The following is a 57,671-nucleotide window of genomic DNA, read 5'->3' as shown; positions in this document are numbered from 1 at the left end:
CGTCGATTTCGCCCACTGGGCTGTCGACCAGCACATCGCCCAACCAGGCAAAGTCGGCATCTGGGGTTGGTCCTTTGGCGGGTTCTCCACGTTCGCCACAGCGGCCTTCTATCCGGACGAATTCGCCTGTGGGATGGCGCTCTATGGGCTGTCGGACCTGGAACTGTTCGCACGCCGCACGAGCTTGTTGTGGCGCGATACTGCGCTGCGCGTGGGCGATCCTCGGACTCCCGACGGGCTCGAGTTGTTGCGCCGCCAGTCGCCGTTGCATTTCGCCGAACGTGTGACGAGCCCGCTGCTGGTCACACACGGTGGTAAAGATGTCGTGGTTCCCAAGCAACAATCCGATCTCTTTGTTTCGGCACTCGAGCAACATGGCAAGGACGTGACTTATCTCGTTTATCCCGACGAGGGACATGACTATTTTCAGGCGGAAAGCTGGATCTCCTTTTGGGCCGTCGCCGAGCGATTCCTGCACAAGCACTTGGGAGGCAGCTTCGAGCCAACCGCAGACGCCTTTGAAGGGGCGAACCTGCAGGTCCCTGCCGGATGGGAACTCCTCCCCGAGCTGGCGCCCTTTGCAAAGCCGAAGCCGCGCGACTCTTGAGCGAGAAGCTCCACCTGCGGAGCACGGAAGGGCCGTCGAGCAACGCGACGAAGAACTGCGCCAACAACTTTCGTCGGCGCCGTTGTTGACGGACGTCAGCAGGGTCCTTCCGTGACCTCGTGGCTCGGCTCGTTCTGGCGGTTGTGGATGCCCGCCGACCAAGACCGGGTGCCGGCTGGAGGGCTACCCCTTGTTCGATCTCGCGGAACCGTGCCGGCCGCGGCATATTGTTCCCATGGAATTGACTTCTGCCAGTTTGCTCCATCGACTCCAGGGCTCGCCGGCGCATCACGACTGGCAGCGGTTCGTGGAATTGTACGAACCATTTATTCGACGGTTTATCCGGCTCGAACCGCGGCTGGCCGCCGACGCCGACGATCTTTGCCAAGAGGTGATGAAGAAGATTGTCGAGCATCTGCCCGAGTTTCGCCGCCAGCGCGACGGCTCGTTTCGCGCCTGGCTGCGGACCGTGACGGTGCGCGAGGTCAATCTCTACTGGCGGCAGCGCCTGGGCCGCCCGCAGATGCAGGCGCCGGCCGACGATGCGGTGCTAGACGGGCTGCGCGAAGCGAGCCATCCGCTGAGCCAGATGTGGGACCGCGAGCACGCCGATCACGTCGTGCGGCGATTGCAGGAGCTGATCGAGCCGGAATTCACACCAACGAGCTGGCAAGCATTCCGCATGCGGGTGCTCGAGCAGCGTTCGACGGCCGAAGTGGCCCAGGCCCTGGGAATTTCTGCAAACGCCGTCGATATCGCCAAGTCCAGGGTTCTAAGCAGGTTGCGCCTCGAAGCGGCCGGCATGCTGGACGAAATTCTCTGAGCATCGTGAAAGGTTTCGCGCTGGGGCGCATTCTTCTCTTTCGGAAGCCCGATCCCGGCGGCGCGCGGGTTACGCGCACCTGGAGACGAGGGCCGTTTGCTTTGACTGCCCGGCGAGCCCTACGATGATCGCTCTTTTCCGCGCGCGTGCAGGTCGGCGACCGCCCGAGACACACGCGCCGCTGCTGGCATCCTGCGCCGCCGACTCAACGAGGGCAGTCGTGCAGCCAACGCAAAACGGGCACCCCCCGGACGTCGACTTGACCGACTATGCCGTCGGCAAGCTCGACCCATTGCGCGCCGCGTTCGTCGAGCGCCACGTCGAAACCTGTGAACAGTGCCAGGCGGTGATCGCGGCGGCGCCGGTCGACGCGTTCGTCGAGCAGTTGCGCCGCGCCGGGCCGGCCCTGCTGCCGGCCGAGCCGAATCGCGGCGACGGGATTCCCGCCGGTCTCGTCGGCCACGCCAGGTTTCGCGTGCAGAGAAGGCTGGCGCTGGGCGGGATGGGTACGGTTTATCTGGCCGAACACAAGATTCTGGGGGTGCCCGTGGCGCTCAAGGTGGCGCGATTCGATCGGGGCGATCCGCGCGAGGCCCAGGCCCGGCTGATTCAGGAGGCCCGCACCGCCGCCCAATTGGTCCACCCGGCAATTGCTCGGGTGCTCGACGCCGAACAGTTGGACGATATGGCCATGCTGGCGATGGAATATGTCGAGGGAGAGACCTTGGCCGCGCTGGTCACGCGGAAGGGGCCGCTCGGTGTCGAAGAGGCCTGTCGGTGTGTGCGCCAGATCGCCGGCGGGCTCGACCATGCTCACCGCCGCGGCGTCATCCATCGCGACCTCAAGCCGCAGAATCTGATGGTCACGCCCCAGGGCCGCGTGAAGATCCTCGACTTTGGGTTGGGGCGCTACATGCGCGAGCGGAACCAGACGCCGCGGCTGACGCGCGACCGCCAAATGCTCGGCACACCCAACTACGTGGCACCGGAACAGGCGCGCAACGCGCGCAGCGCCGACATTCGCAGTGATCTCTATAGCCTCGGCTGCGTGTTTTATTACCTGTTGGCCGGTGTTCCGCCGTTTTCAGGTCAGCATCCGCTGGAGATCGTGACCAAGCACCAGGAAGCGCCGCCGCCCGACATCAGGGCGCTGCGCCACGACGCGCCGGCGGTCATTGCCGAACTAATCGGTCGGCTGCTGGCCAAGGATCCGGCCGCCCGGCTGCAGTCGCCGCGCGAGCTAGCCGACGCGCTCGATCGGTACTTGGGCGCAAATCCACGATCGCGCAAACAAGATGCCTGCCCGGAGCCGCCGCGGCGCGTGACGAGTAGGACGGCGAGCGCCTTGCGCGCGACGGCCGCCGCGTTCACGCGCGTCGGGTGGCGACGCCTCTGGACGCCGGCCGTCGTACTTCCGCTGTTGACGTCGTTAATTTGTTTGTTAGTGGTGTTGTTGTCGTAAGGCCGCACTCGACGCCGAGAGCAGGGAACCGCGCGCGATGCAGACGGACAAGCAGGCCCATCCTTCGGCATTACGATTGGCGGCCTACGCGTTCAAGCGGCTGGCGGCCGACGAACAGGCCCAGGTCGCCCAGCATCTGACGGCATGTGAGGCGTGCCGCAAGTATCTGGCCGACACCCCGCGCGACGCCCTGGCCGCCGCACTCAAGAATCGCGCGGCGGCGAGCTTTGATCAACAATCGACGCCGGCCTTGTCGCGGAGCTCGACCGTGTTGCCCGAGCCGGCCCAGCCCGCGCAACCCGTTGCCCAACCACAGCGGCCCAAACAGCCCGTGGCCCGGCCGCTCGCCGCGGCGGCATCTGCGGGGCCGTCGCCGGCCTCGGCAGCTCCGTCTGTGGCCCCCTCGCCGGATTCTTCTTCCGCAGCCGTGCCGCGCGAGCTGCTCGAGCAGTCGAAATATCGCGTCGTGCGGCTGCTGGGCCGTGGCGGAATGGGTGCGGTGTACGAGGCCGATCACGAACTGATGCAGCGCAAGGTGGCGATCAAAATCATCAGCCCCAGCCTGATCGAGCATCCGCAGGCTCTCGACCGCTTCAAGCGCGAGGTCATCGCGGCTGCGAAGCTCGACCACCCCAACGTGGCCCGCGCCTACGACGCCGACCAGTTCGGCAAGTTGTGGGCGCTGATCATGGAGTACGTGCCGGGCCGCAGCCTCGACAAATTACTGTCCCAGGTGGGAAGGCTGCCGGTCGACACCGCCTGTCGCTGCATCCGCCAGGCTGCCATCGGCCTGCAGCACGCCCACGATCGAGGCATGGTCCACCGCGATCTGAAGCCACACAACTTGATGCTCACGCCCGACGGCAAGCTCAAGATTCTCGACTTCGGCCTGGCCAAGCTGGTCGAGTCGCGCAAGGCCGGCGATGGTCTGACCGGCGAGCGCGCGACGATGGGCAGTTGTCATTACATGGCTCCGGAACAGGCCCGTGACGCGGCCAAGGCCGATATTCGGGCCGACATCTACAGCCTGGGCTGCACGCTGTACTACCTGATCGCCGGCTGTCCGCCGTTCGACCTGGACACGGAATTCAACGTGCTCTTGGCGCACCAGCAGGAACGGGCGCGTCCGCTCGCCGAGCTGCGCGACGACGTGCCGGCCGAGCTGTCGGCGCTGGTCGACCGGATGTTGTCCAAGGACCCGGCCGAGCGGCCGCAGACGCCGCGCGAAGTAGCCGAGGGCCTGGCCCCGTTCGGCCGCGGCGAGATCGTCGCCGGCCCCAAGACACCCGCCGCGTCGCCCGCCAGTCCCGGCGAGACGCCCGACATGCTGGCGGAGCTGGCCCAGATGGCCCTGGCCCCGCAGCCCGCGAAACAACCGGCGCCGTCGCCCCGCGTGCGCGGCGCACGGCGCTCGCCGCCGCGGTGGCTCTGGCCGGCCTTGGCGGTCGCCGGCTTGTTTGCCGCGATCTCGATCGGCGCCGTGGTGATCAAGCTGCGCACGGCGGACGGGACGATTGTGATCGAAAACCTGCCGGTCGATGTCGAAGTGCAGGTCGACGACCAAAAGGTCAGGCTGACGCGAGAGCAGGAGCAGATCGAGATCGAGGCCGTGACCCAGGGTGAACATCGCATGAAGTTTGTCCGCAACGGCGTGGTTATCTTGACGTCGAGCGCGACGATCGAACTAAGTGGACAACAAGTGCGGATCAAGTTCGACGAGCTGGCCAATGCGGCGACAGCCGAACCGAGTGCGGCCGGCCAGCGCGTAGTCAATCTGCTCGAGAGGGTCGATCTTGAACGTGACGTCGTGGATGGCGAATGGAAACGCAAGGGCAGCGAGATTGTCAGCGAGCCCGGCGGACCTTCGCTGCGTTTGCCCTACCGCCCGCCCTCGGAATACGATTACACGGTCGACTTCACTGTCCATGCCAACGCGAAGGGTAGTGTCGAAGGTGTCGGCCTGGTGCAGCGTTTCGTGTTCGGCGATCGCACATTTGACTGGAATCTTGGCGACGAGAACAACACCCTTTGCAAGTTCTGGTTCCTTGACTGGCGGCGCAATCCTCCCTCGCGCAAGCAGCAACAGACATTGGTTCCGGAAAAGCGGCATACTTCCGTGGTGTCGGTGCGCGAGGGAGTCGTCTACGCCTCACTCGATGGCGAGGAAATCTGCCGCTTCGCGGGAAAGCCCGAGGACGTGACTTTCGATTCCTGGGCGCATTGCGGGCCCGATCGCCTGGGGTTGGCGTCAAGATGTGCGGTGACGGTCCACCGCATCGAAGTGAAGGAGATCAGCGGCAACGGACGAATGATCGAACGGTTGGACATGGCAGCCCAGGCGGGGAAGCTGCAAGAGGCGGTCAAGAAGCTTGGTAAGGGCGCAAGCCGGGGCGTTACGCAGTACAAGCCCGTTTTGTGGAGCGTCGCCTGGTCTCACGTGGCGCAGAATTGCAACCCTGATCATTGGCCTGTGTTGCTCGGCGGCAGGCCCTGCAAGAACTACCTCTTCGCACATGCCCCGAGCATGATCCAATACGACATTCCGCGGGGCGCCATCGGTTTTCGGGCCTTTGGAACCGGGACTCAGACGGGCGATGCACAATGTAAGTGGAGGTTCGTCGCACACGTCGACGACCGCGAGGCGTTCTTCTCGGACCCCGCAGACAATGTCAGTGAGCCGAAGCGAATCGCAATCGAGTTTCCGACAGGTGCCAAGCGCCTCGAACTAGCGGTCGACAGTTTGGGCAATGCTTTTCGCGATCACGCGGTTTGGGCCGAGCCTGAATTCATTTTCCCTGATGAAACGACTGCCGTAACGGCCACACCTCGAATACCCGAAATTCAGATTCCGCGCGACGCGAGACGGATCGATTTGCTCGACCAAGTTCGCGCCGAGCGGGACCGGATATCGGGCGATTGGAGCCAATTGGACGGCGTCTTGCGAGCGGCCGGCGGGATCGGCGACATTCGCGTGATCGAGTGTCCTTACAGGCCTTCGCGCGAATTCGATGTTCGGATGGTTTTCGTACCGACGCAGGACATCGAAATCGCCGGATTCATCGACTTTGAGCCCGAACGCGGGTTCGCTGCCACTGTCGGCGGTTATGGCAACACGGTGGGTGGCTTTGACCTCGTCGACAATCGGGAAACCATCAACAATCCGTCGACAGCACGGTGCTCACATCGCTGGCTCGTGATTGGCAGGCCCTACGAATTACTCCTGCGGGTACGCGACCAGGAATTTGCGCTATTTCTCGACGGAGTTGCGATCTCGACGGTCGACCCCAAGCGACTCTCGCAGCATGAAGCGTTTAAGCGACTGCAGCGCAGCCCATCGCTGGCCGTCGTGAGCAAGATGCCGATCGACGTCCACTCCCTCGAAGTCTTCGAGGTCACCGGCCAGGGCACGATCTTGCATCAGGACGAGCCGGCCGCCGCCACGACGGCGCCCGCGCCGGTGGCCCCGATACCCAACGATGGCTCGCGCGATGCCCACGTGTTCAACGGGCAGTGGACCGTGGACGGTGCGGATCTCGTCCAGGCGGAAACGTCACGCCAAGTCGCCTCGCTCTATTTTGGCGAACCCGATTGGGAGAACTACGACTTCGAGTTCGACGTCCAGGTCACGGAGGGCGATCGCGGCTTCATCTACGCCAGCTTCAACGGCCAGTCGGCCGAACAGCACCGCGTGCTGCGTCTGGGCACATGCGGCTACGACTATCAGGACGTCGACCTGCGTATGCCAGCCAGGGACGAGGAGCGCGTTCCCGGCGCAAGCATGGGTGCCATCGCGCCCGGCGATTGGCACGCCGTCCGCATCGAGGTCCGCGGCGCCAGTTGCAAGTGCTTCCGCGACAGCAAACTTGTCGTCGAGAACACCGACGCGCGCTACGGGCGCGGACGGGTGGCACTGGGCACCTGGGCGACGGCGGCCCGATTTCGCAACGTGCGCGTCAAGGCGCCCGGCGGCACACCGCAATGGGAGGGACCGCCCGCGCTGCCGTCGGGCGCCTCGCCGGTCGACGGCGAGACCTGGACCATCGCCCAGCCCCTGGCAACCGCGCAAGGTCCCCGTGACCTGGCTGTCCTGGCTGGCAGCACCGGCAACCAGGTGCTCTCGAAGCGGACGGACTACAAGGATTTCTTGTTCGACTTCGAAGCGGTGGCCGAGCCGGACACGGAAGCCTGGCTCGTGCTTCGCGCCACCCAGCGCGACGACACCTGGACCGGGCCCACGGCCGTCATGGGCACCGACGTCAACTCGACCGAAGCCGCTGGCATCGCTCTGCACCGTGTGCCACTCGTGGCGGGAAAACCGACCGCACTGCGCGTCGAGATGTCCGGGCAACGGATTCGCATCACGGTCGACGACAACGAGGCGGGCAGCACGACCTACGACCGGCAGAACCTGCCCGAGCAGGGGGCGATCGCCCTGCTCGTCAAACGCGGCGGGCTGGCGGTGCGAAAGCTGATCGCGACCGAGACGAAGACCGAGAACAAGACGGCCACGGCCAGCTCGCCCGAGCCTGCGACTCAAGAGAAGAAGCAGTCCGGATCGGAGCCCAAATTCACGCCGCTGTTCAATGAGCAGGACCTTGCCGGCTGGCAAGTGGTCGACGGGGCGGCGACGGCCTGGCGCGTCGCAGATGGCAAACTCGTCTGCACCGGTGAAGGGGGCGGCTGGTTATCGACTACGACCGAGTATTCCGACTTCGAACTGCAACTCAGTTTTCGCCTGACTGCGGCCGGCAATAGCGGCATTTTCCTGCGTGCACCGCGTCAAGGCAGGCCGGCGATCGACTACCTGGAAGTTCAACTGCTCGACGATGCTGCCCCGCGGTACGCCAATCTCCGTCCGGAGCAATACTGCGGGAGCATCTACGGCCTGGTCGCGGCTGCGCCTCGCGTTTCGCTGCCGGCCGGCAACTGGCAATCGCTGCGCGTGCGCAGCCAGGGTAGCCAGTTGGACGTGTTCCTCAACAGCTCGCAGGTCGTCTCCACGCAGCTCGATGCGTCCAGCCAGCAAGCCCAACAATTCCCGGGCATCGTGCGCGACCGCGGTTTCATCGGACTGCAGAATCACGGGTCGCGCGTCGAGTTCGCCGATATCCAGATTCGCGAACTGCCTAAGCAGCAAGCCGCCACGCGAGCACGGCCCGACAGCGCCGAGCAAAAACTCCGTCAAGAACTGGACGAGTCCAAGCGGGACTATGAGTCGACCACGGCCACGCAGCGTACGAAGCTGGTTGCGCTGTTGACCGAGCGCCAGGCCGCAGCCGTCAAGGCGGGAAAGAGCGATGACGCCGCGAAGATCGCCGCCGAACTGGCGGTTTTCGAACAGTCCGGTACCCTGCCGACGATCGTCAAAGCCACGGAGTACAGGCGCGAAACGGGCCAGGCGCGCAATCGGCTGCTCGCCACATACGACAAATTGATCAAACGCCTGGAGAAGAAGCTCGATCAAGCCAGCGAGGTCTCAGCGCTGCGTGCCGAGCGATTGCAACTGGTTGCGCCCAAGGACGCCAAGCAATCTCGCGGACACTACTATCAGTTCTTTGCCGAAGAGCTGACCTGGCATGAAGCACGCGATCGGTGCGCAGAGTTGGGCGGGCATCTATGGACGATCGCCGATCAGCAAGAGCAGGACTTCGTCGAGCCACTGATTCGTGCATCCGGCAAGACCTGGACCTGGATCGGTGCCTCTGACGAGCAGGCACCAGGTCAATGGATGTGGATCGACGGCCGCCCTCTGGAGTTTGCCAATTGGGGGCGCGACGAGCCGAACTCTGGCAAGGGGCAAGATTTCGGCGCCTTGTCGATCGAATGGAGAAAGAAATGGCACTCCCTACCGTCGTCCGATCCGGCCAAGCCTGGATTCGTCTGCGAGTGGGAATAGAGCGTCCCGTTTCCGCCTGGAACTGTCGTCATTCGCAACCCAAGTCCTCTCAGACCCATCGAATTGCATCCATGGCGCAACAAGGTACCCGGCTCGAAACCGACGAAGATGTGCAGCGGGCACTGCTGAAATACCGAGCCCAGGAGAGTCCCCAGGCGCTTGTTTCGCCGTCGCCCGATTTGGCACCGGCGCGGGCCGCCGCCAAGGCCCCCGCGCCGGCCGACGATGCGCCGCCGTTGTTCCATCCGACCGAGCGGCCCAGCATGGCGGTGCTGACGGTGTTCGACGACGGCAGCGCGGACGGCCAGCAGGTGCGGATTCGGCAGGAAGAATTCGTGATCGGCCGCGCGACGGGCGATCTACTGGTGCCGCACGATTCCCAAATTTCCGGCCGGCACGCCGCTCTGCGACGCGAATTGCACGCTGGCAAATCGCGCTGGTACCTGGTGGACCTCGGCAGCACCAACGGCACCTATGTCCGCGTCGGACATTCCCTGCTGCAGCACGGCCAGCAATTCCTGATCGGCCGCACGCGGCTGCGGTTCGACAATCCGCCGCCGGACGAACCGGGCAAACCGGCTCGCGTCGACCAGACGACGCGCCCCTGGTCCAGCGGCGCGAGCCTGCATCTGGCGCCGACCTTGGTCGAACTCGACCACGAGGGCCAAGGCCCGCGCCACGTGATCACCGCCGACGAGATCTGGATCGGCAAGGACGCGCAGCACTGCCAGCTCACGCTGCCCGACGATCCGTTCGCCAGCGCGCGCCACGCGCGGATCGCGCGCGACGACACGGGCCGGTGGTTCATCGAGAACAACCGCTCACCGAATGGCGTCTGGCTGCGCGTCGAGCGAATTCGCGTCGAGCGCTCGTGCCATTTTCTGCTCGGCGAACAACGGTTCCTCGTGCGTGTACTGGGCAATTGAGAGGACGCAATGAGCGAGCGGAGTTGGATCATCGGCAGCCTCCCCGACTGCGACCTGCAGGTCGATCTGCCGATCGTCTCGGGCCGGCACTGCCGCCTGACCGAGCGCGGCCAGGCGTTCCTGCTCGAGGATCTCGACTCGCGCAATGGGACCTTCGTAGCGGGGCAGCGCATAACGGGCCCATGCCTCGTGCGCCGGGGCGACGCCGTGACGCTCGGGCAGAATGTGCCTCTGCCCTGGCCCGTGGCGAGCCAGTCGATCACCGTCGGGCGCGACGCCTCGAACGACGTGGTCATTGCCTTGGAAATGGTTTCTGCGCGCCATGCTCGCGTGGAGCGCATCGGCGGGCGCGTCTTTCTGGTCGATCTGGGCTCGACCAATGGGACCGCGATCAACGATCTGGCGAACAAGATTGCCCGCGCCCCCTTGGCAGCCACTGACCAGGTCTTTCTAGGGACGCATCGGCTCAGCGCCGCACAGTTGTTGGCTGCCTTGCCGCCCGAGCCGGTGCGCGCGGCGACGATGCTCGAGGCCTCGCCGCCGGCTGCCCTTTCGGCAGCACTCGATGCGGCCGCGCGCGACGCAGCCGTTCCCCGGGCACCCACGATCCAGGTACCCGCGCCCCCGAACCACGACGATGTCCACAGCCGCTTTCGCTCGCCGATCTCTTGGTTGACTGGCATTGCCGGCAGCGTGGTTTGCACCCTGCTGATCTTGGGAATGGCCGCGATGTCGCGGTCGAGCACCGACGGCGTGCCACCTGCATCGCCGGGGCCTGGCGGCACAGCGGCGCCGAAGGTGAGTCCGGCACCCGCGAGTCCTTCATCCGCGGCGTCTTTGCCGCCGCCGGTCGTACTGTCGCAATGGCCCGACGATGCGGCCGTGCTCAAGCATGCCCCGGCCGTCGTGCTGTTGGGCGCCCAGGTTGGTGGCGTCTCGCCGTTACTCTCCGAGGTGAAGATCCAAGGTTGGGCGTGCGCGTCCCGAGAAGTGATCTGTCCCGCGGAGAGGCTGCAGGAGCTCGACGCCGCTGCTAAAGAGGATGGGAAGGTTGAAGCGACACTTGCGTTCTTCGGTCCTCACTCGCACTGGGCCGTACTTGGCTACCGAACGATGTCCGATGCCAAGGATGGCTTTGCGCGCGTCACGCTCGAATCCGAGCTGGAGGGTGCATGCGAAGTCGCGACGGACATCTCGGGCCTGACGCGCGGCACGAAGCTTTCGCTGCTGGCCGGTCAGCCGTCGCGGAAGGACGATCCGGCTTCGATCGAGTACGTAGTGATTCGCCAGACCGTCGAACGGGTGGATCGCGATTCGTCTGATGCCCCGCGCCGCCTGCATTGCCGGGCGACTGCGCCGATCGCCGAAGGGCCCGTCGCTAACGTCGTGGGGGCCCCCGTTTTCGACGCCTCCTGCCGCGTGGTGGGCTGCGTTCAGTCCGCCGGAGAGACGGTGATCGTGGTCCCGGTGAATTGTCTGCAGGAACTGCTGGCGTCGCCAAACGAATCGCATTGATCTCCGAAATAGGAGTCACAAACTTGAAGTTGCGTGTCTTGCTCTGGGCTGGACTGTTGCTGGGCACCTGGCAATCTCTACCGGTGGCGGCCGATGACCTCGAGGCCGCGCTGAATGCCAAGCGGATCGAGGCCGCAGAGAGGCTGCGCCAGGACAACGAAGCGAAGATGGCCGCGATCCGCGCACGCCTGGACGAGGTGCGCCAGTGGACCCAGGTGCAGTTCCAACTGGCCGAACGCGACGAGATCGACAAGCCACGGGCCGTGGCCCGCATCGTCGAGCAATGGCAAAAGCACCGCGAAAACGAGATTTTTCAGCTCTTGCAGTTTCCGGAAAAGAACCGCGGGGCAATCGAATCGGGCCGGGCGCTGAACGCCTTGCTCGCCCAGATCGGACCGGCGGCTTATCAGAACGAGCTCAATCGCCGGGCCAATCCCGACTATGCCGTGCCGCTTTCCGCGCACACGCAGACGGAAATCCCTGAGGACGTGGTGGCCAAGCTGTCGCACCAGACGAAGACGCTCGGTCCGAAGGCGGTAGGACGATTCAACGAGCCGCCGATCGACGTTGATTGGCCCGTGGAATTGCGCGACGAGCCGTGGCAGGAACACCGCGCGGCGATCGAGGCAGCGCGCGCCAAGTTGCTCGTCGAACTCGGCTCCGGCCGCGGCGTCTCGCCCGAGCTCGATGCCGAGCTGCGCCGATCAGTGGCAGCGCTGAATGCCGCGTTCAGCGAATACCGCCGCGCCTGGGCCAAGGCTCCGCGCGAGCCAGGCATCGATCAGGGCCTGAAATATCGCCAGATTTGCGACGGCCAACGGCACATTGAAAAGCTGATCTGCACCGTCTACCAGCTCATCTCGGCGGGCGGATCGACCGAGGTCTTGCCGGCGGAGACGTTCAAGTCGGGCAACGTCGAGGCGCTGCTGGCCTATCTGCAGCGCAACAACCTGGAATTGGCCACGCCAGCCAAGGCCACCGATCGCGACGCCTATTACAAGGTCTTCAACCTGATGGTCTGGTACTACCTCGACCAGTCCGCGGCGACCAGGGCCGAGCAGGCGCTCGAAACGCAGCTCGCCGCGCTCGAAGGCAGCAATCAGGAAGCAACCAACTTGATCTTGGGCAAGACACTCACGGCGAGCGAACAGACAGCGCTCATGATCGAAGAGCTGAAATTCGTTCGGGCCCTGATCGACGACGAATAAACCGGATGTCGCCCGGGGCACCGGTGGCCGCGGCACCTCGTGGCAGACCACCGGAATCTTGCCGGCGACCGGTCCGTGGTTTGCGCCGTTCCTGCAATCGCGTCGGGGCACCGAGTCCTTGCTAGCAAGTACGACCTGCCCGCCGAGAATCGGTCCGAATCGAAAGTGACAGACTTGCGATTTTGGACCACGGCCGACAGCTTCTCCGCCGGGTGCCCCGGACGCGTTCTGCAGCGGTAAATCAACTCGCAGTAATTGCGTGCGAGTTGTACGTGGGCCGATGAGGGCGGTCCGTCGCGATGTCGCCTCCCCACTGGTGGGCTATGCTCTAGATGGCAAGCAAGAGGAGTCGGCCATGTTGCGGACAACAAGACTGTCAAGAAGCGCCGCGCTGTGTTGCGCGATTCTGTCGGTAATGGGAGTTGCGCAGGCCGACGAGCTTGATATTCCCGACGTGCTCCAGCCCTGGCAGGCGTGGGTCACCTGGCCCAACAAGGACCTCGCTTGTCCAACCCTGTTCAATAGCGCCGAGCAACGGATCTGCAATTGGCCGTCGCGATTGTCGCTGACCGTCGAGCCCAACAAGGCCACGTGGTCCATCGCGGTCAACGTCTTCGCAGAGAGTTGGGTGCCGTTGCCGGGAAGCCCCGAGACGTGGCCCTTGAACGTCCTCGCAGATGGCAAGCCGGTCGCCGTCTTAGAGCGCGAGGGAAAACCCTTTGTGCGTCTCGCCGCCGGTCAAACACAGCTTTCCGGTGAGTTCCAGTGGCAGGAAATGCCGCAACGCATCGCGCTGCCGCCGGAAGTGGGCATCTTGTCGCTGGTCGTCGAGGGCCAGGCCATCGAGCTTCCCAACTGGGATGCCAACGGCGACGTCTGGCTGAAGCGCCAGCGCGCCGAAGCCGAGGAGAAGGACTTCCTCGCGCCACGCGTCTATCGCGTCATCGAGGATGGAGTACCGATCTGGCTGCGGACTCGGATCGAGCTGGCGGTCTCCGGCAAGAGCCGTGAAGAAACGCTCGGTTGGATCCTGCCCGAGGGTTGGCAGCTTTCGTTCGTCGAAAGTCCGCTCCCGGTGGCGATCGACCAGGAAGGGCGCGTCAAGGCCCAGGTGCGCGCGGGCAACTGGACGATTGCCATCGACGCCTTTCGCACGACCGATCTGGCGGAATTCCGCTTTCCCCCCGGGGCCGAACCCATTACCGAGATGGAATTGATCGGCTGGAAGGCCCAGTCTTCGATCCGTTCGGCCGAAATTGCCGGCATTCAGGCCGTCGACGTGATGCAAACCACGTTTCCTGAGGAATGGCGCGCGTTGCCCGTGTACGAGTGGCAAACGAACACGCCATTCCAGTTGGTCGAAAAAATGCGCGGCATGGGCTCGTTGCATCCCCCGGGGCTAAGCATCGAGCGTCGCTTCTGGCTCGACGACGACGGGCGCGGATTCACCTATCGCGACACGATCAGTGGGCAGCTGCAACAGATCTGGCGACTGGACGTCGCCCCGGGAGTTGAATTGGGCGCCGTACGCATCGATGGCGAAGGGCAACTCGTCACGGCGAATCCGCAGACGGGCACCCATGGCGTCGAAATCCGCAACCGCAACCTGCAGATGGAAGCGATTGGCCGCACTCCGCAAGCGCGCGAACTGTCGGCAACCGGCTGGAATACGGCGGCCGATTCGCTGCAACTCACGTTGGCCCTGCCGCCCGGATGGCGGGCGCTGGCCGTCTTGGGAGCCGACCACGTCGAGGGAGACTGGCTGAACGCTTGGACTTTGCTCGACTTGTTCGTGCTCTTGATCTTTGCGATGGCGCTGCTGCGGCTCTGGGGCGTTCGAGCAGGACTCGTGGCATTGCTGGCGCTGGGGTTGGCCTATCACGAGCCGGGAGCCCCGCGCTACACCTGGCTGTTCTTGTTGCTGCCGCTGGCACTCCTACGGGTTATCCCCGCGGGCTTCGCGCTACGGTTCGTCACGGCCTGGAAGTACGCCGCGCTGCTACTCTTGGCGGTGTGCCTGGTTCCGTTTCTTGCGCAGCAAGTGCAGACGGCGATTTACCCCCAACTGGAACGTCCCGGTACGCCCTATAGCCAGCGCATGTTCTTCCCGTCGTTCCAGACCGACTTTCAAGCGGCGGTCAACGAAATCGGCAGCGCGACACAGGAAGCTGGTCAGGAAGCGTACGCTTCGCGCATGCAGAACGACGCCATCAAAGAGAATTTGAAATACGTGTCGACGTCGAAGATCCAAACGGGACCCGCGGAACCCGGTTGGACATGGAACCAGGTCTACTGCCAATGGAATGGCCCCGTGACGGCGGATCAGCGCATCCAGCCCATCCTGATCTCGCTGTTCTGGCGTCGAGTGCTCACCGCCGTGAGAATCGCGCTCTTGTTGGCGCTGGTGGCGATCTTGTTGAGCGTACCTGGGAGCCGGACCTTCCGGCTCGGCGGCATCTTCGGTTGGTTCTCGAAGCGCGCCGCTGCCGCCGCCATGCTGCTGGCGATTGGCTTATCGCCTGGCCTGTGCCAGGCCCAAGAACCGAACAAGCCGCTGGGCCCGATCCCCGATGCGCAACTGCTCAATGCGCTGCGTGAACGATTGCTGGCAACGTCCGACGCTTATCCTCACGCCGCCGAGATTGCCGCGGCGACGCTGCAAGTTCGCGACGGACGGCTCAAGCTCGACGCGGAAATCCACACGGCGTTCGACGTCGCGGTCCCACTCCCTGGCGGGCTGCCCACGTGGTCGCCGCTGTCCGTGAAGATCGACGGCGAACCGCGCGAAGTGGCCGTTTCGCGCCGCGAGGGATACCTGTGGGCGATCGTGCCCCAGGGAGTGCACAAGGTCGTGGTCGAGGGGCTGCTGGCCGAAAGCAGCGAATGGGAATGGACGTTCCTGCTCACGCCTCGCCAGGTGACCGTCGACGCACCCGATTGGAATGTGACGGGCGTGGGTGCCAATGGCGTTCCGGAGAAGCAGGTGTTCTTCGCGAAGAAGCAGCAGGCCGCCGCGAGCCAGGCGGCCTACGACCGGAAAGACTTTCACCCGATCGTTGCCGTGCAGCGGCAGCTCGAGATCGGCCTCGTCTGGCGAGTCCACAATACGGTGACGCGGCTTTCGTCGCCGGCCAAGGCGATCTCGTTGAAGTTGCCCCTGCTGCCTGGCGAAAGTGTGCTCACGTCGAACCTGGTCGAGCAGAGCGGGCAGATCGAAGTAAGACTCGCGGCCGGGGAGACGAGTTTTGCCTGGGACAGCGAGCTCGCGAACGCGCCGAGCATCCGGCTCAGCGCGCAGAACAACGAGCAATGGGTGGAGCAATGGCAACTGGTCGCCTCGCCGGTTTGGGACGTCTCGCTGGCGGGTTTGGTCCCCGTATTCGATTCGAATCAGCAGCAACTAATTCCAACCTGGCAGCCTTGGCCGGGCGAAGAAGTGACTTTGTCGTTCAAGCAGCCGCAAGCGGTCAGCGGCGCCACGGTCACCGTGCAGAGTGTTCAGCACGAGATCTCGCTGGGGGACCGACAACGCAACAACAACCTGCGACTCGAGCTGGAATGCAGCCTGGGGAGCGAATTCGCGATCGTGCTCTCACCGCAGGCCGAGATCACGTCGCTCACGCTCGACGACCGCGAATTACCGGTGCGGCGCGAAGGCGAGAAGCTGCTGGTGCCGGCGCACTTTGGCAAGCAAGTGGTCGCCCTCGCCTGGCGGACGGCCACGCCGTTGGACACCGTTGCCCAGGCCGACAAGGTTGCCCTACCGGTCGAGGGGGCCAACATCACCACCGTGATGAACGTGCCGGATAGCCGGTGGGTGCTCTGGGCTCAAGGGCCGCAGCGCGGACCGGCCGTACGCTTTTGGGTCGTGCTGGCCGTGGCCATCCTGGCCGCGCTGGCCTTGGGAAGCGCCGCCCTGACGCCGCTGCGTCGCATCGAGTGGGTGCTGTTGGCGATCGGCTTGACTCAAGTCAATATCGTGGCGGCGATGATCGTCGTCGGTTGGCTGTTCCTGTTGGCATGGCGCGGCAAACAAGCCCCGGAACAGATACCGAAGGTCAGGTTCAACCTGCTGCAAACAGGGCTGGTGTTGTTGACCTTTGTCGCGTTGGGCGTCCTTGTCGTGGTGGCGAGCAAAGGACTGCTCGGCCAGCCGGAAATGTTCATCGTGGGCAACGATTCCTTGCGCTCGCGGTTGCAGTGGTTCGAGCCGCGCAGCGGACTGAACTTGCCCGAACCTTACGTGGTCTCAATCTCCGTGTGGTTCTATCGATATGCGATGCTGGCGTGGGCTCTCTGGCTGACGGCGGCCTTGCTGCGCTGGCTGAAATGGGGCTGGCAGCAGTTCGTGCACGGCGGAGGGTGGAAGCACGCGCATTCCGAGTCGCCGACGCCCGTCGAGCTGGTAGAGTAGCAAAGCGCCGCGGGCAGATTGCATGGCAGCCCTTGAAACGCAAGCCGCCGGCCGGCGGAGAGGTTGCACCGTGTTGCCGTCCCTGCGCCAAGGCTTGAAGAGGCGCGGCTTGGGGACGGCGATCGCCTGCCGACCCTAGCGGTGGCGCGACTGTTTCTGGCTCCGAAACGCCCAGATCAGCAACGGCACGCTCAGTCCGAGGAGCATGGCCGTCGAGGGTTCGGGCACCACGGTGATTGTGGCCGTGAGGCGGGTCGAATCGAAGTTGTGATCGTCGCCCGGATCGACGATGAAATTGATCCGGTCCCCGGCATTCACCGCGGTGAGCGGCAGGCTGAGCGGTCCGGTCGACTCGCCCACGTCGATGCTCCCGGCGCTCAAGGTATCGGCGCCGCTATTGCGCTCGACGAACCAATTGACGCCCCCGGCATTCGGGTCGAGATCGCTGAAGCTGAAATCGATCAACAGATGCGCGTTCACCGGGCTGAGCCAACTCACGACGACGAGCCCCGGGTCGAAGGGACCCGGATGGACCAGCATGGCGCCTTGGGGCCAGGTAAATGGGTAGGGAAAACCCGGGTCTCCGGCGAGGTAGGTCAGGTCGCCCCCGGTTTGGTTCACACCGACCACAGGGATCGGCGATTCGGCGGCGACCAACCAGGCGTCAGGATTCGTCGGGCTGAAGCCAAACGTGGGCGCAAACGCGGTCAGGAGCGGGTAAACCCCGTTGCGATCGAGGCCGGTTTGGTACCGGTAGGACCACCGGCTGGTGTCCGTGTTCTCGGTGGTCGAGAAATCGGCGACCGCATCATAGACGTCGGCAGCGCGCGCTTGCGCCACCGTACAGCAGGCGATCAGAATCCAAGGGCACACTCTACGACGGGTGAGATTCATGAGCGCAGCTCCCCGATGGCGTTCAACCGACTGCGGGTAGACGTAGCGCATCGTAACCATGCCTTGGCCCCCGATCGAGCAAATAACATCGCCGTTTTCAGCGGCGGAATACATCGTTCGGCACTTTGAATTCTTCGCCCTAACGTGACTTGGCCCGCGCCGTACGCTGGCCTGCTGCCCGCGTGGACAAGGCCGTTGCGGTCTGTCGCAGGCACCGACGGAGACGACGATCTGCCGGCGCACCCACTCGATGCCTGGTTCGCTGAACGCCAGTCGCGGGGAGAGCGGACGGCCCACTCAACAGTGCGAAGGGCTTGCGGACATGTTCGATCAACGAGCTGCTCGATCGATCCCCGCGGTCCCCTTTGCCGACGATGGCGGTAGCGATTCGGCGGCGAGACCAGCGTGGCGGGCACCCCGTGCGCGGGTCGATCAGGGGGCCGTAGCGGCGGCCGGCGCTGCGGCCTGGTGCTTGGCGTGCAGTTTCAGCCAGCGGGCGCGGCGGACCCAATAGAAACGAACCGGGAGGAACAAGTCGACCACTTCGTCGGAGATCAACAGACCGCCCAACACCGGCAGCGCCATGGGCGCGAGAATCTCCCCGCCGACGCCCTTGGCGAACACCATCGGGAAGATGGCGATGATCGCGACCCCTTCGGTCAGGAGCTTGGGCCGCAGGCGGTGGACGGCGCCCTCGATTACCGCTTCGCGCAACTCTTCGAGCGACGAGATCTTTTCGAGCCCGCCACGTTTCTCGATCGCCTCGCGCAGATAGACCAGCATGATGATGCCGGTCTCGGTCGCCATGCCGAAGCAGGCGATGAAGCCGACCCAAACGGCGACGCTGAAATCCAGGGGCGGCGCTTCCCAGCCCTGCATGATCTTGGGGAACAGGTACATGAAGAACGCCCCGCCGGCGAGCGCTTCGGGAACGGCGAGCATCATCAGGCCCGCGTCCGCCAGATCGTTATAGGTGAGGTAAAGAATGATGAAGATCAGCACGATCACCGCGGGAAACACGAACCGCAGCGTGCGCGCCGCGCGGACCTGGTGTTCGAATTCGCCGCTCCACTCGATGTGCACCCCCTCGGGCAGCCTGACTTTCTGAGCGACCACGCGCTGGGCTTCGTCGACGAAGCCGACGATATCCCGGCCGCGGACGTTGAGCGTGACATAGTTCAGCAATCGACCGTTTTCGCTCTTGATCATCGCCGGCCCTTCGACGATTTGAACGTCGGCCACGGCGCTCAGGGGAATCAGCGCCCGGCCGGATGAGGCATGCGGCGGCGCTACGCCGTGCGGGGGCTTGGCCTCGGGGCTGCGCCGCTCGCCCAGAACCACGGGCATGGACGTAGCGGCTTCGCCCGGCGCGGACACGCTGACCAGTAATCGCCGAATGCTCTCTTCGTCCTGGCGATCGCTCCGGGCATAGCGAATCCGGACCGGGAAGCGATCGCGCTTCTCGACCGTATACGTCACGGCACGTCCGGCCAAGGCCACCTCGATCTCGTTCTGGATGTCCTCGACCGAGATGCCGTAGCGCGCGGCGCGCTCGCGGTCGATGTCGATCTGCACGTAACCCTTGCCCATGATGGGCGCGGCGATCACGTCGCGGGCACCGTTGACGGGTTTCAGGGCCGTCTCGATTTCTTTACAGACGTGGTTGATCGTCTCCAGGTCGGGTCCGAACACCTTGACGCCGATGTCGGTCCGCACGCCCGTCGAGAGCATCTCGATGCGATTGATGATGGGCTGCGTGAAAATATTGCTCCAGCCGGGCACCTGGAGAATCCGGCCCATCTCGTCGTCGACCAGATCGCCCTTGGGGCCCGTCTTGCGCGGCCACAGGAACACGGACTCGCGAAAGGGCTTCTCGAGCTGCGCGCGCAGCGCGCCGAACGGTTCGAAGGCCGCGGCCTCGTGCGGCTTGCCGAGTTGCACGGCCAGGGCCGCGTCGACGAATCGCAACGTTTCCGCGGCACGCGCGGCGCCGCGCACCAGGGCCACGTTCTTGGCCCCCTTCGTCAGTTCTTCGAGCGCATACCAGGTAAAGGCCTCGGTCCCGCGATCGAAGAGTTCCCAGTTGATCCGCTGCGTGCGCTCCAGCCACAGGGCCTCGCGCCGGCGCTCGATCGAGTCGAGCAAGACCTCGCCGAGCGTCGAACGCTGGCCGCCGAGTAGACCCTGTACACCGGCCTGCATTTCCAGGGCCCGTGTCGGGTCCGTGACGATTCCGTCTTCTTGGAGACGACGGACGATATCCTGGGCGAGGCGCGTCGCATCCTCGAGGGCCGGCGCCTCGACGAACCAGGGGCCATAGACGGGAACCAGCGCCGCGACCATTGCATCGGCGTGCGGTTGTACATCGGCTTCGGTGCGGCCGGCCAGTTGGCCCGTGGCGCGAACCTGGCGGACGACCTGATCGACGGCATACCGCACCAGGAGCGTTTGCAACTCTTGTTCGAACTCTTGATAGCGCATCAGCGCCAACTCGCGCTGTGTTTCGTCAAAGCGTTCGAGCGCTTTCTGGCTCGCTTCGACAATCAGCGCCGCGCGGTCCTCGGCGTGCGGCGCCTTGACGACCAAGCCGGCGGCCTCGAGGCCGGCCAGCACGCGCTCGGTTTGCACCGCCGCGTCGTCGTAGCGCAGCACACGCCTGGGCCAGAGTTCCTTGGGCCGGAAATTGACGAACGTCTCGACCATGTCCAAAGGGGCCGGGTCGGTCGGCGTGTCGGCGCGGCCTGCTTTGCCGATCACCGATTCGACCTCGGGAAAGCCCCGCAGCAGCGCATCGCGGGCCTTCAGATCGTCGGCCACCTGGGTGATGCTCGCCCGCGGAACGGTGACCGGCATGTCGAGCGTGGCCCCTTCGTCCAAGGCGGGCATGAAGGCCACGCCGATCTTCGGGAACTGGTAGGCCCACAAGCCGATCAAGACCAGGCTCGCCAGCGAGAGCAATTGCCAAGGCCAACCGCGGGTGAACAGCACCGTCAGCGCAGACACCAGCGCGAACACGGCCAGGAACGCCGCGCGCCAGGCCGTCTCCGAGGCCCCCTGCCCGACCACGGCTTGCAACGGAAAGATTCCGGCCGCCAGGACGAGCAGCACGGCGAAGGCCCACATCACCAGGTTTCGTCGCGGCAGGGCCCAGGTCAGCAGCGGCTTGTAGATATTGATAAAGCTGCGCACGATCCAGTTCTCTTCCTCGCTGCGCAGGCGTCCCTTGATGAACGTGGGAATCAAGGCGGGCACGACCGTGACCGAAATCAGTGCCACGCCCAGCATGGCAAAGCTCTTGGTGAACGCCAGCGGATGAAACAACTTGCCCTCGCGGCCGCTGAGCATGAAGACGGGCACGAACGACAAGAGCATGATCATGACTGAGAAGAAGATCGGCCGCCCCACCTGCCGGCACGGTTCGACGACCAGGTCGCGGAGGTCGCCCGTCACCGGGCGGTCGCCAAAGTGACGTTTCAAGTGATGGGTCGCGTTCTCGGTCATCACGATCGCCTGATCGACGAGGATCCCGATCGAAATCGTGATCCCGGCCAGCGACATGATGTTGGCCTGAATGTCGATGATTCCCAGGACGCGCAAGACCCACATCAGCAGGAACGAAAACAGCACGGCCAGTGGTAACGTGACGCAGATCACGAACACGCTACGGACGTGCATCAGGATCAACAGGATCGCCAGCGACGCGATCACCATTTCGTGCCACATCACTTCGGTCAGCGTGTGAATGGCACCATGGATCAAGCGTGTGCGGTCGTAGGCCGCGACGATGTGCACTCCCTCGGGCAGGCCTGGCTGCAGCTCCTGAATCTTCGCCTTGATCCGCTCGGTCACCGCCAGCGGATTCTCGCCGTGCCGCATGAGCACGACACCGCCGGTCACCTCGTTGCCATCTTTCTCGAAGACGCTGCGGCGAAACTGGGTCCCGAGCTGCACCGTGGCGATCGTCTTGACGTAGATCGGCGTGCCGTTGATTTCACGGATGACTGTGTTCTCGATATCGCGCTGATCTTTGATCCAGCCGACTCCACGGACGATGTACTCGGCGTTATTCTTCTGCACCACGCCGCCGCCGGCCGGCATATTGCTGCGAGACACGGCCGCGTAGAGTTCGCCGAGGGTAATGCCATAGGCCCGCAGCTCGTCGGGACGGACGTCGATCTGGTATTCCAGCGGCGTTCCGCCCACGATGGCCACGTCGGCCACGCCCGGCGCCGCGTTGAGCTGGGGGGCGATGTAGAACTTGTTCAGCGCCCACAGCCGGCCCGGCTCGACCGGGTTCCCCGGGCTCGTCTCGACCGTGTACCAGTAGACTTGCCCCAGCGCCGTCGCATCGGGGGCCAGATAGGGTACGACCCCGGGCGGTAGAAACGTGCCCGCTTGCCCCAACTTTTCGGTGACCCGCTGCCGGGCAAAGTAAAAATCGATCGCGTCCTCGAAGATGATCGTGATCATCGAGAAGTTGAACTCGCTCGACGAGCGGACCGCCTGGACGCCTGCCAGTCCCTGCAGCTTGCGCGACAGGGGATAGGTGACCTGGTCTTCGATTTCGCGCGGGCTGCGGCCCGGCCAATCCGTGAACACGATCACCTGGTTCTCGCTGAGGTCGGGAATCGCGTCGATCGGCGTGTTGAGCGTCGCATAGACGGCCAACACGGCCAGCGCCCCGGCCACGATCAAGACCAGGAAGCGGTTACGGATCGATAGTTCGATCAGGCGTTCGATCATCTCAATTCACGAACCTAGCGTTTCTGCAGATCGACAATCACTTGTTCGCCGTCGCGGGCCTCGAGATGCCCTTGCACCGCATCGCCGACTTGGAGCCCCGCGAGGACACCGGAACCGCTGGCTTTGAATTCCATCTCCATCGCCTGCATCAGCCCGGGAATGTCTTCGTGGTCGATCGTCACCGTGGGTCCCGCGGCGTCGAGCGCCGTGATTTTCCCGCGAATCTCATACTGCCGGGCCTGATCGACCGGTGCACGGCTGCAACCGGCGAGCAGGAGCGCGGCCCCCAACACCAAAGCGGTCCTGACGTGGTTCATAGAATTACCTCCGTTCGCGAATCGAGTTACGGCTGAGCCCCTGGAGCGTTGTCGTCCGCAGCGCGGCCACGATGTGCCGCGACTTGTTTGAGCGTGGCCTGGGGATCGGCCAGCGCTTGCTTGATACAGACCTTGCAACAGACGAAGACCGGCTGACCGGCCACGTCGAGCTTGATGGGCGGGCCCATCGAACCGAGCCGGCTGTCGGTCAAGATCGGGCAGAATCGCTGCGCCTCGGCCAGTGCGCGATCTGCCGGCAAAAGCTTGGCGAGGGCGGCCGCGATCTGCGCCTCGGGGTCTTCGGGCGTCGAAGGCCGCACGGTGGCCGTCGATGCGGCGCCTTGTGCGCCGCTCGAGCCGCCGAAGTAGATCGAGCCGGCCGCGGGGTTCAGGCGCGTTTCGGCGTCGACCAGAAACGACCCGCTCGTCACGACCGCCTCGCCCGGCTCGAGCCCCGTCAAGACCGGGAAGAACGTCGCCCCCGCTTCGTCGGACATGGGCGGACCCAGCGTGACCTCGACACCTTCGTACACGCCCGGCGACGATTGCCGGTAGACGATCCGCTGCTTGCCCGTATCGATCACCGCGCCGTCGGGAACGGCCAACACCTTGCCTGCGTGCAGCATCTCGACGGCCTCCGGTGCGGTGAGGTTGTCGGCCAAGACCGGAACGGCCTCGGGCTTGACCTTGAGCACGACCGTGGCCGTGCTTCCCGGACGGAGCTTGTGGCCGGGATTGTCGAGCTCGAAGCGGACCGTGATCGTGCGCGTGTACTGGTCGACGTGCGGGAAGATAAATGCGAGCTTGCCGTGGAACTGCTCGTTGGGAAAAGCGCGGGTCGTGGCCGTTACGTCGAGCGCCTCGCCCTCGCGCGGCACGCCGCCGTGCTCGTAGCCGGCCGGCAAGAAGGCAATGTCGTCTTCGTAGATCTGCGCCTGAATCCAGACGGTCGACAGGTCGGCCAGGTCGTAGAGCGGCGTGCCTTCTTCGACGTACTGTCCTTCGCGGACGTACTTGGTGATCACGTGACCGCTGATCGGCGATTCGATCTTGAGATGGGTGTTGGCCTGGCCGGCCGACAAGATCTCATCGACTTGATCGGCGCCGATGCCCAAGCGATCGAGGCGCGTTCGCGCGCTGGCCAGCAATTGCGCGTTGTTCGCCCGCTGAGCCGCGAGCAGGTTTTCGACGGTCACCACCAGGTCGGGGCTGTAAAGCGAGGCGAGGGGATCGCCGGCGTTGACCATCTTGCCCGTCTCGTTGGCAAACAGCGTGTCGATGCGTCCCGCGGCCCGGGCCGAGACGGTGCGCTGTCCGCGCTCGTTGAATTCGATGTACCCGACGGCCGAGATTTCCTTGACCAGCGGCCGATATTCGACCGGAAACGTCTGGATCCCGGCCAGCACGACCCGGTACGGCGAGAGCTGCACGCGATTCACGACGCCGGCCGGCAAAGGTTCGGCCGTGTTCGAGCCGCGCTTGCGCTTGGAGAGCGGCATGAAGCAAATCGGGCACTTTTCCTTGGCGTTGTCGCGAATGATCGAAGGGTGCATCGGACAGAAGTACTCGACATCGCTGGCAGTCTGCGCTGACGTCAGGTCCGGTCGCGTCCAGCGGTCGTAGTAGGACATCAGCAGGTCCCACTGCGTGACCACCAGCCCAATCAGCGCCAGAATGGCCACGAACCGCAGCCGCGCCAGGTTCACGAGCACGATGAAATGGAACCACCACCAAATCTTCTTCAGCCCGCGCAGCTCCGGCGGCGCGTGCAGGCCGGCTTGCCGATCTTCGAGCGAGACGGCGTCCTCCGCGGAGGGGACTTCGGACGATGGGTGATCGTTCGGCATCAGGAGATCCTTTCACAACGCAGCCCGTAAGAGGCAGCCGTGACGCAAGCCAGCCAAACCAAGGGGCGCTAACCCGCCAGCCTGGCACGGCTGCCTCTTACGAGGCGTCCACGACCGCGATGGTGCGCGGACGAACCAATCGGTGATTGCCAACAGGAAAGATCAGGCCGTGAGCGCAGGGAAATACGCAGCGCTCGCCGCTACCCGTGCAGGTGCGCCAAAGAGCAGGCGCACCGAGAGCATCAAATGACCAACCGGCGCAGCGTCACCACGAGGTCCGGTGGCGCGGGCCCGTGCTCGTGGCTCATGGCCCGTTGCAACCTGGCCTGCAGAACGGCAACCGTATCGACGATTGCGACCGGCGTGCCAGATGGTGCCAGAAGCCCCGGCTCCGATGCCTGGAACTTGAGGCTCGAAACCAGCGCCGGCAGAACTTCCTGGCCCTCGTGGGCACACGCGCAAGGCTGGCCGACCGCCGGCGATCCGGAATTGAGCTGCACGGCAATTCGCCGGTGCGAGCCAGCGCGGCAGCAACAGTCCTCGGCCGATGCGCGCTGGGCACAGCACGGGCGGCCACAGCATGTGGGCGGCCCGCTCGTTGCGGCGCGGTGCGTACCGCAAGGGCACGCTTGCGCCGGCACCGCAGTCAACAGCGAGGCCGGCACGAGCACCAGCGCAACCACGCATCGCATGGCGTTGCGCGGGCCAGATTGCAAACGACCACCCATCAGCGCCTCGCACAAAAACAGGGCTCAACTGCAACTTTATGGCTGAGGCGGGACAATTGTCAATTCTGGGGCGCACTTCCGCGGCGCCGCTGCCGGACACTTCGAGGCGACTCCCCCTATTCAACAAGCCTGCAGTGATAGCCCGCCGCCAGACAGACTTTAGGGCCTGCAACGGAAAGTTTGGAACTGCCGACCCGACGCGGACGAAGTCACCCTTGAGGTGGCGGTTCGCTCCGCCCCGCTTCGCGCTAACCCGCCAGCCATGCCGGCCGCCAGTTGCCCACCTTCGGAGGCGTTGATGTCGCCGCTCCGCATTGTGCAACTTTGCGCGATGTCGGTCCTTGGCCTGACCGGCTGCCGGTCCGGTGCGCCGCCGCACTCTGCGCCCCCGGTCGCGGCCGTGGCTCCCGTCCAATCGGTCGCGCCTACGGCGTCCCCTCCACTGGCGGTTCGAACGGTGCCCGTCGCGCGCGTGTCGTATCTCCAAGCGCCAACCTCGCCGGCCGCGCCGCAGGAACTGCCGCCTGCCGAAGAGGTCCAACCCGCCGGGCAGTTGTCGCTCGACATGTTGGTCAGCGAGGTTCAGGCCCGTAACCCAACCGTCGCCGCAATGGCCGCGGCGTGGCAAGCGGCCGCCGCGCGATACCCACAGGTCGTCGCCTTGGACGACCCGATGTTCGTGGCGATGGCTGCCCCCGAGTCGTTCCACTCGATCGACGTGGAGCCGGCCTACGCCTTTGAAGCGCGTCAAAAGCTCCCCTGGTTCGGCAAGCGCGGTTGGCGCGGGCAGCAGGCCCAGGCCGAAGCCGGCGCGGCGTACAACGAGTTGGCCGACAGCAGGGTCCGGCTCACCGAGATGACGCAGCTCGCCTACTACGACTATTACCTGGTCGACCGCCAACTCGAACTGAACCGCCAGAACGCGACGATCATCGCCCAGTTTCGCGACACGGCGCAGGCCAAATACGAAGCCAAACAGGTCACCGCGCAAGACGTCTTGCAGGCCGACGTCGAGGCGGGCGACATCGAGCGGCGCCGATTGGAACTGGAACAAGCGCACCGCATCGCCGTGGCCCGGATCAACGTGCTGCTCAGACAGCCGGCGCTGGCTCCGCTGCCGCTGCCGCCCCGGGCACTTGCGCTACCCCGAGTCGAGCTGGACCTCGATGCCCTGCACGGCGTCGCGCTTGCGCAGCGGCCGGACCTGGCCGCGATCGGAGCACGGATTCAGGCCGAGCAGGCCGCCGTCGTCTTGGCTTGCAAGCAGCACTATCCGGACGTCGAGCTCTTTGGCCGCTACGACACCTTCTGGCAGCCCTCAGCGACGCAAAGCGAGCTCCGTACGCAAGCCGGGCTGAACATGAACGTCCCGCTCTACCACAGCCGGATTCACGGTGCCGTCCGCGAGGCGATGGCCCGCGTCGGTCAACGTCGCGCCGAATACGACCAGAAGGTCCTCGACATCCAGTACGAAGTGACCGTGGCCGTCGAGCAGGTGCGGCAGAACCGGGCCACACTTGCGTTGTACGCCGACAAGCTCATCCCAGCGTCCGAACAGAATGTCGCCGCAGTCCGGGCAAACTACGACGCCAACACGGCCAGCTTTCTCGACCTGGCCACGGCCCAGCGACAGCTCATCCAGCTCCGCGAGCAGCGCGAAGAAGCGCTCGTGGCATTGCAGCGCAGCGTGGCGGAATTGGGCCGCGTTCTGGGAGGTTCGTATCCCGTGCCCGATTCGAGCCGGATCGATCCGCCAGTGCGTCCGTCTGAAAATCCGGCACCCGCGAATCCGTTGCCGCCGCCCGAGGCGCACGGAGCGCACGCGATTCCCTTTGCGAGAAAATCGCCAGCCTGATCGCCGCCTCAGATCGCGTGGACCAAGCGCGATCGCTTTGCGTCGTCGACCGCGATACAACCGAGGGGCTGGCGTGACGCCGGGGCCTTGCGGCGAATTGGCGATCATGAGCAACAACTTCGGACCGCTGCTCGAGGCGATCGAGGCCGATGACCGCGCGGCGGTCAAGCGGCTGCTCAAGGCCGATGGCCGTCTGGCCGTGGCGCGAGTCGCAAAGCCCAAGCTTTATCAGCAGCCCATCTTGCATTGGCTCTATCAGAACGACACGCCGCTGCATCTCGCGGCGGCCGGATATCGAGTCGAGATCGCGCGGATGCTGCTCGACGCCGGCGCCGATCCGCGAGCGGCCGACAACTCGCGACGCGGTGCGCCCTTGCACTACGCGGCCGACGGCTACCCGAACGGACCGGCCTGGGATCCAACGCGCCAGGTCGCGATGCTCGCGTGCCTGCTCGAGGCGGGCGCCGAGCTGCGGGCCCCGGACCGCAACGGTGCGACGGCGCTGCACCGGGCGGTCCGCACGCGCTGTGCCGACGCCGTAAGCCTGCTCCTCGAGGCCGGAGCCGATCCGCTGCTCCCAAATCGCAGCGGTACGACACCCTTTCACCTGGCCGTGCAGAACTCCGGGCGCGGTGGCAGTGGGGCGGCCGAGGCGGTCGCCCAGCAGCGCCGCATCATCGAGACGCTGCTCGCTCGCGGCGTCAGCCCCGAGGCGAAAAACGCTCAGGGCAAGTCGGTGCGCGACAGCGCCAAGAGTCCTTGGATCTGCGATTTGCTCGCGGCGAGCAGCGGTTAGAGCGGCAGCATGGCGTGCTCCTGCCCGACCGCTGCAACGCTGGCCGGGGCCAGTTACAATCGGAGCCTTGGCCGTCCGCGCGGACGGCGCCCCGCCCTACTGATTCTCTTGCCGCGAGTTTCTCCTATGCGTCGCTGGTTGTGCTTGCTCGCTGTGTTGCTGTGCGTCGGTACGGTCGATCGTGCCTGGGCCCAACGGGCCGCCGGCGAAGAAACGCCCATCGATCGCTACGTGGCCAAGCCCGACGCGAGCTATCAATGGAAAGTCGTCCACCGCGCCGAGGGGCCCGAAACGACGACCTACGTCATCGAAATGGTGTCGCAAACCTGGCGCACGCCGGAGGAAGTCAATCGCACCGAGTGGAAACATTGGGTGAACCTGGTCAAGCCGAAGCAACTGCGGGCGACCAAGGGCATGTTGTTCATCACCGGCGGCAGCAACGACAGCCCGATGCCGGAAGACGCCGACGAGATGATCCGCAAGATCGCCGCGGCAACCGGCAGCGTGGTGACCGAGATCAAGATGGTGCCCAACCAGCCGCTGGTGTTCGCCAACGACGGCCGCAAGCGGTTCGAAGACGACTTCATCGGCTACACCTGGGACAAGTACCTGGCGACCGGCGACGAGACCTGGCCGGCACGGCTGCCGATGGTGAAGTCGGCCGTCAGGGCCCTCGACACGATCGAGGCGTTTCTGGCCTCGGAGGAAGGCGGCCAGATGAAGCTCGACGGCTTTCTCATCGCCGGAGCCTCGAAGCGCGGCTGGACCACGTGGATGACGGCCGCGGTCGACAAGCGCGTCGTGGCCATCGCGCCGATCGTGATCGACGTGCTCAACGTCCGCGAGTCGATGATGCACCATCACGACGCCTACGGCTTTTGGGCCCCGGCCATCAACGACTACGTGCGGCACAAGATCACCGAGCGGATGAACTCGCCCGAAAACGACCGGCTGATGGCGATCGAAGACCCCTATCGCTTCCGGCACCGTTTTACGATGCCGAAATACCTGATCAACGCGGCCGGCGACGAATTCTTCCTGCCCGACTCGTCGCGGTTCTACTGGGACGACCTGGTCGGCGAGAAACACATTCGCTACGTGCCGAACGTGGGCCATTCGCTCAAGGGCTCCGACGCGCGCGAAGGCCTGGCGGCGTTCTACGACCTGATCCTGCGCAACCAGCCCCGGCCGGAATATACGTGGTCGTTCGAGTCGGACGGTGCGATCCGCGTGACCACCAAGACGCCGCCGCGCGAGGTGCACCTCTGGCAGGCCACGAACCCGAAGTCCCGCGACTTTCGCATCGACGTGCTGGGCAAGGCGTATAAGAGCGCGCCCCTCGCGCCGGAAAGCGAAGGCGTGTACGTCGCGCACGTCAAAGAGCCGCCGCACGGCTTCACCGCTTACTTCGTCGAGCTGGTGTTCGACACGGGCAGCGTGGGCCCGCTGAAGGTGACCAGCGGCGTGCGCATCGTGCCCGACGTGTTGCCGCACAAGGACTCGCCGCTGGCGCAAGAGCCGGCGGCGGATGAGTGACGTCCGTCAACTCGGGTCCTGCCTGTCTCCCCGACGGGGCGGCTACAACTCGTCCAAGTGCCGGGGCCAGTCGTCTTTGAGCAGCCGCGAGAGCGAGCGGTCGGCCAGGATGCGGCCCTCGGTCTGGCAGCCGGGACAATAATTCGTCTCGTTCTCGGCGTAGCGAATCCGTTGCACCGGTGCGCCGCACACGGGGCACGCCTGCCCATAGCGACCGTGTACGGCCATCTCGGGCCGGAACGCCGTGACGTGCTCGGGAAACGCACCGCCGGCCTGGCTGCGCAACCGTTCGGTCCACTCGGCAAGCACCTCGCGCGTCGCGGCGAGCAATCGCGCCTGCGCGTCATCCGCGAGCTTTTGCGTCATCAGCAAGGGCGACAGCCGGGCACGGTGCAGAATCTCGTCGGAGTAGGCGTTGCCGATACCGCTGAACAGGCCCGGGTCGGTCAGGGCGCGCTTGAGCGTATGATTGCGGCGCTGCAAGGCTGCGCGAAACTCGTCGATCGTCGCCGTGAAGACGTCGATGCCGCCGGGATCGTGCTGGGCCAGTTGCTCCGGGCCGCGTACGACATAGAGCGCCGCGCGGCGCTTGCTGCCGGCCTCGGTCAAGAGCAGCGTGCCGGCGTCGAAATCGAACGCGGCCAACTGGAACTTGCCGGCCAGCCGCGCGCCGGGCGGCTTCCAATGCAGCCGGCCGGCAATCATCAGGTGCAAGACCAGCCACAACTCGTCATCGAGGCCGATCGCGATCCGCTTGCCCAAGCGGCGCAAGGCACGCACCGTGCGACCCTCGACCGCGGCGAGCGGCGGCTCGAACGAGCGGACGAGAAAGGGACTGTTGACCCGGACGCGCAGCAACCGCTCGCCGACAATTCGCGACTCGAGCGCCTCGAGATAGACCGTGATGTCGGGCAGCTCGGGCATGGCGCTGTATAGGACGCGCGGCACCCCATGGCCGGCGTCTCTTAATCCTGCTGCATAAAGCGCCAGATCGCGCCTTGCGTCGGCGAGATCGTCAGCAGGTAGACCTCGCCGGCGGCGTCTTCGCCAAAGCTCACGACCGGCACCCCGGGCGAGGTCAGCTCGCGATTGGCCGTGACCTTTTTCGTCTTCGGGTCGTACCACAAGGCCCAAAGCTTCAGCGAGACGTAATCGGCATAGAGATATGCGCCGCGCAGCTCGGGCACGCCTTGTCCGCGATAGACCAGTCCGCCGGTAATCGACTTGCCGACGTCGTGCGAGTATTCCCAGAGCGGCTCGATCATGTCCGCACGGGCCTCGGCGCCGTTGGGGCCGAAGGGATGGGTCGCCTCGCGGCGATTCCAGCCGTAGTTGCCACCCTTTTCGATCAGGTCGATTTCTTCCCACAGGTCCTGGCCGACGTCGCCGGCCCAGAGCAAGCCGGTCTCGCGATCGAACGCGTGGCGCCAGACGTTGCGCAGGCCGTAGGCCCAGATCTCGCCCTTGGCCTTGGCGCGCTTGACGAACGGATTGTCGGCCGGAATCGCATACTTGCGACCCTCGTCCTGCCGGTCGACGTCGATCCGCAGAATCTTGCCCAACAGCGTCCCGAGGTTCTGACCGTTTTCGAACGGGTCGTTCGCCTTGCCGCCGTCGCCGACGGCGATATAGAGCATGCCGTCGGGCCCGAAGGCGAGCGTACCGCCGTCGTGATTCCAGAACGGCTTGTCGAGCACCAGCAGGGGTTCGCGGCTATCGGGCAGCGCGCGGCTCGGATTGTTTGGATCGACGTGGAACCGGGCGACCACGTTCTGATGCGGCTTGCGCCGATTGGTGAAGTAGACGAAGAATTGCCCGTTGTCGGCATACTTCGGATGGAAGACCAGGCCCAAGAGGCCCTCTTCGTTGGTCTTGTCGTCGTAGCTCACCTGGCTGGTGAGATCGAGGAACACCTCGGTCGGGCCACTGCCCGAGGTGGGCAGGATGTGGATCACGCCCTGCTGCGTGGCGACAAACGCGCGATCGGTGCCGTCGCCGGCGTGGGTCAACACGATCGGCCGTAGCGGCGTCAACTGCCCGCTCGATTCGCCCGAGTCCCAACCGGTCCAGTTGACGTCCGCAAAGGCCGGCGCGACGCGCACCGCGGGGAGCGGCGAGGTGTCGACCTGCGCCTCGGCGGCGCGGCTACTCCCGGCGCAGACGGCAACCAGACAGCCAGCAAATCCAACTCGGCCAACCCAACTCGACGAACACATGCGGTGATTCTCCAACGCTGGCCACTTTCGGCCGGGGGGATTCGAGAAGCGAAGCCGCAATCATACCCGGCGGTCCGCGCGCGGAAAAATCGCTTGCCGGGCGTGGGAATTTGCTTGCGTTTAAGGCACCACGCCTTAGAATCTCAGGCAGCTTGCCTTAATTCCTACCAGCCCCCTTGCCATGACGCGACCGCAAGCCGAAGTCACCGACACCGAACTGGCGATTCTCGACGTGCTCTGGACGCACGGTCCCGTCGAAGTCCGCCAAATCGTGGCCGCGATCTACGGGCAGCACTCGGCCGCCTTGCACGCCACGGTCAAAAGCCTGCTTGCGCGGCTGACAGACAAGGGCTATGTGACGTGCGACCGCAGCCGGTTCGCGCATCAATTCAGCGCAACCGTCACACGCGCTGAGTACGTCGGGCAGCAGCTCGAAAAGCTGGCGGCGAGCCATTTCAACGGGGCGCTGGCGCCCGTGCTACTGGCGCTCGTGGAGCATACGCGGTTGCGCCGTAAGGACCGCGAAGCGATCCGCAAGATCATCGATTCGATCCAGGATTAGCGAGGTGCCCGATGGCCGGACTGTTGGGCGCGCTCGTCACCCACCTGATCCTGTCAGGATTGGTCGCCGGCTGCCTGGCAGGCACCGTGCAGTTGTTGAGCCGCTTGCGGCTGCTCGACCGGCGGCCGGCCGTGCGCCAGGCGCTGTGGCTGATCGTGCTGCTCAAGCTGGTGACGCCGCCGGTGGTGCCGGTGCCGCTTTTGCCCGCCGCGTTCGCACCGTCGGGCGCTGACAGGCCTGCCCCGCCCATAGGCGATGTCCAGCGCAGGGCCGCGAAGCGCCCTGCGGCAGATGTGCCACAGATGTCCTGGCAAGATCGCGAACCGGCTCAGGCCGTCCCCTGGCCTGCGGGACTGCTCCTGGTGAGCTTTGCTGGGACGGCGGTCGTGCTCGTATTTACCTGGCGGCAGGCGCGCCGGCTGCAAACCATCCTGTGGCGCGTCGAGCCGGCCGCTGCGCGGGTGACGTCGTTGGCCGTGTCGTTGGCCCGGCACATGCGACTGGCGCGAGATCCCAGCGTCGTGTTGGTCGAAGCGGCCGTGTCTCCGTTGCTGTGGGTGCGGCGCGATGGCCCTGTAGTCGTGCTGCCGCGGCGGCTGGTCGACGAACTCTCGGAGGATCAACTGCGCTGTGTCTTGGCCCACGAGCTGGCGCATTACGCGCGCCGCGACCATTGGATCAATCTTTTTGCATTCGCCATCGTAGCCCTGTGCTGGTGGCAACCGGTTGCGTGGTGGGCGCGACGCGAGTTGCGCGCCGCGCAAGAGTCGTGCTGCGACGCCATCGCCCTGGCCGAATCACGGGCGAAGCGGCGGTGCTATGCCCAGACCCTGTTTCATGCTTGGGAAACTTCGCAACAGTCGCCGCCACTGCTGCCGGCGTTCGCCAGCGGGTTCGGCGGTCGCTCGACCTTGGAGAGGAGAATCCTCATGGTTGCCGACACGCGTCTTCGTCCTGGCCTGGTCTGGTGGAGCTATCCACTGCTGGCGGCCGGGCTGGCACTGCTGCCCTGCCTGCCGACCGCGGCACGAGAATCGGACCTCACCGAGCTTCCTGCGGGGGTGCAAGCCATCCTGGATCTCGAGGCTCTTGGAGGCCAAATCGGGGCTGTGGAAGTCGAGCAGCACAAAGGTCGGGCTGTCTACGCAGCGGACCTGACGCTTGATGCATTGAACTACGACGTCCGCGTCTCGGCCGAGGGTGTCTTGCTCGGCAAGGTGCAGGACGAGGACAAGGACGACGACCATGCCGAAGGAAGCGACGAGCAAGAAGGCGAGGACGAAGAGGAAGAGGAGGAGGAGGAGGAAGTCGCCGTCAAACTAAGCGACTTGCCCCATGCGGTGCGGCGCACGCTGAAGCGCGAGGCAGGCAATGGCGAGATCGAGGAGATCGAAAAGGTCACGACCAGGAAGCGGACCGTTTACGAGGCCGAGGTCGAATACGAGACGGATGCCGGCGAATTAACCTACGAGTTGACGATCTCAAGCAAGGGCGTGCTGCTCAGCAAAATCCTCGAGTCGGAAGACGACGAGGACGACGATGAAGGAGACGCTAACAGCGATCGAGACGACAAGGACGAACCCGGCGGTAAAGGCGAGGAGGACGACGATCGCGCTTGAGGACATCGCAGACTCTGGCCCCACGCCCCGGCCAAGCGGCATTGCTCGCTAGCCGGCGTGGGGGAAGGTGCGGCTGCGAGCGATTCTTTCACCGGATGCTGCTCCACTGCACAGCAGCATCGCAGCGAGCAGTCGTGCGCCGAATGCCTAGTACCGCACGATGCGCTGCAAGAGCAGCAACCCCCAGACGGCCAAGACGAGGTTGCCGGTCCAGACCACCAGCGGCGGCATCTGACCGCTTTTGGACATTTCGAGCGCCGAAATGAACAGCGGATAGTAGACCACCAGGATCGGCGCATAGCAGGAGAAGAAGATGTTGACGATCTCCGCGTGCTTGCGCCACACGGCCATCGTCGCCCCCACCAGGGCAAAACACAGGCAACTGAAGCCGGTCGCCCACCGCCGCGGGCCCTCGGTCCGCAACCGGTCGATGCGCTCCTGAATGTATTTGATCTCGGCGCCGGGCAAGGGGATGCCCGTGTCGCGGTAGCCGAGATTGCCGCTCAGCAAGCCAAAGGCGGTGGCCGCAGCACGTTTTTGATGGACCAGCGCGAGTTCTTCGCGTGTCCGCTCCAACTCGTCGGGAATCTCGCGTAATGCGAGGTGACCGGGCGACGACAGCGCTTCGTGTTTGCCGACCAGTTCGTTCAGCGGCACCTCGCGCTCGATCTCTTGAAAATGGCCCCGGGCCTGCGAAGCGATCTCGACCGTGGCATGGCGGAATTTCAATCGCAGCACCGTACCCTCGGCCCGCAACTCGCCCGACTCGGCGCGGATCGTCACGCCCGGCTCATCACCCTTGCCGGAAAACGACAACACAGGACTGACGAGCGTGCGGTCGACCACGTCGCGCACGACGATCGACAGACCTCCGGCCTGAAACGTCTTGCGGGTCTTAAGCACGCCGTACACGACCTGGTCGGTCGACATCAGTACGACCTGCTGCACGCCGCGAAAGCCCCACGAAACGGCCAGGTCGTACAGCCAGACCGTGGCCAGGCTGAGCAAGAACGAAATGACCAGCGTCGGGACAAACAACCGTGCCGGGTGAATGCCGAACGACTTGGCCACGAGAATCTCGTTCGCGGCCGACATCCGCCCGTAGAGCACCGTCACGCTCAACAGCAATGCGCCGGGCAGCGAAAACACCAGCGCGTTGGGCAGCACATAGGGAATAATCCTGACGACATGGGCTGGCCCCAACCCCTGACGCAACAGCTCGGCACTCACGCCGATCAGGAGCATGAAGCCGGTCAACGACGTGCCCGTGAGCGCCAGTACGCGTAAGAGTTCGCCCAAGATGTAGCGCTGCAAGACGGTCATCGCGGGGGATTTATCGACTCGCGCGCCGCGCACGGTCAAGGTCATCCGCAGGCGCGGCGGCGCAGGCCACGCTGCTGGCGAGGCGTGCTAGCAACGCGGCTCGTCTTGACCCAAGTTGGCCGTCTCTCATAGGTTTCGCCAACTTTGCTGCGCCGCGCCAAAGCGCGCTGTCTGCCGGGTCGCCAACGACCGGCGCAGTGGTTTCGCCCGGGGTTCGACACGAGCACATTCGGCAAGTCATTTGGCAAGAGACCTTGAGCTATGGATGCGAGCCCGAACGGAACCAGCGGGTGGCGAGCGGCGCTACAGGCGTCGCTGCGATCGCCGCAACACGTGCCCGCGCGATTGAAACGTTGGTGGAACGAAACGGCGTTCGCCGGCACGGCAACGCCACCCGACGGCGACGCAAACTTGCCGCTCTACGTGAGCGGCGTCGTGTTGGCCCTGTCGCTCGCGGGACTGTTGCTGTTGAGCAACACCGCCTATCCGTTCTTTGAGCCCGACGAAGGGCGCTACGCGGAGATTGCCCGCGAGATGCTGACCTCAGGTGATTTCTTGCTGCCGATGCGGCAAGGCAAGGCGTATCAAGACAAGCCGCCGCTATTGTTCTGGTTGACGGCCGGAAGCATGGCGGCGTTCGGCCACACGACGGCCGCCGTGCGGCTGGTCCCGGCTTGCGCGGCGCTCTGGACGCTGGGGGTCGTCTATTGGGCCGGCCAGCGGATGGTTGGCCGCCGCGCAGCGCTGCTCGGCATGGCGGCGCTGTTATTCAGCACGGGCTTCATCCTCAGCGGCAGGTTCTTGTCGTTCGATGCCCTGCTGACTGCCGCCACGACCACCGCACTGCTGTGCGGCGCCGTCGCGATCGACCAGGCCCGCCATCAAACGCGCTGGTGGCTGGCGAGCGCCGCGGCTTGTGGCATCGGCGGGCTGACCAAGGGTCCGATCGCGCTGGTGATCGTCGTGCCGCCGCTGCTCTTGCATGAGTGGCTGCGCGGGCGCGGTACGCTGCGGGCACGGACCGGGCGCTGGCTGCTGTATTTCGGCATCGTCTTGGGCGTCGCAGCGCCGTGGTTCGTGGCGGCGTCGATCTATCGCCCGGAGTTCGCCGAATACTTCTTCTGGCGGCACCACGTCGCCCGGTTCGTGGTCGGCATCGCCCATGTGCAACCGTTTTGGTTTTATGTGCCGATCTTGATCGGGGCGATGTACCCGACGTCGCTGCTGGTCGGTGCAGTCGCCGTGTTCCTGACCAGTCGATCGCTGGAAATCCGTCGGCTGCGAACCCATGCTTTTGGCTTTCTGATGCTGGCGGGGCTGTGGATCTTCGGGTTCTTCTCAGCTTCGCAGTCGAAATTGCCGGCCTACGTGCTGCCGTCGGTGCCGTTGTTCGCCTTGGCGGCGGGCGTGGTCTGCGACCGCACGCTGATCAACGAGGTCTCGACGCGCTATTTCCGAGGCATCCGACTCACGCTGCCCAAGCTGTGGTGCGTGTCGTTGGCGCTGGTGCTCGCGGGCCTGCTGGTGGCGGACTGGATGGTGGTCTCGCATGAAGCCGAGGGCACGGCCGCCGAAGTCCTCGGGTCGCTCGCCGTGTGCGGGCTGCTGATCACCGCGGCGCGCAATTTTTCCCAGCCGCTGGTGTGTACCACGTCGCTGGGCGCCGCAACGGTGGTGATCTCGCTGCTGGGGCTGGTCGACTTTGCACCGGAAATGGCCCGCAAACGGTCCGTGGCCCTGCAGGTCCGGCAGCTCGTGTCCGATCCGCAACAGGCGGGCCTGACGATCGCCTGCCTGGGCCGCGCGCAGGACGCGGTGGCCTTCGATCAACTCGAACACCGGCCTGTCTTGGAGCTGCCCATCGCCGACATCCACGCCTTTGTCGACTTGCTCGCCGAGCGCCACCGGTTGTTGGTGCTCGTCAAAGACGCCGACTCGCCGCGCTGGCGCGAACGCTTGCCGGCGAACGTGCAGCTCGAACAACTCGACGAAAAGTCGCAGATCTACCTCGCCACATTTGCAGAAGCATCGGTCGTGCGTCATCCCATCGGGTCGGGGCTTCAGTAGCATCGCGCACAGGCACAGCCCTTTGACTACCGCACCGGTACAAATTGTCCCGCAGGTCCCCTTGGCCTTCGAGCCGGGGCGCCGGCTCGCACGGCGCAGCATCTGGGTACGTTCCCGTACTTTGCTGGCCGGTGCGGTTCTTGCGCCGGCAGTCCTGCTGGCAGTGATCTTCGAATCGGCGCCGGTACCAGGCTCCTGGCTGCAAGTGGCCAGCGCGCAACTCGGTTGGGCTCTGATCGTCGGCGGCGTGATGCTGCGGCTGTGGGCCACGCTCTATATCGGCGGCCGCAAGAGCAAGCGGCTGGTCACCGAGGGCCCCTACTCGCTGGTGCGCAATCCTCTCTATCTGGGTACGCTGCTGGCCGTGTGCGGAGCGTGCCTGGCCTGGCAAAGTCTTGTGATGTTCGCGGCGCTGTTGGTTGCGCTGCCGCTGTATACGCGGCTGACGATTCGCGACGAGGAACGGCGCTTGCGTCATCACTGGGGCGCGCAATACGACCACTATGCCGCCAGCGTTCCACGGCTGTGGCCGCGGTGGCAATGGCCGGCATCGCCGGCGGTCGTCGAAGTGCACGTCGCCGGACTGCTGCGCGAGCTGGCGCGAGCCGCGCTGTGGCTGACCGCTCTGCCGCTCGCGGCGGCGCTGACACCTTGGCTGCGTGCGGCCGGCCGCGCGCTGTTGTCGCTGGGCTAGGCCTCGGCACGCTCCAGCGACGGCGATTCGCGCCGTTCTGCAACAGGCACGCGTATCAACAACGCCAGGCTGCCGATCGACAGCAAACCGGCGAACAGAAACGCCGCGCCGGGCAGGTAGATGAAGGCCCCCGCCGAGGAAAAATACGCGAATAGTTGCGTCATCAAGATCGGGCCAAAGATCGACGTCAGGCTGTGCAGGCTGGAGATGCCGCCCTGCAATTCCCCCTGCGAATCGGCCGGGATCTGCTGCGACATCAGCGCGCGAATCGACGGAAACACGACGCCCGCCGGCGCCATCACGACGATGAACAGATAGACCATCCAACCGCGATCGGCGAGACCATAGCCCACGAAGCCGATGATGCCCGTGATCAGACCGAACAGGCAGGCCCGCCACTCGCCCAGCACTCGCACGATCGTACCGGTCAGAAAACCTTGCACGGCCATCATCGTCACTCCGGCAAAGGCCAGCGACATGCCGACCTGGGCCTCGTCCCACTTCAACCGAAACCGCGCATAGTAGGCCCAGGTATGGGGCAACGACTGGTGGGCGAGCATCCACAAGAACAGCACGCCGATCAGGCCGACAACGACCGAATACCGGCTCAACTGCTTCCAGGTTCCCCACAGGCTCGCTCGGTGCCATGAGAAGGGGCGGCGAGACTCGCGCGGCAGACTCTCGGGCAGCACCAGCCAGCCATAGGCGACGTTGGCCAGCGCCGTGACGGCCGCGGCCCAGAACGGCGCGCGGGGCCCCCAGTGTCCGAGCAAACCGCCCAGCGCGGGACCGAGGATAAACCCCAGCCCGAAGGCCGCGCCCATGAAGCCAAAGTATTGAGCGCGTTTGTCCGGCGGCGTCACGTCGGCGACATATGTATTGGCCGAGGTCACCGTCGCGCCGGTGATGCCGGCCACGAGTTTGCCGACGAACAGCCACGCCAGACTCGGCGCGGCGCCCATCAACAGATAGTCCAGACCGAAGGCCAAGAGCGCGGCCAGCAGCACGGGTCGGCGCCCGAACCGGTCGCTCAAGTTGCCCATCACGGGACCGAAAATGAACTGCGCGATCGCAAAGGTCGTGGCCAGGTAGCCGCCGTAGCGGGCCGCTTCATTCGTCGGAACCCCTTCCAACTGGCTGATCAGCTCGGGCAAGACCGGCAGCACGATGCCCAGGCCGATCGTGTCGATCAAGACGGTCAGCCAGATGAACAAAATGGCCCGAGGACCGGGGCTGACTGTCGACATGCGAGGCACCGGGCAGCGGCGAGGGCAAGGCGGCGGCAGGAAGCGAGCTCCCTATCCTGACGACTCGGCCTTCGCCTGCCTAGGCGGCCATAGGGCCGACTCAACTCACCGGCAACAGGCCAGCGACGAACCCCAGGAGCGTCCAAACGGCGGCGCAAGAAAAGGCGACGGTGCCGAGGACGGTTTGAAATTGTTGGCGCGTGGACATGGCTGCTTGCTTTCGAGAGGAATGCGGGCGACCGCTGTTCGGTCCCGCACCTGGTACAGCGTAAGCAGAGGGCGTTTGTTACGCCGATTCGTCCGGCACCAGAAAGCTCATGTGCAGCGCGGCATGCGTCAAGTGGAACCGTTCCCACTGCGCCGGGGTGAGCGGCCCCGTTACCGGGTGGATGATGCGCTGGGTCTCGCTGCGGAGCCGGGCCACGCCGGTGCGCATCTTCTCGAGCCCCGCGGCGGTCGTGGCGTCGGGGCCGGCGATCAGCCGCTCGGCCGCGCGGCGCGGCAATTGCAACCCGGCCGGAAAAGGCCCATAGACCAGCCAGCGCCAGAGAAACAGCCGGCCAATGAGCTTGATATGCCAGGGCACGTTGAAGGTGGGCCCGTCGATCGAGCCGTGCATCGCGTTGCCCAGGTGCTGCATCGTCTGCCCGACGGTCCAGTTGCCCAGGCACTGCACGCGCGGCAGCGCCGCGAGGCGTTCGGCGTCGGCCAGCAGCTCGTCGAAGTCGCGATAGTGCACGCGGCGGCGATTGCGGACCTTGCGTGTATCGACCTTCATGCCGCACCAAGTCCGGAATGAGCGCTGGTCCGGGAGCAGACGACCGGAGAACGCGCCGCGCGCGATCTCTATTGTTTGCTGTGCCGGCTTTGAGCCGCGTAGCGCACGATCGACAGCAGGTCGTCGATGTCGAACGGCTTCTCAAGGGCCTCGAATACGTCGGCTCGCTTGGCCGACGCCCAGAGCTCGCTCGACGGATAGCCCGTGATCAAGATGCCCTCGACGCTAGGCACCCGCTCGTGAATGGCGTGCAGCAAGTCGAGACCGTTGCGCTCCTCGCGGAGCATCCAGTCGGCGATCACGACGTCGGGCTTGAATTGCGCGGTGACGTCGAGCGCCTCGGTCGTGGTTGCGGCGGTCCGTACGTCGAACCCTTCGGCCTCGAAACAGAGGCTCAAGTTGCAGCGGTACCCCTCTTCGTCATCCACCACGAGAATGCGGACCATGTTCAGTCATCCTTACGCGGCGAGACTACGCCCCAGCGGACAGTATACCCGTCGGCAACTCCACCGTAATCGTCGTGCCACGGCCAACTTCCGTGTCGACATGCATGGCACCATCGTGATCCATGATGATCCCGTAGGCAATACTCATTCCCAGGCCCGTGCCACCCTGGTTGCGGCGCGTGGTGAAGAACGGATCGAACAGGCGCGCTCGCACTTCGGACGACATCCCGTGCCCCTGGTCGATGACCGCCATGCGTACAGCGGCGCCGTCGACATTGGACGTCACGCGGATCGAGGACCGGGGCTTGCTAGCCTCGGCGGCGTTTTGCAGCAAGTTGACGAGCACTTGCTCCATTTCGGTAGGGTTGATCCGCACAGGCGGCAAGCTTTCATCCAGATCGAGCTGCAGCGCAATCTCACGATCCGCCAGCGGTTTCCTGAGCGACAAGGCCGCCTGGTGCACGCAATCGTTTAGCTGCGCTGGCCATTTATCGGTTGCTTGTTGCCGGGAAAATTGCAAAACGCTGCGAACAATTCGGCCGCACCGCTTGGCGTCGTTGACAATGGCCTGCAGCGCCTCGCGCGCCCGCTCGGGCGGTGTCGTGGGCCCCAGCTGCCGGAGTGCCACCTGGGCGGAGAGCAGGATGGTCCCAACCGGGTTATTGATCTCGTGGGCAATGCCCGCGGCCAGCGTGCCGACCGAAGCCAGGCGTTCGGATTGCACTAATTGCCGTCGAGATTCTTCCAATTCCTGCGTTCGCGCGTCGACGAGCGCCTCCAAGTGGTCACGGTAGCGCACCAATTCAAACTCCGTTTCCTTGCGCTCCGTGACGTCGCGGGTCACGGCGAAAGTGGTCTGCAGATCGGACAACGGGAACGCATTCCAGGACAACCAACGATAGCCGCCATCGGCGCAGCGAAAACGGTTCTCGAATCCCAGGATCGGCGTGCCGTTGAGCAAGCGCTTTGTCGCGGCGATCGTCGCGTCTTGATCCTCGGGATGGACGAAGTGCAGCCAGGCGTGCGCGAGTAGTTCTGGTTCCGACCAGCCGAGCAGCCGGCTCCAGGCCGGGTTCACCTGCTTCAAATAGCCGTCGAAGCTGCCGATCGACAACAAGTCGAGCGACAGGTTCCACATCCGGTTCCGTTCTTCCTCGGCCTGTTTGCGCTCGGTGATATCGGCCAGCGTGCCGATCGCGCGTATCGGCTGCCCGCAATTGTCGCGCACGATGACCATGCCGCGATCGAGCACCCAAATGTAATTGCCGTCCTTGCGCCGGATGCGATACTCGTGCCCAAAGTGTGGCGTCTCGCCCAGGAGATGCCGTTGCAAGGCGTCATAGACGCGCCGGACGTCAGCGGGATGGACGCGCTGGGCCCAATCGTCCGGCCGGCCTTCGATTTCGTCTTCCGCGTAGCCGAGCATGCGTTTCCACTGGCGCGAATAGACGACCTCGCCCGCTTTGATGTTCCAATCCCAAACGCCGTCACCGGCCCCCTCGATCGCAAACTGCCAGCGCTGATCGCTCTCGCGCAAGCGCTGCTCGGCCTCGGCGCGTTGCCGTTCGAGACGGTAGCCAGCAATCAGGGTCGCGGCCGTGGTGCGAAAGGTCTCCAACTGGGAGATCATCAATTCGTCGAAGCCACCCGGTCGATTCGCCAGGACCACCAGCCCCACGAGTTCTTCACCGGAGTCGAACGGAATCGCCGCGAACGAACGCAACGGCGGATGTCCCGGTGGCAGCCCCGCGGGCGCAAACTCCTGGGGTGGGTCGTTGAAGATCAGGACTTCGCCGTTGCGGACCACTTCACCGAACCAGGTGTCGAGGTTGCGTAACTCGGGCCCTGGCTGCACGCGCGGTTCATCCGGCGAGCATGCGGCTGCGCCGGCCAAGGCGTGCGTTTGCAGGTAATTCCCCGCCTGGTCCCGGCAGATCTCGCCGATGAGCCCATATTCGCTGCCGGTCAACTCAAGCAGCCCGGTGAGCAATGCGGAAAACATCGACGGCGCATCGGCGCCGTGCATAAACCGCGTTTGCGCCGCGTTGATCATCCGCAGCAGGCTCTGCTCGCGCAACAAAGCCTGCTCGGCGGCCTTGCGCTCGGTGACGTCGAGGGCGACTCCCGCCATGGCATAGGGCTCGTTGCGTTCGTCGCGCAGAACCCGGCCGCGGGTGTACATCCAATGTATTTCTTCCCCATCGTGTGCTCGCAACTCGACTTCAAACAAGGCGTCTTCGTCGATCGCGCGCTGCGTGGCCTCGATCACCTTCAGCTGGTCATCGGGATTGATGATCCCCATGAAGCCGCTGTAGGTCGGTGCGACTCCCCCATCGTGTCTTTCGCCCGTACACCAATCGACGACGACATTGTCGCGGAAATTCCAATGCCAGGGGATGAGATGCGCCGCTTCGACGGCCAAGCGCAGTTTTTGCTCGCTCAATCGCAAGGCACGTTCCGCCGCGACGCGCTCGGTGACGTCGTGCATCAGGGCCACCGTCAACTCGCGTCCTTCGCTCGTCTCGAACGGCGAGGATGAGATCGACAGCGTGCGCCACGTGCCATCCTTGCGGCGAACCTCCCACAACTCGTGGCACAGCTGGTCGCCCGCTTTCAGCCGCAGCAGCCGCTCGGTCGCGAGTTGCCGCGACGGCAAACCAGGGTGGAGGGCGTCACGCCAGCCGGTCGCGTTGATCTCGTCGAGCGTATAACCGGTCAGCGCGTACATCCGGTCGTTCCAGATCGTGAACCGCACAAAGGGGGGCTCATCGATGAATTGCCAGACGCAGATCCCCTCGGCGGCCGTTTCGATCACGGCCTGCCGGAACCGGCTGAGTTGGCGCGTTTCTTCCTCGGCCTGATGCCGCTCGGTGATGTCGATGCAGACCGTGATAAAGCCGTTGAATTGTTCACCGACCCACCGGGGCAGCGTCTCGCAGAACATCCAGCGATACTCACCGTCGTACCGGCGCACGCGGCCCTCGATCGAGATCGGCCCGGGCCGATCGACCGCTGCACGGTACGTCTGGAGACACCGGTCACGATCCTCGGGATGTACAAACTGCGCCCACCTTTCACCGAACGACTCTGTGGCACGCGAACCGGTTAAATCGAGCCACCGCTGATTCACATAGTTGACGCCGCCCAGGGCGTTCGAGGTGAGCACCAACGCCGGCACCGCATCGGCCATCGTTCGAAACCGGCCTTCGCTTTCGCGCAACGCCGCTTCGGCTTCGACTTCGGGCGTGACGTCCACCAAGAAACCGACCAGGCGCCCGGCGCCCGTCGTGGAATCGACCACATAGGTGCTGACGCATTTGACCGAGCGGTATGGTCCGTCGCGGTGGCGCAGGCGCACGATGAATCCGGGACCGGCGTTCTGCGTGGCCAGCATCTGGTCTCTGCGCTCGTTCAACCAGGCGAGATCGTCGGGATGCGCCTGTTGCAACGCGTCGCCAAACGTCTGGGGCATCTCGGCCGCCGAATATCCGAAGACCTCGGTGAACTTCCCGGACCAGCAGATGGTGTCGCAGGCGATATCCCAATCGAAGACGGTCAGGCCGGCAGCGGCGATCGCCGCTTCGTAACGGGCCGTCGCAGTCAGCAGGGCGTGCTCGTGTCTGGCACGTTCTACTTCCCAGCGTTTCCGGCCGTCGATATCGATCAGCACGCCGCTGGCGCGCACCGCGATTCCAGCCTCGTTACGTTCGATGACCTGGCCGCGCGAGTTGACCCAATGCCAGCGCCCGTCCTTCGTGCGCATCCGGCATTCGACGTTGATCGCCGGCGCCAAACCGCGCAAATGGTCGAGGATCGCCTGCCGGCAATGGGCGTGATCTTCCGGATGGGTGAGGGTCGTCCAAGTCGCCCCGCGGCGCGGCAAGTCGTCGGCCTCGTAGCCCAGCAAGGCGGCCCACTGGGCATTCCAAAGCAACTCATCCGTGATGGGATTCCAATTCCAGACCCCGAGCTGGCCGCCGGCCACGGCCAGGTCGAACCACTGACGATTCTCCTCCAACTCGGCTTCGATCCGCTTGCGCTCGTGAATATCGAAGTGGGCACCGGTAATGCGTAGAGCTCGGCCGGCCGGGTCGCGTTGGACGACGCGCCCCCGGGTGAGCACCCACCGCCAACCGCCGTCGTGTTTGCGCAAGCGATGCTCGCATTCGAACACGGGCGATTCACCGCGGAGATGGGCAATGAGCAGCGCCTGGTTTCGATCGCGTTCGGCCGGGTGCCAGAGAGGCCGCCAGTCGCCTCCCAGCGCATCGAGCGCAGCGGCCGAGTACCCCAGCATCGCCCCGAGACCGGCGTCGCGATAAATGCGCTGTTCGGCGAGATTCCAGTCCCACAGCGTCGCACCACCCTGGCGAGTCGCCAGATCGAGCCGCTCGGCCTGCTCGCGCAGCGCTTGGTTGGCCAGCGCCAAGCTGTCCTGGGCTGACGCGATCGCCAGCGCCTGGCGCCGCGAACTGGTCATCAATCCGACCAGCACCAGGGCGATCACCCCGACCCCGAGATCGGCCATGTTCGGCGCCGCGACACGAATCATGTAGCGGACGGGTTCAGCCAGCCAACTCGATTCCTCGAAGATCCGCAAGAACTGCCCGCCGACGAACAGCACGGAAAACCAGCAGATGACGCGCGCAGCGCGAATGTCGGCGGCGTATTGCCGGCACACGGTAATCACCCCCAGGCAGACCAGCACCGCGCCCACGACGTCGATCTGCGCGCGCCAGGGCCGATAACCCAGCCCGATCAAGAAGAGCGTGTTGGACACCAGAAAAAAGCAAACGCCGAGAATGATCACCGCGATCCCGGCGCGTACGTTCGGCAAGGCCGTGGAGAACATGGCATGCCAGGGTGTTTCGGCTGCTGGTGATCGGGCATCGACCGCGGTCAGTACCGACTGTGCCATTCGGTTGGCCTCCGAATCCTGTGACTGCCCGACCGAACCGGGCAGGACAAACCCATGCTAGGATACGCATGCGCCCAAAAACCCGCGAGCGGATCCGCATCGAGTCGCCGCCATGCCCGCCACCCCGGCCACGACGCTTGCACATTACGCACACCGCCTGCCGATCCCCACGCGGTGGCTCGATAACGACGTCTACGGCCACGTGAACAACGTCGTCTTCTACGCCTATTTCGACACGGTGATCAACGAGTACCTGATTCGCGCCGGCGGGCTCGATCTGCAAGAGGGCGCGGCCATCGGCCTGTGCGTCGAAAGCCAATGCCGGTATTTTGCCCCGGCTCGTTTTCCGGAGCCGTTGGTCGCCGGCCTGCGGGTCGCCCATTTGGGGCGATCCAGCGTGCGTTACGAAATCGGCATTTTTCGCGAGGGTGAATCGCGCCCCCTGGCCGAGGGGCATTTTGTGCATGTGTTTGTCGAGCGCACGGCGCGCCGCCCGACGTCGATCCCCGCATCGATTCGCGCAGCGCTGCAAGCACTGGTGACCGGCTAGCTCAGCAGCTCCGGCACCACTTCGCCGGTGGGAACCAGGCGATGGGGGCGGTCGAGACGGTCGTGCAATTCCAGCTCCGGTGGAATGCCGAGCGCGTGGTAGAGCGTCGAAATCAAGTGGCCGGGGGTGATGGGGTCGAGCGCCGGAAACGCGCCGATCTTGTCGCTGGCCCCGTAGATCAGTCCCTGGCGAAAACCGCCGCCGAACATCATCACGCTGTAGCAATAGTTCCAGTGGTCGCGCCCGGCCGAGGCGTTGATCTTCGGCGTGCGGCCGAAATCGCCCATCACCGCGACGACCGTCCGCTCGAGCAGACCGCGATCGCGCAAGTCGACGACCAGGCTGCCGCACGCGGCGTCGAGCTGCGGCAACAGCGAGTCGCGCAACCGCTGGAAGTTGCCGCCGTGCGTGTCCCAGGTGGCGTTCGCATCGGGGGCCCAGGAGACACACACCAGCCGCGTGCCGGCCTCGATCAGCCGCCGCGCCAGCAACACGCTCTGACCATAAATATTACGACCGTAGGCCTCGCGCACGGGGTCCGGCTCGCGCGACAGCGCGAAGGCTTCGCGCATCGCGGTCGAACGGAGCAAATCAAAGGCGCGTCGCTGGTGCGCGTTCATCGCTTCCCAGGCCGCCAGGCCCGCATCGCCGCCGGCGGCTGCCGAAAGCCCGGCGAACAAACCTTGCCGCGCGGCCAGACGATCTGGCGTCATGTCGGCGCGCAGATTCAACTCATCGACCGAGAAGTTGTCGGCGTTTGGATCGTTGACCACGAACAACGGATCATAGGCCGTGCCCAGGTAGCCGCCGAAGAACCCCGGTTGCGGAGGTCCGCCGGCGCCCTCCTTCGTCACATAGGGCAGCGTCACGTGCGGCAGTACCGCCTGCCGCGGTGGGCGCAGCTTGGCGAGCACCGAACCGGGCGCGGGATTGTCGGTCGGCTGCGTGCCGCCGCCCTGTTCGCCGCGGTCGTGGCCCGTGAGTGCCGCGTAGACGGCCGCGGCGTGGGCATTGTTGACGCCGTGATGCATCGAGCGGACCACCGTTGCCTGGTCGGCCAGGGCTGCCAAGCGCGGCAATAACTCGCACATCGTGTAGCCGGGCACGCTCGTCGCAATCGGCTTGAATTCGCCGCGGATGCCGTCCGGGGCATCGGGCTTCATGTCCCACATGTCGAGATGGCTGGGACCGCCGTTGAGGAACAGCAAGATACAGGCGTCGGCCCGCGGCGCGGGCGCCTGGGCCTGCGTCTGAGCGGCCAGCAATTGGGACAGCCCTAGCCCTGCACCGGCACCAAGACTCCAACCGCCAATCTGCAAGAAATGGCGGCGCGAAAGCACCCGGGATAAGGGAGTGACGGCCATGCGTCGCCCATCATACCGCGCCGCCGACCAACGCGCGCTGGAGTCGCATTGCATTGCCGAGGGGTGGGCCGGGCTTAATAATCGCGACCATGACCGACGTCTCGCTGGTTCGCCAATTGATCTCGGCCTTTGTGCCCGCCACCGCCGGCCGTAGCGACAACCCGACGCTGGAACGGGTCCGCATCAACATCCGCTGGCTGTTGGCTCTGCGCTGGGCCGCGGGCGTGGGCCAACTCGTAACGATCGGCGTCGTGCGCTGCTGGCTGGGGATCGAGCTGCCGTTGGCCGAGTTGGCGGGCATTATTGCGATCGAGTTTGTCACCAATGCGGCGTTTGCCTGGTGGTTCCGCCGGGCCGTGGCCGTGCGCAGTTGGGAGCAGACCCACGTACTGGCCCAGCGTCTGCTGGGCCTGGTGATGATGCTGGACATCCTGCTGTTGACCGGTTTGCTCTATTTGACCGGCGGACCCGAGAACCCGTTCTGCATCTTCTACCTGGTCAACATTTCGCTGGCGGCGGTGGTGCTCAAGCCGCGCTGGACGCTGTGGCTGGCGGCGCTGGCGGTCGTGTGCTTTACGACGTTGCTGAACTTTCATCGCCCCCTGCCTGCCTTGGCGACGATCTGGCTGCCGGATGCCGCGGCCACACACGATGACGATCACAAAGCCCAGCTGGTCCGCACACAGGGCCTGTGGTTTGCTCTCAGCGGAGCGGCACTGTTTCTCGTGTATTTCATTACGCGCGCGACGGCCGAGCTGGCCCGGCGCGAGAGCGAGCTGAGCACCGAGCAGCAACGGCGCGCGCAATCGCAAAAGCTCGAAGCACTGGCCACGTTGGCGGCCGGCGCTGCCCACGAACTGGCCTCGCCGTTGTCGACCATCGCGGTCGTGGCCCGCGAACTAGAGCTGCAATTGGTGCGCGATGGCGTGGCCGAGCCCACGGTCCAAGACGCCCAACTCATTCGGCGCGAGGTGGGCCGGTGCCGGGAAATCCTCGACCTGATGGCCAACCGCGCCGGCGAAAGTGTCGGCGAAAAGATCCTCACGCTGTCCCTGGCCGAGTTGATCGAGCGCACCTTCGACGGGCTGCGCGAGCCGGAGCGCGTGGAGGTCGACATCTCGTCGGCCGCACGCGAGCGCCGCCTGCATGTTCCCCAACACGCCTTGGCACAATCATTACGAGTCGTGTTGCGCAATGCGCTCGATGCGTCGCCCAATGCCGGCCGCGTGCGACTGTCGGCCGAGCCGCTGGGGAAGATGGTCCGCATCGTGATTCGCGACTCGGGCACCGGCATGCCGCCGGAGATCCTGGCCCGGGCCGGCGAGCCGTTTTTCACCACCAAAGAACCGGGCCAAGGCATGGGACTGGGGTTGTTCATTACGCGGCGGGTGATCGAACGGCTCGGCGGCAGCTTGGAGCTGTCGAGCGTCTCGGGCGAAGGTACCACGGCGACGATCACGCTCCCCTGCGAGCGGTGAGCCCGGCACTCAAATGCCAGTTGTCGACGTGATATTACACGCCGCCAGCGAACGCTTACCGGCTCGGTGGTTTATGGCTGCAGCGCGCGATACACTCGTAGACAGTGCGCCACCGACCCGAAGGGGGCCAGCCGCAGGGAATTGCGTCTATGTCCACCACGCCCGCCGCTCTCCAATCGCCGCCGTCCGGGCGGCGCAAATTGCGATTCAACTCGCTCGACGAAGTGCTGGCTGACGCCGAGCACTTGCTGCGTGACGGTTACCGGCGCAGCGGCAATTGGACGCTGGGACAAGTCTGCAACCATTTGGGCGCCGCCGTCACGGTGGCGCTGGCCCCCACGCGGTCGCTGCAACCCTGGCCGGTGCGCTTCGTGGCCAAACACTTCGTCCTGCCGCAGGTGTTCCGGGAAATGAAGCCCGGCTACCAGCTGCGTGGCAAGGTAGCGGAAGAATTCCTCCCGCCCGACACTCCGGACGAGCAGGGTGTGGCGATGTTGCGCGAAGCGTTTCGGCGATTTCAAGCCGAAACGCCCCGATATCCCCACCCGGTGTTCGGCAAGCTCACGCGGGCCGAATGGGAAAAGTTAACCTTGCGACACTCGGAGTTGCATTTGAGTTTTCTGATTCCGGAAAAAAGTTAACCGCAGCCCTGCGTTCCCGGCCGATTCAGGCTCGCGAACCATGCGATTGGACCACAGCTCGGGAGATCGAAGCGATGACCAACCCTGCCCAGCCGGTCACCAACGGCGAGCCCAACCCGTTTGCGGGCTGTTCGTTGCTGGTGGTGGATGACAATGAAATCCTGCGCGAGCGCATGGCGCGCGCCATGGCCAGCCGCGGGTTGCGAGTGCGGGCCGCCGCCAACTACGACGAGGCGCTCGAACTGGCCCGGGCCCAGACCCCCGACCTGGCGGTGGTCGATCTACGGATGCCTGGCCCTAGCGGCCTGGAATTGCTGCGTGACCTGTTGCAACTGCGATCCGACATGAAAGTCGTCGTACTGACCGGTTTCGGCAGCATTGCTACGGCGGTCGAGGCTATGCGCCTTGGCGCGGCCAACTACCTGCCCAAGCCGGCCGACGCCGACGAAGTGCTGGCCGCCTTCAAGGCCGAACACGGCGAAGGCGCGAGCGCTTCCCAAATGCCCGACGATTACCAAGCCCCCTCACTTGCCCGAGCTGAGTGGGAACACATTCAACGGGTGCTGGCCGACTGCGGTAACAACATCTCCGAAGCAGCGCGACGGCTGGGCATTCACCGCCGCTCCTTGCAGCGCAAACTGCACAAACTCGCGCCCGATTGACGCTGGTCGCGGACGACCGCCTTCGTGCGACGCTGCGCATCAAGATCAGCGGTAATTCTCACCCGTGCACGGCGGTCCAGTCGTCGCGATCAAAATCGACTGGACACGCGCAAAGGCGTTGTCCTATCTTCAACGGGCGCAATGTGATGGGCGCACTTCTGCGGGCAATTTGTGCGACGATTTGCCGCATGCCGGATTCGCGCTTGCAACATTAGGATACCGCGGACTCAAAACACGCGAGCACACTCTGTGCTTACGTGAAGCGCCGGCTAGAGCGATCGACGTGCGGGAGGGCTCGGTCAGGGAGACATGGACCGGGTTCCGGATATCGAGCGTCAATGGCCGACGACCTGCCACCAGAGCAAACACGTCGCTCTCGGGGCACAGACGGACGAACTCTTGCAGATGAAGCGATTGCCGTGAGCAACTCAGACCGCTTCGTATTTCCACTTTGGGTCGACAAGCTGCGCCCGCTGATCGCCGCCGCAGTGCTGATCACGCCGGTGTATCTGGTGGCAGTGGTCGGCTTCGGCGCCTCACCGAGCACGACCGACGTCGGCTATGCACCCATCCAGCCGGTGCCGTTCAGCCACGCGTTGCACGCGGGCAAGCTCGGCATGGACTGTCGCTACTGTCACACGACGGTCGAGAAGGCCGCGTTTGCGGCCGTCCCGGCCACGGCGACGTGCATGAATTGCCACTCACTGGTCAAGACGACCAGCGAAGCCTTGGCGCCGATCCGCCAGGCGTATGAATCCGGCGATCCGGTCCCCTGGGTCAAGGTGCACGATCTGCCTGACTACGCCTACTTCAATCATCGAGCCCACGTCACCCGGGGTGTGAGCTGCGTCGAGTGCCACGGCCGGATCGACACGATGGAGGTCGTCAAGCAGCAGAAGCCGCTGAGCATGGGCTGGTGCCTCGATTGCCACCGCGATCCGCATCCGCACCTGAGGCCTCAGGACCAGATCACCAATCTGGCCTGGCAGCCGCAGGACGACCCGCGCGAATTGGGCCAGCAGATCGCCGACGCCAACAACATTCATCCTTCGACGGACTGTTCGACATGTCACCGCTAGACGTCGTGGCGTCGCCCGCTACGGATAAGCCCGTTCAGGACCCCGGCGCGAACCCGACCGAGCATCCGGTCGGTGGCAAGCAATACTGGCGCAGCCTGGGCGACTTGCAGAACTCGCCCGAGTTCGAAGAGTTTCTGCACCGGGAGTTCCCGGTTGCCGCGAGCGAATTCCCACAGGGCGTTTCGCGACGGCGCTGGCTGCAATTGATGAGCGCCTCGTTCGCCTTGGCCGGGGCCGCCGGTTGCCGTTGGGAAAAAGAAAACATTCTGCCCGAGGCGCAGCGCGTGCCCGGGCGCATCCCGGGCGTGCCGGTCAAGTACGCAACCGCGGCCGACTTCTCCGGCGCAGCGCACGGGCTGTTGGTGACCAGCTTCGATGGCCGTCCCATCAAGGTCGACGGCAACCCGCAGCACCCTCAGAATCAAGGCGCCAGCGACATCTACACGCAGGCCAGCATCCTGCAGTTGTACGATCCCGATCGCAGCCAAGTGCCGGCCAAGCGCGGCGAAAACGTGGCGCGCACCTGGGCCGAGGCCGAAGCGGCTCTGCGCGAGGCGATCGGTAAGCGAGCCGCGGTGGGGGGCGCCGGGCTGCGCGTGCTGGCCGAGCCCTCGTCGTCGCCCACGCTTGCGGCGCTGCGCAAGAAGTTTGCTGCCGCTTTCCCGCAGGCGAAATGGGTCGCGTACGAACCGCTGCAAAAGGACGCGGTGCAGGCCGGGGCGCAACTCGCCTTCGGCAAGCCGGTCCGCACGCATCTGAACCTCGATCAGGCCGACGTGATCGTCACGCTCGACGCCGATCTGCTCCGGCCCAGCCCGCAGGGCGTCAAACTCACTCGGCAATTTGCCGCCGGGCGCGTGCCGACGACCGAAGGCCGGATGAACCGGCTGTATAGCATCGACAGCTACTACTCACGGACCGCGGCGATGGCCGATCATCGGCTGGCGGTGCGCAACGAGCAAGTCGTCGCGGTGGCCGTGGCCCTGGAAGTCGCGGTGCTCGACGCCTTGGGTACGGAAGTCGCGAATAAGTACGGCCCTCGCAATGCCCCGCCGCAAGGCGGCATCCTGGCCGAGGAGCCCGCCGCGTCGTTCATCCGCGAACTGGCCGCCGATCTCGTGGCGCACAAGGGCCGCACGGTCGTGGCGGTCGGCTCGCGTCAGCCGGCCGCGGTGCATGCCCTGGTGCATCGCCTGAACGCGGCGCTGGGCAACGTCGGCACCACGGTCGCCTACACCGACGAGCCGGCCGCAGGGCTCGCCTCGCCGTTGGCCGAATTCAAGTCGCTCATGGACGAGATGCATGCCGGGCAGGTCGACACGCTGCTGATTCTCGGGGGCAACCCCGTGTACAACGCCCCGGCCGATTTCGCCTTTGAAAAGGCCTTGGAGAAGGTGCCCAACTCGTTCCACCTGGGCCTGTATCGCGACGAAACCGGCGACCGGGTCGCCTGGCATATGCCGCAGGCCCACTTCCTCGAGTCGTGGGGCGATGCCCGCGCCTACGACGGGCTGTACAGCATCGTGCAGCCGCTGATCGAGCCGCTCTACCAGGGGCGCACCACGGCCGACATCGTCTCGCTCGTCGTAACCCTGGCGACTGACGCGGCCGCGGCGCCGGTGGTTGGTCAGGACCTCGTCCGGGCGACGTTCGCCGAGCTGTCCGGCAGCGGCACAAACGATGCCGCCTGGCGATTGACGCTGCACGATGGTTACTGGGCCGGCAGCAATTGGCCGACGATCACGCCCGCGTTGCAGCAGTTGCCGCCGATTGAGATCACCGGCGACCTGTTGGCCAAGGAAGTGTCGAAGGACGACTTGGAGATCCTCTTCCGTCAGTCGGACCAGCTTTACGACGGCCGCTACGCGAACATCGCGTGGCTGCAAGAACTTCCCGACTTCATGACCAAGGTTACCTGGGACAACGTGGCCTTGATGAGCAAGGCCACGGCCGACTGCCTGGGGATCGCGACGCACGACGTCCACACCTCGATCATCCACCTGAAATACCGCGGCAAGGAAGCGACCATTCCGGTGTACGTGATGCCGGGCCATGCCGATGGCTCGGTGACCGTGAGCCTGGGCTATGGCCGCACGGCAGTGGGTAGCGTGGGTGGTGACACGGCCAACGGCACGGAGCCGGTCGGCGTCGACTTCTACGCCTTCCGCACCAGCGACGCGATGGATTTTGCCCGGGGGCTGACGGTCAGCGCGACGCCGGGGCGTTATCACCTCGCGACCACGCAGGACCACCACGCGCTCGATGCGATCGGCAGCGAAGGACGCGACCAGCGGATGCCCGAGATCATCCGCGAGACCGATCTCGAGTCGTTCAAGCAGCATCCCGACTTTGCCAAGCACGTGGTCCACGTGCCCGAGGTCGCCTCGCTGTGGGACCGTCCGCGGACGGACGTCGATTACAAGTGGGGCATGTCGATCGACCTGAGCAAGTGCATCGGGTGCAATGCCTGCGTGATCGCCTGCCAGGCCGAGAACAACATCCCGGTCGTGGGTCGCGAACAGGTCCGCCGGGGCCGCGAAATGCACTGGATTCGCCTCGACCGCTACTACAGCGGCGATTTCGACCAGGCCAAAGTCGTGCACCAACCGGTCGCCTGCCAACAGTGCGAAGACGCCCCGTGCGAGCAGGTCTGCCCCGTCGCGGCAACCGTGCACAGCGACGAAGGCCTCAACGACATGGTCTACAACCGCTGCATCGGCACGCGGTACTGCTCGAACAACTGCCCCTACAAGGTGCGGCGGTTCAACTACTTCAACTTCCAAAAGCAGATGAGCAAACCGGACAACCTGGTGCTCAAGATGCTTTACAACCCGGAAGTCACCGTGCGGAGCCGCGGTGTGATGGAAAAGTGCACGTTCTGCGTGCAGCGGATTCAAAACGCCAAGATCGTCGCCAAGACCGAGCATCGCCCGATTGCCGACGGCGAGGTGCAGTCGGCCTGCCAGCAGGCGTGCCCGGCCCAGGCCATCGTGTTCGGCGATTTGAACGACCCGCAAAGCCAGGTCACGGCCCTGCATGCCGACCAGCGCAGCTACCAGTTGCTCGAAGAGTTGAGCACCAAGCCGCGCAACCGCTACCTGGCCCGGATTACCAACCCCAACCCGAAGCTCGCGCCCGCCGCGGATAAGTCTCATGAGCAGCATAGCCCTGCGCACGTTTGATAACACGGCCGACGACCCGCAACGGCGCTCACCGCTGGTGCTGGGCGATCAGAACCTCGGCAGCATCACCGAAACGGTGTGCGAGATCGTCGAGCGTCCGCGCCCACCGGCCATCTGGTACGTGCTGCTGACGATTTCAGGCCTGCTGGTGCTGAACCTCGGCGCCATGGTCACCTACTTGATCGTGACCGGCGTCGGCGTGTGGGGTAACACCAACCCTGTCGGTTGGGCCTGGGACATCACGAACTTCGTGTTCTGGATCGGGATCGGCCACGCCGGCACGCTGATCTCGGCGATCTTGTTCCTGTTCCGGCAGGGCTGGCGCACCAGTATCAACCGCGCCGCCGAGGCCATGACCCTGTTCGCCGTGATGTGCGCCGGGCTGTATCCCGGCATTCACGTCGGCCGCGTGTGGGTCGTCTACTGGATGTTTCCGATCCCCAACCAGATGCAGATGTGGCCGCAGTTTCGCAGCCCGCTGATGTGGGACATCTTCGCGATCTCGACCTATCTGACCGTTTCGCTGTTGTTCTGGTACACGGGGCTCGTGCCCGACCTGGCGACGCTCCGCGATCGATCGACCAGTCCGATCGCGCGTCGCGTGTTCGGCTTTTTCGCCCTGGGCTGGCGCGGTTCGGCCCGGCAGTGGCACCGCTATGAACGCGCCTACCTGCTGCTGGCGGCCCTGAGCACGCCGCTGGTGTTGAGCGTGCACTCGGTGGTGAGCTTCGACTTCGCCACGAGCCAATTGCCCGGCTGGCACACGACGATCTTCCCGCCGTACTTCGTCGCGGGGGCCATCTTCGGCGGCTTCGCGATGGTGGTGCTGCTGCTCGTGCCGGTACGGTCGATCTTCCACCTCAAGCACCTGATCACACTGCGGCATCTGGAGAACATGAACAAGATCATCATGGCGACCGGCATGATGGTCGGGTACGCGTATGCGACCGAGTTCTTCATCGCCTGGTACAGCGGCAACACGTATGAATTGTTCACGTTCTTCAACCGGGCCCTGGGCCCGTATGCCTGGGCGTACTGGGCCATGATCTTCTGCAACGTCGTCTCGCCCCAGATTTTCTGGTTCGCGTGGGCGCGGCGGTCGATTCCCGTGATGTACGTGGTTTCGATCCTGGTGACGATCGGCATGTGGTTCGAGCGGTTCGTGATCATCGTCTCGTCGCTCAGCCGCGACTTCCTGCCCGCGGCCTGGTACTACTACCGCCCGACCTACGTCGATATTTGCACGTTCGCCGGCACCTGCGGCTTGTTCGTGTTCATGTTCCTGCTGTTCTGCCGCTTCTTGCCGGTGATCGCGATTGCCGAAGTGAAACAAGTGTTGCCGCACGACCACGACGTGGCGGGGCACAAGATCTCGGGCAACGGCGCCCCGGCCGACGCGATCGTCGGACATGCCGCCCCGGCCCATTAAGCGAGTTCACGAACCCAACCCATTTCGGCGCCCGCGGGACGCACGCCCGCTGCACGATCGAGGAACCCCTGCCCCATGTCCGCCCATTCATCTACTTCCAGCGCCGCGGCCGAACGCGTGGCCGGAGTGTTGGCCCAGTACGAATCGGCCGATGCCCTGCTCGCCGCAGCGGAAAAGGTGCGCGACGCTGGTTATCAGCGCTGGGATTTGCATTCGCCCCACCCGATCCACGGTGCCGAGGAGGCGATGGGCCAGCGGATGACCGTGCTGCCCTGGATCGTGCTGCTGCTGGGCATCACCGGCGCCGGATTGGGCCTGCTGCTGCAATGGTGGACCAACTCGATCAACTACCCGTTCCTGATCAGCGGTAAGCCGCTCTTCAGCCTGCCGGCGTTCATCCCGATCGTGTTCGAGTGCACGATTTTGTTCGCGGCCTTCGCCACGTTCTTCGGCATGTGGGGTCTGAACCAACTGCCGCAGTTCTTCCACCCGGTGTTCGCCAGCGAACGGTTTCGCCGGGCAACGTCCGACGGCTTCTTCATCTCGGTCGAAGCCGAGGATCCGAAGTTTCAGCAACAGCGTACCACCGAGTTGCTCAGCTCGGCCGGCGCGCAATTGGTCGAAACGCTGATGGTTCCGGCGACGCTGCCGGGCCTGCCGCAAGGGATCAAGGTGGCCGGCGTCGTCCTGACCATCTTGGGGCTGTTGCCGCCGGCCGTGATCCTCGCGGCCCGGGGCTCGACCGGCACGTCGCCGCGGGTCCACCCGATCCAGGACATGGACTTCCAGCCGAAGATGAAGGCGCAAAAAGCCAACCCATTGTTCGCCGACGGCCGCGAATACCGCGCGCCCGTAGCCGGCACCGTGGCGCGCGGCGAATTGCAAGCGGACGATCACTTCGAGCGCGGCGTCGTCGGCGAGGATTGGGCCAAGACGTTTCCCAAGGAATTGACGATTGATCAGGCCTCGCTGGAGCGCGGCCGGCAGCAATTCAATATCTACTGCGCCACCTGTCACGGCCGCCTGGGCGTGGGCGATGGCTTGATCGCGCGGCGGGCCACCGAGCTCGAAGACCCGGCCTGGGTACCGCCGCTCTCGCTGCACGCGCCGACGGTCGTCGTGCAGCCGGTGGGCCAGTTGTTCAACTCGATCACCAAGGGGGTCCGCAAGATGCCGCCCTATGGCTCGCAGATTTCGACGGCCGACCGCTGGGCCATCTTGCTCTATGTCCGGGCCCTGCAGCGCAGCCAGAACGCCACGATCGACGACGTGCCCGAGAATCAACGCGCGGCCCTGAACCCCTAAGCTGAATCACGATGCACAAGCACGCAGTCATCAACATTTTCGACGAGCAGCGTTTCCTGGGCGAAGCCGGGTCGCGTCTGACCCGCAACGCTGGGATTGTCGGCTTCGTGGGCCTGGGCCTGTCGCTGTTTTTGGGCTTCCTCGATAAGGACAGCCTGGCGCACTTCCAGCATTCCTACCTGGTTGCTTTCTGCTTCTTCTTCACCATCTCGCTGGGCGCGCTATTCTTCCTGTGCACCCAGCACGTGACCCGGGCCGGGTGGAGCGTCGCTGTGCGGCGCGTGGCCGAACTGCTGGCCGGCCTCCTGCCGATCTTGTTCGTGCTGTTTCTACCGATTCTCGTGCCCCTGTTGATGGGCAACAGCGGCCTCTACTCGTGGAACAATCCGAAGGTCGTCGAAGAGAGCCACCTGCTGAAGCACAAGCAGGTGTTCTTGAATCCGCAGGCCTTCGCCCTGCGCAGCGTCGCATATTTCGCCATCTGGACGATCCTGGCCCGGTACTTCCTGGGCCGTTCGGTGCAGCAAGACACCGACGGCAATCC

At 64.9% G+C, this 57,671-nt stretch carries 36 protein-coding genes (2 of these 36 only partly in view); 24 read left to right on the top strand and 12 right to left on the bottom strand.

The window, feature by feature from the left end; genetic code table 11:
* The 8 genes from K1X74_06000 to K1X74_05965 form a co-directional block, all read left to right on the top strand.
* Nucleotides 1-607 carry the 3' portion of a prolyl oligopeptidase family serine peptidase gene (locus tag K1X74_06000; protein ID MBX7165885.1) on the top strand. 1,511 nt of this gene lie to the left of the window's left edge, so the window shows 607 of its 2,118 coding nt (coding positions 1,512-2,118); its start codon lies off the left edge, out of view; the stop codon is at nt 605-607.
* 235 nt (nt 608-842) lie between these two features.
* Nucleotides 843-1,430 carry a sigma-70 family RNA polymerase sigma factor gene (locus K1X74_05995; protein ID MBX7165884.1) on the top strand — a complete coding sequence of 196 codons (588 nt, stop codon included), beginning with the start codon at nt 843-845 and terminating at the stop codon, nt 1,428-1,430.
* 220 nt (nt 1,431-1,650) lie between these two features.
* Nucleotides 1,651-2,892, top strand: coding sequence for a protein kinase (locus K1X74_05990; protein MBX7165883.1), 1,242 nt, complete (start codon nt 1,651-1,653; stop codon nt 2,890-2,892).
* Between the two features lie 37 nt (nt 2,893-2,929).
* Nucleotides 2,930-8,788 (top strand): DUF1080 domain-containing protein, encoded by a 5,859-nt coding sequence (locus tag K1X74_05985; protein ID MBX7165882.1) that lies wholly within the window; start codon nt 2,930-2,932, stop codon nt 8,786-8,788.
* Nucleotides 8,789-8,859: 71 nt separating this feature from the next.
* A complete protein-coding gene (locus tag K1X74_05980; GenBank protein MBX7165881.1) occupies nt 8,860-9,714 on the top strand; it encodes an FHA domain-containing protein in 855 nt (284 codons plus the stop codon).
* Nucleotides 9,715-9,723: 9 nt separating this feature from the next.
* Entirely contained in the window at nt 9,724-11,229 is a 1,506-nt protein-coding gene (locus K1X74_05975) for an FHA domain-containing protein (protein ID MBX7165880.1), read from the top strand.
* A gap of 23 nt (nt 11,230-11,252) precedes the next feature.
* Complete coding sequence (locus K1X74_05970; GenBank protein ID MBX7165879.1) at nt 11,253-12,437, top strand: hypothetical protein; 1,185 nt, start codon at nt 11,253-11,255, stop codon at nt 12,435-12,437.
* A gap of 415 nt (nt 12,438-12,852) precedes the next feature.
* Nucleotides 12,853-16,851, top strand: coding sequence for a hypothetical protein (locus K1X74_05965; GenBank protein MBX7165878.1), 3,999 nt, complete (start codon nt 12,853-12,855; stop codon nt 16,849-16,851).
* Between the two features lie 135 nt (nt 16,852-16,986).
* Here K1X74_05965 and K1X74_05960 read toward each other — a convergent pair whose 3' ends face one another.
* The 4 genes from K1X74_05960 to K1X74_05945 form a co-directional block, all read right to left on the bottom strand.
* On the bottom strand, nt 16,987-17,745 hold the full coding sequence (locus K1X74_05960) for a PEP-CTERM sorting domain-containing protein (GenBank protein ID MBX7165877.1): 759 nt from the start codon (nt 17,743-17,745) through the stop codon (nt 16,987-16,989).
* 432 nt (nt 17,746-18,177) lie between these two features.
* Nucleotides 18,178-22,488 carry an efflux RND transporter permease subunit gene (locus tag K1X74_05955; GenBank protein MBX7165876.1) on the bottom strand — a complete coding sequence of 1,437 codons (4,311 nt, stop codon included), beginning with the start codon at nt 22,486-22,488 and terminating at the stop codon, nt 18,178-18,180.
* 14 nt (nt 22,489-22,502) lie between these two features.
* A complete protein-coding gene (locus tag K1X74_05950; GenBank protein MBX7165875.1) occupies nt 22,503-22,805 on the bottom strand; it encodes a copper-binding protein in 303 nt (100 codons plus the stop codon).
* Between the two features lie 26 nt (nt 22,806-22,831).
* Entirely contained in the window at nt 22,832-24,652 is a 1,821-nt protein-coding gene (locus tag K1X74_05945; GenBank protein ID MBX7165874.1) for an efflux RND transporter periplasmic adaptor subunit, read from the bottom strand.
* Nucleotides 24,653-25,837: 1,185 nt separating this feature from the next.
* Between K1X74_05945 and K1X74_05940 the strand changes: the two genes are divergently transcribed.
* The 3 genes from K1X74_05940 to K1X74_05930 all read left to right on the top strand — a co-directional run bounded on the left by K1X74_05940 (nt 25,838) and on the right by K1X74_05930 (nt 29,567).
* On the top strand, nt 25,838-27,235 hold the full coding sequence (locus tag K1X74_05940) for a TolC family protein (protein ID MBX7165873.1): 1,398 nt from the start codon (nt 25,838-25,840) through the stop codon (nt 27,233-27,235).
* Between the two features lie 106 nt (nt 27,236-27,341).
* Nucleotides 27,342-28,031 carry an ankyrin repeat domain-containing protein gene (locus K1X74_05935; protein ID MBX7165872.1) on the top strand — a complete coding sequence of 230 codons (690 nt, stop codon included), beginning with the start codon at nt 27,342-27,344 and terminating at the stop codon, nt 28,029-28,031.
* Nucleotides 28,032-28,157: 126 nt separating this feature from the next.
* Nucleotides 28,158-29,567, top strand: a complete 1,410-nt coding sequence (locus K1X74_05930; protein ID MBX7165871.1) for a PhoPQ-activated pathogenicity-related family protein — start codon at nt 28,158-28,160, stop codon at nt 29,565-29,567.
* A gap of 42 nt (nt 29,568-29,609) precedes the next feature.
* Here K1X74_05930 and K1X74_05925 read toward each other — a convergent pair whose 3' ends face one another.
* Entirely contained in the window at nt 29,610-30,515 is a 906-nt protein-coding gene (locus K1X74_05925; GenBank protein ID MBX7165870.1) for a hypothetical protein, read from the bottom strand.
* 17 nt (nt 30,516-30,532) lie between these two features.
* Complete coding sequence (locus tag K1X74_05920) at nt 30,533-31,783, bottom strand: PQQ-dependent sugar dehydrogenase (protein MBX7165869.1); 1,251 nt, start codon at nt 31,781-31,783, stop codon at nt 30,533-30,535.
* A gap of 181 nt (nt 31,784-31,964) precedes the next feature.
* Here K1X74_05920 and K1X74_05915 point away from each other — a divergent pair, with 181 nt between their 5' ends.
* Nucleotides 31,965-32,345, top strand: coding sequence for a BlaI/MecI/CopY family transcriptional regulator (locus K1X74_05915; protein ID MBX7165868.1), 381 nt, complete (start codon nt 31,965-31,967; stop codon nt 32,343-32,345).
* An 11-nt stretch (nt 32,346-32,356) separates the two neighbouring features.
* Nucleotides 32,357-33,964: a M56 family metallopeptidase gene (locus tag K1X74_05910; GenBank protein ID MBX7165867.1), complete on the top strand. Its 1,608-nt coding sequence runs from the start codon at nt 32,357-32,359 to the stop codon at nt 33,962-33,964.
* A gap of 147 nt (nt 33,965-34,111) precedes the next feature.
* On the opposite strand, the gene K1X74_05905 is transcribed toward K1X74_05910, so the two are convergent.
* Nucleotides 34,112-35,287, bottom strand: coding sequence for an LptF/LptG family permease (locus K1X74_05905; protein MBX7165866.1), 1,176 nt, complete (start codon nt 35,285-35,287; stop codon nt 34,112-34,114).
* A gap of 345 nt (nt 35,288-35,632) precedes the next feature.
* Here K1X74_05905 and K1X74_05900 point away from each other — a divergent pair, with 345 nt between their 5' ends.
* Both K1X74_05900 and K1X74_05895 read left to right on the top strand, forming a co-directional pair.
* Nucleotides 35,633-37,354 (top strand): glycosyltransferase family 39 protein, encoded by a 1,722-nt coding sequence (locus tag K1X74_05900; GenBank protein MBX7165865.1) that lies wholly within the window; start codon nt 35,633-35,635, stop codon nt 37,352-37,354.
* 22 nt (nt 37,355-37,376) lie between these two features.
* Nucleotides 37,377-38,048: an isoprenylcysteine carboxylmethyltransferase family protein gene (locus K1X74_05895; GenBank protein ID MBX7165864.1), complete on the top strand. Its 672-nt coding sequence runs from the start codon at nt 37,377-37,379 to the stop codon at nt 38,046-38,048.
* Here the strand turns inward: K1X74_05895 and K1X74_05890 are convergent.
* The 4 genes from K1X74_05890 to K1X74_05875 all read right to left on the bottom strand — a co-directional run bounded on the left by K1X74_05890 (nt 38,045) and on the right by K1X74_05875 (nt 45,437).
* Nucleotides 38,045-39,295, bottom strand: coding sequence for a TCR/Tet family MFS transporter (locus K1X74_05890; protein ID MBX7165863.1), 1,251 nt, complete (start codon nt 39,293-39,295; stop codon nt 38,045-38,047). The genes K1X74_05895 and K1X74_05890 overlap by 4 nt on opposite strands.
* A gap of 286 nt (nt 39,296-39,581) precedes the next feature.
* The gene (locus tag K1X74_05885) at nt 39,582-40,073 is read right to left on the bottom strand and encodes a DUF1569 domain-containing protein (protein ID MBX7165862.1); all 492 of its coding nucleotides are present in this window, start codon (nt 40,071-40,073) and stop codon (nt 39,582-39,584) included.
* A gap of 68 nt (nt 40,074-40,141) precedes the next feature.
* A complete protein-coding gene (locus K1X74_05880) occupies nt 40,142-40,519 on the bottom strand; it encodes a response regulator (GenBank protein ID MBX7165861.1) in 378 nt (125 codons plus the stop codon).
* A gap of 25 nt (nt 40,520-40,544) precedes the next feature.
* Nucleotides 40,545-45,437, bottom strand: a complete 4,893-nt coding sequence (locus K1X74_05875) for a PAS domain-containing protein (protein MBX7165860.1) — start codon at nt 45,435-45,437, stop codon at nt 40,545-40,547.
* A gap of 112 nt (nt 45,438-45,549) precedes the next feature.
* Here K1X74_05875 and K1X74_05870 point away from each other — a divergent pair, with 112 nt between their 5' ends.
* Nucleotides 45,550-45,987, top strand: coding sequence for an acyl-CoA thioesterase (locus tag K1X74_05870; protein MBX7165859.1), 438 nt, complete (start codon nt 45,550-45,552; stop codon nt 45,985-45,987).
* On the opposite strand, the gene K1X74_05865 is transcribed toward K1X74_05870, so the two are convergent.
* Nucleotides 45,984-47,351, bottom strand: coding sequence for a DUF1501 domain-containing protein (locus K1X74_05865; protein MBX7165858.1), 1,368 nt, complete (start codon nt 47,349-47,351; stop codon nt 45,984-45,986). The genes K1X74_05870 and K1X74_05865 overlap by 4 nt on opposite strands.
* Before the next feature lie 89 nt (nt 47,352-47,440).
* On the opposite strand from K1X74_05865, the gene K1X74_05860 reads away from it, so the two are divergent.
* From K1X74_05860 to K1X74_05825, 8 genes are all read left to right on the top strand, one after another.
* Nucleotides 47,441-48,829, top strand: a complete 1,389-nt coding sequence (locus K1X74_05860) for a hypothetical protein (protein MBX7165857.1) — start codon at nt 47,441-47,443, stop codon at nt 48,827-48,829.
* 149 nt (nt 48,830-48,978) lie between these two features.
* On the top strand, nt 48,979-49,470 hold the full coding sequence (locus tag K1X74_05855; protein MBX7165856.1) for a DUF1569 domain-containing protein: 492 nt from the start codon (nt 48,979-48,981) through the stop codon (nt 49,468-49,470).
* A gap of 74 nt (nt 49,471-49,544) precedes the next feature.
* On the top strand, nt 49,545-50,132 hold the full coding sequence (locus K1X74_05850) for a response regulator (GenBank protein ID MBX7165855.1): 588 nt from the start codon (nt 49,545-49,547) through the stop codon (nt 50,130-50,132).
* A gap of 338 nt (nt 50,133-50,470) precedes the next feature.
* Entirely contained in the window at nt 50,471-51,211 is a 741-nt protein-coding gene (locus K1X74_05845; GenBank protein MBX7165854.1) for a cytochrome c family protein, read from the top strand.
* Nucleotides 51,199-54,393 (top strand): TAT-variant-translocated molybdopterin oxidoreductase, encoded by a 3,195-nt coding sequence (locus K1X74_05840; GenBank protein ID MBX7165853.1) that lies wholly within the window; start codon nt 51,199-51,201, stop codon nt 54,391-54,393. The genes K1X74_05845 and K1X74_05840 overlap by 13 nt, the downstream gene beginning before the upstream one ends.
* On the top strand, nt 54,365-55,822 hold the full coding sequence (gene nrfD / locus K1X74_05835; GenBank protein ID MBX7165852.1) for a polysulfide reductase NrfD: 1,458 nt from the start codon (nt 54,365-54,367) through the stop codon (nt 55,820-55,822). The genes K1X74_05840 and nrfD overlap by 29 nt, the downstream gene beginning before the upstream one ends.
* A gap of 75 nt (nt 55,823-55,897) precedes the next feature.
* The gene (locus tag K1X74_05830) at nt 55,898-57,127 is read left to right on the top strand and encodes a DUF3341 domain-containing protein (GenBank protein ID MBX7165851.1); all 1,230 of its coding nucleotides are present in this window, start codon (nt 55,898-55,900) and stop codon (nt 57,125-57,127) included.
* 11 nt (nt 57,128-57,138) lie between these two features.
* Nucleotides 57,139-57,671: the 5' end (the start) of a quinol:cytochrome C oxidoreductase gene (locus K1X74_05825; protein ID MBX7165850.1), read on the top strand. 694 nt of this gene lie beyond the right edge of the window; only the first 533 of its 1,227 coding nucleotides appear in the window; its start codon is at nt 57,139-57,141; its stop codon lies beyond the right edge, outside the window.

The sequence above is a fragment of the Pirellulales bacterium genome, assembly GCA_019694435.1.
Classification (GTDB): Bacteria; Planctomycetota; Planctomycetia; order Pirellulales; family JAEUIK01; genus JAIBBZ01.
This window is presented reverse-complemented; position numbering and strand designations above follow the sequence as displayed.

Excerpts from the sequence above, each read along its gene's own strand:
- K1X74_05995 (MBX7165884.1), top strand. The coding sequence starts at position 843 with ATGGAATTGACTTCTGCCAGTTTGCTCCATCGACTCCAGGGCTCGCCG.
- K1X74_05985 (MBX7165882.1), top strand. The coding sequence starts at position 2,930 with ATGCAGACGGACAAGCAGGCCCATCCTTCGGCATTACGATTGGCGGCC.
- K1X74_05980 (MBX7165881.1), top strand. The coding sequence starts at position 8,860 with ATGGCGCAACAAGGTACCCGGCTCGAAACCGACGAAGATGTGCAGCGG.
- K1X74_05975 (MBX7165880.1), top strand. The coding sequence starts at position 9,724 with ATGAGCGAGCGGAGTTGGATCATCGGCAGCCTCCCCGACTGCGACCTG.
- K1X74_05965 (MBX7165878.1), top strand. The coding sequence starts at position 12,853 with ATGGGAGTTGCGCAGGCCGACGAGCTTGATATTCCCGACGTGCTCCAG.
- K1X74_05960 (MBX7165877.1), bottom strand. The coding sequence starts at position 17,745 with ATGAATCTCACCCGTCGTAGAGTGTGCCCTTGGATTCTGATCGCCTGC.
- K1X74_05955 (MBX7165876.1), bottom strand. The coding sequence starts at position 22,488 with ATGATCGAACGCCTGATCGAACTATCGATCCGTAACCGCTTCCTGGTC.
- K1X74_05950 (MBX7165875.1), bottom strand. The coding sequence starts at position 22,805 with ATGAACCACGTCAGGACCGCTTTGGTGTTGGGGGCCGCGCTCCTGCTC.
- K1X74_05945 (MBX7165874.1), bottom strand. The coding sequence starts at position 24,652 with ATGCCGAACGATCACCCATCGTCCGAAGTCCCCTCCGCGGAGGACGCC.
- K1X74_05935 (MBX7165872.1), top strand. The coding sequence starts at position 27,342 with ATGAGCAACAACTTCGGACCGCTGCTCGAGGCGATCGAGGCCGATGAC.
- K1X74_05930 (MBX7165871.1), top strand. The coding sequence starts at position 28,158 with ATGCGTCGCTGGTTGTGCTTGCTCGCTGTGTTGCTGTGCGTCGGTACG.
- K1X74_05920 (MBX7165869.1), bottom strand. The coding sequence starts at position 31,783 with ATGTGTTCGTCGAGTTGGGTTGGCCGAGTTGGATTTGCTGGCTGTCTG.
- K1X74_05915 (MBX7165868.1), top strand. The coding sequence starts at position 31,965 with ATGACGCGACCGCAAGCCGAAGTCACCGACACCGAACTGGCGATTCTC.
- K1X74_05910 (MBX7165867.1), top strand. The coding sequence starts at position 32,357 with ATGGCCGGACTGTTGGGCGCGCTCGTCACCCACCTGATCCTGTCAGGA.
- K1X74_05905 (MBX7165866.1), bottom strand. The coding sequence starts at position 35,287 with ATGACCGTCTTGCAGCGCTACATCTTGGGCGAACTCTTACGCGTACTG.
- K1X74_05890 (MBX7165863.1), bottom strand. The coding sequence starts at position 39,295 with ATGTCGACAGTCAGCCCCGGTCCTCGGGCCATTTTGTTCATCTGGCTG.
- K1X74_05885 (MBX7165862.1), bottom strand. The coding sequence starts at position 40,073 with ATGAAGGTCGATACACGCAAGGTCCGCAATCGCCGCCGCGTGCACTAT.
- K1X74_05880 (MBX7165861.1), bottom strand. The coding sequence starts at position 40,519 with ATGGTCCGCATTCTCGTGGTGGATGACGAAGAGGGGTACCGCTGCAAC.
- K1X74_05875 (MBX7165860.1), bottom strand. The coding sequence starts at position 45,437 with ATGGCACAGTCGGTACTGACCGCGGTCGATGCCCGATCACCAGCAGCC.
- K1X74_05870 (MBX7165859.1), top strand. The coding sequence starts at position 45,550 with ATGCCCGCCACCCCGGCCACGACGCTTGCACATTACGCACACCGCCTG.
- K1X74_05865 (MBX7165858.1), bottom strand. The coding sequence starts at position 47,351 with ATGGCCGTCACTCCCTTATCCCGGGTGCTTTCGCGCCGCCATTTCTTG.
- K1X74_05860 (MBX7165857.1), top strand. The coding sequence starts at position 47,441 with ATGACCGACGTCTCGCTGGTTCGCCAATTGATCTCGGCCTTTGTGCCC.
- K1X74_05855 (MBX7165856.1), top strand. The coding sequence starts at position 48,979 with ATGTCCACCACGCCCGCCGCTCTCCAATCGCCGCCGTCCGGGCGGCGC.
- K1X74_05850 (MBX7165855.1), top strand. The coding sequence starts at position 49,545 with ATGACCAACCCTGCCCAGCCGGTCACCAACGGCGAGCCCAACCCGTTT.
- K1X74_05845 (MBX7165854.1), top strand. The coding sequence starts at position 50,471 with ATGGCCGACGACCTGCCACCAGAGCAAACACGTCGCTCTCGGGGCACA.
- K1X74_05840 (MBX7165853.1), top strand. The coding sequence starts at position 51,199 with ATGTCACCGCTAGACGTCGTGGCGTCGCCCGCTACGGATAAGCCCGTT.
- nrfD (MBX7165852.1), top strand. The coding sequence starts at position 54,365 with ATGAGCAGCATAGCCCTGCGCACGTTTGATAACACGGCCGACGACCCG.
- K1X74_05830 (MBX7165851.1), top strand. The coding sequence starts at position 55,898 with ATGTCCGCCCATTCATCTACTTCCAGCGCCGCGGCCGAACGCGTGGCC.